This window comes from Bacillus norwichensis, assembly GCF_014836955.1.
GTDB lineage: Bacteria > Bacillota > Bacilli > Bacillales > Bacillaceae_C > Siminovitchia > Siminovitchia norwichensis.
In genome coordinates this window covers 1-57,671 of record NZ_JACSPV010000021.1, presented here as the reverse complement: position 1 = coordinate 57,671, position 57,671 = coordinate 1, and the positions used below count along the sequence as shown (strand labels likewise).

The following is a 57,671-nucleotide window of genomic DNA, read 5'->3' as shown; positions in this document are numbered from 1 at the left end:
AGTATAATTTTCAACTGCACGAATACAGGCATTATCCATCAATTCCATCGCACTCGGTAAAATGCCCGCAGATAAAATATTCGTGATGGCATGCCCTGAATCGATCAATCGATCAAAAGAGGCCAACAAGGTTTTTCTTGCCTGCGGCTTTGGTATCAGTCTCAAAATCGCTTCCGTCACGATTCCTAGCGTGCCTTCAGACCCTACGATCAGGCGCGTTAAATCATATCCGGTTACATTCTTGACCGTCTTGCCGCCGGTTCGGATTATTTCTCCTGTCGGTGTGACGACCTCTAAACCAATCACATACTCTTTTGTCGTACCATATTTCAACCCTTTAGGACCACTGGAGTTTTCAAGGAGGTTACCACCGATTGTGGAGACATGGGAACTGCTTGGATCAGGTGGGTAAAATAGACCGACAGCCTCTGCCTGTTTATGAATATCACTAGTAATCACACTTGGAGAAACAATAGCCAGTAAATTTTCACGGTCGATGACAAGATGTTTTTTAAATTGCGACATATCCAAAACGATGCCGCCTTTCACAGCCAATGAACCTCCGCTTAAAGACGTAGCTGCTCCTCTCGGATAAACCGGAATTTTATATTCATTGGCCACTTTGATAAGTGAAGCAATCTCTTCTTTATTTTCGGGCTGGACAACCAAGTCCGGCAAATATTCCCCGAATGATGCATCAAAGCTGTACGAATAGCGATCAGCCAGATTGGTTAAAATACGCTTTTGGGGAAAAATGGATTCGACTAACTTACATAATTGTTCTGTTTCCATATGGGGTCACTCCATCTATAGAAAAGTGAATTCTTCACTAGTTATTCATGCAATTATTATTCCAATGTGAAAACGGGCTTTCTTGTGTATATATTATTTCTCACCGAAACATTTTGAAACATATTGTTTCCTTTTTGTTTTAATCTGTTTCAATGCTCCATTTTTTCAATTTCCTCCAGAATGTAGTGCGACTCATCCCCAATTCAGATGCAGCTTTTCCCCTATGAAAATGATGTTTTTCAAGAGCCATAAGAATCCGCTCTTTTTCTGAAACATACAACCGGTCTGTTACAGTCTTTTTTGGAAGGTGTTTTTCCACTTCCGACACATTAATTTTTTGATCCTTACAAAGGACCGTCAACCGCTCACAAAAGTTTTGAAGTTGTCGGACATTGCCTTCCCATTCCTCTTCCTTTAACCTTTCCTTCGCTTCATCGGTCAATTGGCTTTTTTTCATAAATACTTCTGCCAAAACAGGAATATCCTCGCGATGTTCACGTAGGGGAGGCAATTGAAGATCCAGTACACTCAATCGGTAAAAGAGATCAGCTCTGAATTCATTGTTTTTAACCATATCCATCAAATTTTTATTGGTGGCAGCAATTATCCTTACATCGACAGGGATGATTCTGTCGTCACCAATCCGCATAATCTCCCGTTCCTGCAGTACACGGAGCAGGCGGCTTTGAAGATTGGGAGAAATTTCTCCAATCTCATCCAAAAAAAGGGTTCCTCTATGGGCCAATTCAAAAAACCCCTGTTTTCCGCCTTTCATTGCCCCTGTGAAAGCACCTTCCGCATATCCAAACAGCTCGCTCTCAAGCAGGCTTTCAGGAAGAGCCGCACAGTTGATTGCAACAAAAGGATTATTCTTGCGATCGCTGTTATTATGAATACTTTGGGCGAACATTTCCTTCCCCGTCCCAGTCTCGCCGACAATTAAAATATTAGAATCCGCCTCACTATAGAGCTTTGCAGTTTCAATCGTCTGTTTGATCAATTCGCTTTCAAAAACGATATCGCAAAAGCTATATTTGGCTATATGCCCTCTCGAATGAATCTTTTTACGAATCTTCCCTTCCATTTCCTGAATCCCAGTAACATCTTGAAAGGCAACCATATCACCGGTCTTTTTACCTTTTAAAAAGATTCCTGCTTTTTTTACAGATAATTGTATCGTCCCATAACTCACAATTTCTTCTTGAAAATCATTTTGACTGATGAGAAGTTCCAGAAGCTTCCCCTTATTTAAAATGACAGTCACAGGAGCCCCGATCAAACTCTTGTCATAGATAGATAAAATTTTTTGCGCAGAAGAATTAAATACAGAAACCCTCTTTTTTAAATCAACAGCAATCACACCTTCATACGCATGGTCAAGAATCGTCTGATAGCGTTTGGCCTTCTCTTGTTCTATTCTGCTGACAATAGCTAGACGCTTCGCTTCAACTAGCGCCTGGCGGAAGGATTCTTTCCCAGTTTCAATCAGCATCGTCTGCAGACCTATTCGTTCAGCATATTTATTCGTATTTAGGCCGCTCAACACAATTTCACATCCATCACTTACCGCCTCATCGACTGTCCGGTTCGATGCTGTGATATCATTCAAAATATATTTTTGTATCGGCAAGTCTATGATGGACTCTAGATTCTCAACACCATAGATCATATTGGCAGCCCCAACGACAGCAACCTTTTTTCTCCCGAAACGTTCCTTGCATTCCACAAGACTGCGGATTAAATCAATTCCTTGGACTGGTATATCCACGATGGGGATCGATTCATTGTGTTCTTTTAAAAGTTTGGTCACCAATCCTCTTGAAATAATGACGTCCGCGTCAACCTTTGCCTGATGAATTTTATCAGTAGGAATCACAACTTCCTCCAATTGAAACGCTATGTTTTCCTCTGGCGCATCCTTCGCTTCTTGGTAAATGAACTCCTCAAACCTTTTCATAGCATGCTTTATATAACCTTTGCGAGGCACAATAAGTTTTATGTTAATCAAAGGAATCTCCCCTTTTTCAGATACCTTAAGTTTAAACTTTAGAAGCATTAGCTTCCAGTCCCAGTCCTTAATTTAACAAGGCCCACTCCGAGGAGTTGGGCCTTAAATAACGTCTATTTTTCACCTTGTTCCACAGATAGAATCATTAGGAGTTGTCTGGTCCTCGATTACAACAGCTCGTCGCTTTGAAGTGCTCGTTTGAAAATAGGGTCTTCTCACCGTTCCGTTAGTGAGAGAGGGCCTCATCACACAGTTCGGAATATCGCTTTCTTAGTGCGCACAGGTAGCCCTTATTTTATAATTTATTTTGATTATCTTTATACCATTCCAGTGCTTTTAGTTCGATTTCTTTAACAAAATCATCTTTACCATTTATGTACGATCTAATATCATTAGGAAATTGTCGTGCAAATTTTTCTTTTAATTCCCATAATCCTTCATTTCATCTGGGTGTGTTTTTAAATAATCTCGAAAAGCCAGATGCCTTTTTATTTCATGACTCCCAATCTGATAGATGTGAACTTGATGAGACCGATTGTCCCCACCTTTTTGAAAATATCTACGTTTAACTATTCTATATAATTTTAAAAATTCCATCAAAATCGAATTAATAAATTTCTTATTCCATTTTCCTGCTCCCTTGGGTTTAAGTGAATTTTTTACAAGACAATTTTAAATCATAACATTAGTAACTATTAAATAATCACCCCCAAAAATAAAGGGGTGATTTTCATTAATCTTTTTTACAAAGCTGCCTTTCGCCCCCCGCTTGCACAAATGGCTTAACTCTTCCTGAAATGCCTATTGAATGACCTCTCTACCTACTCTTTCAGCGCACGCGCCAAGTAGCGTTGGGTCCTATATAGCGTTATGAAATTCGATTGATAGATTCGTAGCACCCTGCTCAAGACGGCACGTATACGCCGACCTTTCTAGAGGCTTTTGCATGACACGATCAGCAATTGCATCAATACTCACTCAACTGCTGGAAGAACATACTGAGTAATCTATATTTTGATTTAAATAGCCGTCGAATAAAAAGTGTAAACCATACAGTTTCAAGAAGTGAAGGGAAATTGACGGTTTATTAGTTTAGAAAATCAGGCTGTTCAGCCACAATGCGGTCCCAAAGAGGCTGGAACATGCCTTTAGCAGCCTCAGGAGTACCTTCCTGCTGGTAAGTGATATCTGCGTATTTCTCATCGATTTCTATCGGGTTTCCAATAGAATGCGCGTATACATGTTCTCTGCAGGCTCTTTCCATTAAAATAAACCACCATACTGCTTCTTCAACGCTTTTGCCGACAGACAGTAAGCCATGATTTCTTAATATTACAGCTTTATTATTTCCCAACGCATCAGCAATTCGATCGCCTTCGTTTTTCTTTAAAACGACCCCTGTATAATCGTCGAAAATACTATGATCTTTGTAAAAAGCACAAGAGTCTTGAGTAAGCGGCTGAAGCAGCTTACCGGTAGTAGACCATATTTGTCCGTATGTCGTATGGGCATGAGCAGCAGCGATGACATCTGGTCTCGCCCTATGTACAGCTGAATGGATAACCAAAGCCGCGGCATTGACATCATAATCTCCTTCTACTACTTCACCTTGATCATTCGCTAAAACTAAATTGGATACCTTGATTTGGCTGAAATGCACTCGATATGGATTCACCCAGTAATGATCAGGGTATTCCGGATCTCTAACAGTAATGTGACCGGCTTCTCCATGATCAAAACCAAATTTGGAAAATAACCTAAAAGTAGCAGCCAGACGTTCTTTTCTATATCGTCTCTCTTTTTCAATCGTATGATTCGATGCAACAGTAGATCCCATTTTAATAATCCCTCCTGCTCAGTGAAAAATTCTGTCTTTTAAAATTCTAACCCACGTTTTAGACTCTATTAAAAACTGTTTTTATTGCCTATATTTAATTCCTAATACCAGTTCCCGCCTTAGTACAATCAATCCAATAAGCAGCATGAAACCCTCATAGCCATATGAAGTCCAATTGAGAGACTCGTTGTATCGGGGCTCCGTGTTACCTACATACGCCGACTTTCCTAGCAGCCTATGCGTAAGCCTCCTCCATGAAAGAAGTACCGCCATGACGGATGGGAATGATTTTAACAGTGGAGGTCGTACAACCATCCATAACACCAAGTTAGCTTTGCCCAGGCATGCTAAAAGCTTTTCCAGCTCCCTTTTTCTCCGGCATTTTACCGTCTGATAGCCTTTTCATAAGAGGCATATTCCTTAGGTTTTTAATGTACCTTTACTGTAGACAATTTCTCCCCCAATAATGGTCATATCAACCTCGGTCTCTTTAATTTTTTCCGGTTTAAAATGTAAGAAACCTTCTGGCAGGACAACCATATCTGCTAGCTTGCCCTCTTCCAGAGATCCTTTCAAATCTTCCTCAAACGATGCATATGCAGCATTGATTGTATACATACTCAAAGCTTCGCTGAGACTAACTCTTTGATCAGGAATAAACACATGATTGTTGACGGTCATTCTGTCCATCGCTACAGCCATTCCTAATAGGGGAGAACTTGGAATAATCGGACAATCTGAGCTTCCTGCAGGTTTCAAGCCAGCATCAATAAAGTTTTTATTGGCAAAAACATTTTGCACAGCCGGCTCGTTCAAATTTTCCAGGTATACGTCTCCTGCGAAGTATACAAGAGATGGCTGAGGAACCGGGATAGCCTCTAATTTTTTCATACGGGCCAAAATGGCCTCATCCGTAACCGTTGAATGCTCTACCCGGTGGCGAAGATTAGGCTTTGGATCATCTTTATACAATTTTTCATATACATCCAACACTTGATTGATCGCACGGTCTCCAATTGCATGGACTGCAATTTGTTTGTTCTGACTATGGGCAATCTTTGCCCTTTCTAGTAAGTCCGCAAAGGAGTATAGAAGCATTCCTTTTTCTCCTGGAGAGCTTTTAAAATCCTGGGACACAGCAGCGGTTTTTCCGCTAAGCGTTCCATCTCCGAAGAATTTCATAGACCCTATTTTTATAAAATAGTCCCATTCGTAAGAAGAATAGGTTTTCAGGAACTCCTCGAAAACTTCTTGCAGGACCATAACGTACATACGTACATTCAATGTTCCTTCTTCCTTCATTTCCTTAAGAACATCGAATTCTTGAAACGCATCTGAGAAAAAGCCAAGCCCTGCTTCGTGAACGCTTGTAATGCCATCCTTTATATATTGGTCGTTGGCCAGTTTAACTGCATTTTTCATCTGGTGTTTTGTATAAGGCGGCATGACATTTTCAACGAGTGACTTTCCTTGTTCTACGAGCACACCTGTTACTTCCCCGGAGTCATCTTTTTCAATAATCCCGTTATCTACAGTTGTTTCATTCGTTATGCCTGCCAGCTTCAATGCCTTGTCGTTCACTGTTGCTGCATGATGGCAGTATCTCATGATATAAACAGGGTTCGGGATTCCTTCAAAGTCGTCTTTATGAAGGCTTCTATTTTCCTTAAAGCCGGCTTCATCATACCCCCAGCCGATAATCCATTCTTCAGGCCGGCTCGCTTCAGCCCTTTCCTTTATTACAGAAACGACTTCTTCGATCGAAGCTTTTCTGCAATTTACATTTGCCAAGTTAAAGCCAAAGTTAATCATATGCTGATGCGCATCGATAAAACCCGGCGTCACCGTTTTTTCCTTTAGGTCAATAACTTGCGTTTGAGGGGTGCTGTATTGCAAGATCACATCATTGGAACCGATCGCCAAAATTTTTCCGCCTTTCACTGCCACAGCTTCCGCAATTTCAAAATTCTGGTTCATTGTAACAACTGTCCCATGATGCAAAATCAGATCCGGTTTCAATGTTCTGTACACTCCTTCAATCTCTATTTCATCAGGTTAGGGAGCCACAACGACAATTGTGGTACATAAGTGATGATTGCCAATGCAACAAGCATTGTGAGAAACAAAGGTAAAATTCCTCTAGCCACAGTATCAAACGGCACTTTTCCCACCGCAGATGCTACGAACAGGTTGACTCCTACTGGGGGAGTGATAAACCCAATCGCCAAGTTCACCACCATAATGACGCCAAAGTGAATAGGATCCACCCCTATCTGTACAGCGACAGGTAATAGTATAGGCGTCAAAATAACGATGGCAGCAATCGTATCGACGAATGCTCCAACTATTAATAAGAAGAGGTTGATTAATAGTAAAATAATAATTGGGTTGTCAGAAGCCCCCATGATACTTTCCGCAATCTTAGACGGTATCCGTTCAATTGTTAGCAAGTAGGCAAAAGCTATGGACAATCCAACCATATATAATGTGGCACCGGTAATTTTGATTGTTTCTATGACACTGTCATAAATATCCTTCCATTTTAATTCACGGTAAATGAATGCCCCCACGATAAGCCCGTAGACAATGGCAATTGCAGCAGCTTCGGTTGGAGTAAAGATTCCCGCATAAATTCCGCCTAGTACAATAACCGGTGTCAGCAAGGCCCAGATGGCCTTGTAAAAAGTCTCCCATACGCGTTTCAATTGCATCTTTTCTTTTTCATTATCTACTTTTCTTAGTGTAATAATGATAAAGGAAGCGACCATAAGTAGAATACCAATTAATACTCCCGGAAAAACACCCGCCATAAACAAATCGCTGATAGATAGGCTTCCGGTAACACCTAACAATACAAATGGAATACTAGGCGGAATAACAACACCAATGGAGCCCGCCGTAGCGGTTAGGGCCGGTGAAAAACCATCGCCGTATTTCTTCGCCTGCATGGCAGGGATCATGAAGGAACCGATTGCGGCAACTGTTGCCGGACCAGACCCTGAAATCGCAGCAAAAAACATGCAGGCCAATACCGTCACCATTGCCAAACCGCCTGTCATAAATCCCACTAGGGAACCGGCAAAGTCCAGTAGCCTTTTGGAGATTCCGCCTTTCCCCATAAGAATCCCCGCTAGAGTAAAAAACGGAATGGCCATTAGCGGAAATGAATCCAATGATGTAAATGATTTCTGTGCAATCGTACCGAGACTAATATTATCCGCTGCAAATATAATGGTAATCAGAGTTGCCACACCAATCGAAATACCAATCGGTACACTTAAAAAGATTAGAAGAAACAAAGTTCCAAATAAAACCGCTATCGTCAAGGGGATCCTCCTCGCTTATCATAATCCATGTGGATTATTGGTTTAAATCGTGTGGTGATGCGTTTTCTAATTGCTTCGGATCTTTAAAAATCAGGATCGCCTGCTGAATCAAGCGGATGCCCATTAATACTCCACCGACAGGAACTGCCAGATACACGATCCACATATCAACCCCAAGAGACGGACTTACCTGGTTTGTAGCCTGGACCTGTAAGATAAAATTTGTTCCTTCAATCGCCAAAAACGCAGCAAATCCGAACCATATAATTAGAACTACCAACTCTATCATTTGTTTGATTCGCCTAGAGAAGCGGTCCTTGATAATTTCAACCCGTATATGAGCGCTCTGAGTTACGGCATAACTAGCAGCAATCCACGCTATCCAAATTAATAGATAGCGTGCCAACTCCTCGCTCCAGCCTATTGAAAAGTTCATTACATACCTGGCAAATACTTGTCCAACCACTAAAATGACCAAAAACACCATACTTGCCACCAATACCCATTCTTCAAGCTTCTCATTTAAAATCTTTTTGAGTTTCATTGATCAAACTCCCTCTTCTTTTGAGAAAACACAGCAATACTTTATTCGTTAGCTGCTTTTGCCATTTCGATAAGGTCCTCTCCAATTTCCCCGGAGTATTTATCAAAGATTGGCTGCAATGCATCAGCAAATGCCTTTTTCTGCTTCGCAGTTAATTCGTTGATTTCCATATCTTTTTCCAACTCTTTTAGTTTTTCTTCATCCTGCTGTTGAGTTGTTTCACGCTGTGTTTTGTTATAGACATCAGTCATAGATTCTTTCAAAGTTGCTTGAAGGTCTTCAGGCATACCCTCAAAATAATCTTTATTAATTACCGAAATAATTGGAGCAAATGTATGGCTGCTCAATGTCAAATACTTTTGCACTTCATAGAACTTCATAGAAGAGATCAAAGAGATCGGATTGTCCATTCCGTCAAAGACACCTTGCTGAAGTGCGGAGTATAATTCACCAAACGCTAACGGTGATGAATTCGCTCCCAGTGCATTAAACATATCCTCATACACTTTGTTTTCCATAACTCTCATTTTAAGGCCTTTCATATCCTCAGGCTTTTCAATCTTATGCTTGTTATTAACTAAATGTCTAAAGCCATTTTCTCCATATCCAAGACTGACCAAGCCGATTTCATCTACTTTTTCATTTAGAGCATTACCAAGCTCTCCATCCATCGCTTTATAAGCTGCTTCTCTAGAGTCAAACAAGAACGGCAAGTCAAAAATGGAAAATTCGGGTGCAAATGTTGCCATTGTCGGTGTTGCTATAACTGTCATTTCAATATTTCCCAGCTGAACCGCTTCAACTGCTTCCCTGTCAGATGCGTAAAGCTGACCGTTTGGAAATAGTTCTACTTTAATTTTCCCGTCAGACTTTGCTTCAATATCTTCCTTAAATGCCAATCCAGCAATATGAGATGCGTGATCTTCGGGTACAGAATAGGCAACCCTGATTGTATATTGATCTCCAGAGCCGCTCTTTCCTTTGTCTCCACTTGCCTTATCAGATCCAGATGAACAAGCAGCCAGCATGGACAACAAAATCAATAGAGTCAGGACCAACATAAAAGGCTTTTTCTTTAAAGTTTTCAACATTTTTTCCCTCCAACTAATCAGTTTTTATAGTAATCATCAATAACCGCGAACAGGATCTACCTGAAATTTCATTTCTTTTTCTTCCTGATAAGCCCGGAAATTTGTTTCAAAAATATCAATGCAGCGTCCAAAAAAACGGACTGACTTCCCTGATAAATGCGGTGTAATAAGTATATTGTCAACATCCCAAAGAGGACTCTTCTCCGGAAGAGGCTCTATATCAAATACGTCCAAAGCCGCACCTCTAATCTCTCCGTTATTAACGCTATAAATTAAAGCGTTTTCATCAATAAGCGGCCCGCGCCCGATGTTGATCAGATAAGCATCATTTTTCATTAGTTTTAATTCTTTTTCACTGATGAATTTTCGTGTCTGCTCCGTTTCAGGAAGCAGTAACACGATGAAATCACACTGCTGTAGCATCTCTTCTTTGCTGTCCCATGTGTATACCACATCAAAAGAAGGCACTGGGCGGCCCGATGTATTGAATCCAAGCACTTTCATGTCAAAAGCTTTCGCTTTTTTGGCTACTTCCTGGCCAATCATGCCAGTTCCAAAGATCCCTATCGTCTTGCCGTTCACTTCGTCCACTAATTCTTCTCTATCATAACGATGGAATTTTTGATTACGTACAAAACGCGGTATATCGCGTGTTATGTATAACAAAATGCTCATGACATATTCCGACATCGGCTTACCATATAATCCTTTTACATTCGTAAGCAATATTCCCCGATTATGGATCTCAGACAGTGGAATATGCTCCACTCCTGTCTGAAATACCTGGATCCATTTTAAAGCCGGCATGCGGTCGAGTAAATCAGCATTGATAATCTCTAAACCATAGGTGATTAAGATTTCTATTTTATCTAATGGCACATTTTGTTTTTTCAGATTCGGATCAACATAGACCGGCATACCAGTGATTTCTTTTATTCGTGAAACATGTTCATCAGGCATATCAAAGACTGTGATCAGTACCATAAGTAACACCCTTTCCCCAAGAAGTTATTCATTCAATACCTTCAAGCAATAATTCTTTATTAAGGAAGGCAGTACACCAAACGTATATGGTTTATAAACACGCTCCGTTTTTTTATGGGCATCTTTACCCCATGTGCCAAAGTTTAAGGCTGGAACATTCAGCTTCCTTATTTTTTCAATTGGGACAGGATATAAACTATCCATTCCTGGGTAGTTTTTCTTAAGTATTTCAATCTCTGTATCGGTATCATCGAGGCATAAATAGCTACTGTCAGTAAGAGATGGAAAAAATTTATGGATGGCGAATGTGTCACCAGTCTCGGAAGCTGTTTCTCTAATAAGTGAATGCAATTTTTCCAGCAGATCCTTTTCCTTTTCCGTCTGACCCTTCACAAAGTTTCTTGGGACATAAGGTGTAGCAAAAAATAAAACAATCACTGGTGACTGGTCGTCATCAAGAAGCAACAATTCCTCCACCATCAAGCGTCCCACTTCCCTTGGATCCATATGTGCTGCATGTTGATCCAAAATTCCTCCTAAACGCTTATTCACTTCTTCTCCGTGCAATCCGTAAACTTTTTCAAAAAGTGCTGAATAGGTCATTACTCTTCTCTTCCACGGTAGCTGTTTGAACTCCACGCCTGATCTTTCACAATATTTTCTGTACTCAGAATTCAATTTGTTGATAACATCATCAAAGGAATTTTCGGCTATCCGAGACAACTGGTCCAATACTCTATCAGGCGTGATTTGATGGACATAATAATTGAAATATAGGAAACTCGAAATTGGAGTTTGCACATTGTATGTAGGCTTTAAATCTTTTTGTTTTAATGTGACCGGAGGCTGTGTCACTTCCCCTTCTGCTTCGTCGGCCAAATCGGCATTTAAATCTATTCTACTTGTTATTTCAGAAGCGATTAGATTTGGATCTAGCCCTTCATAAGCTTGCCCTACATGCGTCTCCTTTCCTTTAATATAAAAAGCAGGCAAAAGCTTTCCTACAGAACCCAAATAAATATACCTTGTATTATCTCCACTGTATAAAGGACCAACAAAATCAGTATTTATGGCACATTCAAATTCCAATTCTTCCTCTGACTGGAGATATTCCAACTCGGGAAGAGCATCGATGATTCCACCATGAGTAGTTTCCTCAATAGGATTTGCCATGAATAAAATGTTTCCCGAAAAGACGTTCCTGTTTTCAGATAGATACTTTAAAACAAGTAGATGCGCAGCGATCCCGCTCTTCATATCGACCGTCCCTCGACCGAAAACCCAGTCACCGGACTCCAAATCAGCTTTGACATCAGGTAATAAATTTACATCTTTCAACTTCTCCATGAGTTTGTACGGTTGCACAGCGAGATCTTTTATGTCACCAAAGTCGTCGATTGTAACGGTATCAGAGTGTGCATGAAGCAGGACTGTTTTTTTGGATGGACTTTCACTTTTCAATAGCGCGAATACACTTTTTCTTCCCAAAAAATCATGATCAACCGTTTTTGTCCATACTTGATCAGCGTTTGCTTTAAAATAGGAGAAACCTCTTAAAATATTTTCTATTTTTTCAGCTATATGCACTTCTCCCTCGGTACCGTTTACACTTTGCACCTTGACCAGATCAACAGTCAGACTCTCCATCTCTTTTGCAATTTTAATAGTATCCCAGATCAAATGATTCACCTCTTGGACTTAATTGAAACCAATATCTTATTCAAATAACCTGCTGTACCGTGACGGCCGCTTCTTTCACTCCACCAAACAGGCTTGAGTGACAGATAGAAGCTGGCCTTTTACACCAATCATGTCATCCGATCCGAATGACGGCTAGTTTTCCATTTACTGTCCAAAGCTTAACCTCACTCCTCTTTCAAAACCCCTTGTTCTCTTAACATTTTTATTTCTTCTCTTAACAACCCCATATGTTCTTTAATGACCGAAATAGCTAAAGCTTTATTTCTAGTTTCAATGGCATCGACTAACAAAGAATGATGTCTCTGAGCATCATGCACACTTGTTGGTGTATATGTGGTAATTCTAAAAAGCTCCCTTTCGGTTAAATCGAAAAAAGAATGTATAAGTACATACAATGCTTTATTTTGAGTCGCTTTGGCAATATTTAAATGAAACTCAGCATCACTTTCAATATACTTGTGAACCAAATATTTATTTTTTTCCATTTGTTCATATATTTTTTTCAGTTCACTCAGACATGATGGACTTGCTTTTTCAACAGCTTGCTCAATGATCAATATTTCCAGTTTTTCACGCACATCTAAAATATTTTCAAGAGTGACATCATTGGAATGTAATACCCTGTGAAGGGATTCAGTTACGATGTCTTCGTTTGGCTTTGTCACGTAAACACCTTTGCCAGGTTTGATTGTAACCAGCCCCTTTACACGCAATTCAGTTAGGGCTTCTCTAACAACATTTCGGCTGACATCGTAATGGACTGCCAATTCCCTTTCAGAAGGCAGTTTACTGTCTTCTTTCAATTCGTCAGTCATAATCTTTTTTTCTATTTCTCCAACAATGTCACTGTATAGTAAATTATTCATTTGTTTCTCCTTCTTAATTAATGACCTTTTATGGAAAAATCAATCATTTAATCTTAAGATTCCGATTTTTCACTACCTAATATTCCTAATAAGTTCCCTCTCATTTACAGCCCACTTCGGCTTTTCGCCGCTAAGAACTTGATCCACCTGCATTGCAGCATGCAGTGACATCCGTTGAGCCCCTTCGATTGACAGCGCAGCACTATGAGGAGTTAAAATTACATTTTCCAATGAAAACAGAGGATTGTTTCCCTTAGGCGGCTCCTGTTCAAACACATCAATCCCTGCTCCAGCAATTTGTTCTTGTTTCAGAGCTTCTGTTAAATCGCCCTCATTTACGACTCCACCTCTAGCAGCATTGACAAAATAAGCTGATGGCTTCATCATGGCAAATTCTCTTTTACCTATGACCCCTTTTGTCCTTTCAGTCAAAGGCAAGTGAAGACTGATAAAATCCGAGTCTGTAAATATACGATCGATATTGTCTACTTTCTTTACATCAGGTATAGAGGATTTTATGTAAGGATCGAATCCAATGACTTCCATGTCAAAACCATAATACGCTTTTTTAGCAACAAGGCGTCCAATTCTTCCTAGTCCAATAATTCCTAAGGTCTTATGCTCCAAATCCACACTAAAGCACTTATTTCTAAAAGCGAAGTTTCCTTTTCTCAATTCTTTATCCATTGGTAATAAATTCTTGGAAAGGGCAAGAATAAAAGCCATTACATGTTCTGCAACAACATTTGCATTTGCCTCAGGCGTGTTGGTTACGAAAATGCGTCTTTTTGTAGCCTCTTCAATATCGATGTTGTCTAAACCTACACCATATTTAGCTATCACTTTAAGTTTCTTTGCGGCATTAATTACGTTCTTATTTATCATTGCGTTAGACCTGGTAAGAATGGCATCACAATCGACTACCTCTTTAATTAAAGAATCCTCGGAAATGTCAGTACCGATTTTATAGTCATATCCTTTTTCCGATAAATACCTTTTTCCTTCATCTTCAATATCCTGAGGTATATATATAAGAAAACTCATAGGGTGCTCCTCTCTAATTAATAAACTACTGTAATTTCATCCGTCCAACTGGTAGTACCGGTATTACTAGTATAATAAACTGTAGTTTTCTTATTGTCAACGCTTACATTTACTCATATAAAAAAGAGTTCTTAAATTCAAAAATGATTAAGAACTCTTTCTCATCACTGCAGGCACTCTACTCATACAAATGACAGGCTATTTGATGCCCATTAGTTCCCTCTTTTAAAATAGGGACCTCTGTCTTGCAGCGTTCCATTGCATACGGACATCTTGTATGGAAGACACATCCCTCCGGCAAGTTTGACGGTGATGGGACATCCCCTTTAATGACAATCCGGTCTCTTTTGTTCTTTGGATCAGCAACCGGGATGGCCGATAATAGGGCTTGGGTATAAGGGTGCATCGGGTTGGAAAATAACTCGTCTGTTGGGGCCAACTCAACAATGCTCCCCAAATACATGACACCAATTCGGTCTGAAATATGACGAACAACACTCAAGTCATGAGCAATAAACAGATAGGATTGTCCATATTCCTCCTGAAGCTCTTGCAACAGATTAATCACTTGCGACTGGATAGATACATCCAGAGCCGAAACTGGCTCGTCACAGATAATCATCTGCGGGTTGACGGCCAGTGCCCGTGCAAGGCCAATTCTTTGCCTTTGTCCTCCTGAAAACTCGTGGGGATATCGATAATATTGATCCCTGCGAAGGCCTACTTTATTCAGCAATTCCATCGCTTTTTCCATCCGTTCTGCCTTCGTACCGATTCCCTGAATCTTCATCGGCTCCTCGACACTGTAGCCGATCCTCTTCTTAGGATTAAGAGAAGAATGTGGATCTTGGAAAACCATTTGCATCTCTTTTCTAATGGATAGAAACTCTTTAGGTTTCATCTTGAAAATATCTTTTCCCTTGTACCATGCCTCTCCCGAGGTCGGCTCCGTTAACCGCAATATCGTTCGGCCAGTCGTGCTTTTTCCGCATCCCGATTCCCCTACCAGTCCTAATGTTTCTTTCTCATATAAATTAAAAGTAACATCATTTACCGCTTTCACATGGCTGACTGTTTTTCCTAATGGATTGTTAATCGGAAAATATTTCTGTAATTGCTTAATCTGCAGAAGAGGTTCTTTTTCCTTATACTGTGGCAACATGCTGTTCCTCCTCTTTTAAAATCTTCTCAAAATGCCAGCATCTTACCTTTTGCCCGTTACCTGCATCATTTAGTTCAGGTGCTTTATTTGTACATGTCTCATCGGCAAAAGCACATCTTGGCGCAAAGCGGCATCCTTTCGGAACGGCTGTTAATGGCGGAACGACTCCTGTAATAACATGCAGCTTCTTCGAGCGATCCCCATCCAACTGCGGGATAGATTGGAGCAGCCCCTTCGTATATGGATGCAGTGGCCGTTCGAACAGTTCCCCCACTCCCCCCTCTTCTATTACCTGTCCAAGATACATAACGACTACTCTCTGGCAAACTTCTGCGACTACACCTAAATCATGGGTAATCATCATGATACCCATATCCAGCTCTTTCTTCAGATCATTCATGAGATCCAGGATCTGAGCTTGGATGGTAACATCCAAAGCCGTAGTCGGTTCATCCGCGATAATGACTTTAGGCTGGCATGCTAGAGCCATCGCGATGACTACTCGTTGACGCATTCCTCCGGAAATTTCATGCGGATACTCGTTTACCCTCTTTTCCGGTGCCGGAATCCCTGTCAACCGCAGCATTTCTACCGCTTTTTGATAAGCTGCAGCCTTTTTCACCTTCTGGTGGACAATAATTGCTTCAGCTATTTGACTGCCAATTGTCTGTAATGGATTCAATGATGTCATGGGATCTTGAAATATCATGGATATTTGATTACCACGTATATCACGCATTTTTTCTTTACTCAATTTCAGCAGATTTTCCCCTTCAAGAAGGACTTTACCGCCATATTTTGTTGAGCTTTCATTCAAGAGACGCATGATCGACTCAGCTGTCACACTTTTTCCGCATCCAGACTCCCCTACCACTCCGATTGTTTCTCCTTTGTCTATAGAAAACGAAACTCCATCCACAGCCGTGACAGATCCAGTTTCCGTAGAGAATGTCGTTTTTAGGTCTTTCACTTCCAAAAGAGGCTGTTCAGACATTTCAAGTCCTCCTCGTTCAAAAATTTTCTTTGGTTTTCAGTACTATTTTTTAGCTTTATTCGAATGCGGGTCGATTAAATCACGGATTCCATCACCAAGCAGATTGGATCCTAATACAGCAAGTAAGAGGAACAATCCCGGGAATACAGTCATCCACCAAGCCGTTTGAATAACGCTTTTTCCGTCATACAAAATGTTCCCCCAACTCGGCTCAGGAGCAGGTATTCCTGCACCCAAAAAGCTCAAAGCTGCTTCAATTATCATGGAAACAGAAAAAACATACGTCACTTGTACAATCAGTGGAGTCAGAACATTTGGAGCCATATGCTGCCAAATAATTCTCCACGAGCTGGCACCTTGAGCTTTTGCCGCTTCAATAAATGTCTGTTCTTTCACAACCAGCGCTGACGAACGAACGATTCGGGCAACAACAGGTGTCTCTACAATGACAATAGCCAGAACTACATTGGCCGGCTTAGGACCCATCACAGCCATGATTGCGATTGCCAATAGGATTGAAGGAAAAGCCATCAGTCCGTCAGCAACTCTCATGAGAACATGGTCCAAAATCCGATAATACGAAGAGTACATCCCGATAAACAAGCCTAAAAAGCCTGTAATGAAAGCCACTGAAAGACCCACAGCCAAGGACACCCTGGCTCCATACACCACACGACTGAAAATATCCCGTCCAAAATTATCCGTTCCAAACCAATGCTCTGCACTTGGCGGCTTCAGTCGGTTAGTCGCCTCCAAATCATACGGCGTGAACTGAGTAATCACAGGTGCGGCCAAGGCTACAAGGGTGATTAGGATAATAATAGCTCCTCCAATGACCAAAAGCTTATTCGCCCAAATCCTTCTCAGCAGCAGCGCCCGTTTTTCCTTGGCTACTTCTTTTTTCTGTTGCTGTAAGGTTGGTTCAACCTCAACAGTCTTTGTTTCTGTTAGCATTCCTTCACCCCCTATTTTTTGTTCAGTCGAACCCTAGGGTCAACGACGCCGTATAACAAGTCGACAATCAGATTGATCAGAACATATGCCCCGGCGATTAACAATACAGCTCCTTGGATAACTACGTAATCCCGGCGCTGGATTGAGTTGACAATTAGTTGACCGATACCTGGTATATTGAAAACCACTTCTGTCACAACGGCTCCCGCAATCAATGTACCAAAGGATTGGCCGATCACCGTTAAGATTGGGATAAACGCATTTCTGAAAGCATGCTTGAAGATGACCACGCGTTCTTTCAGCCCTTTGGCGTGAGCTGTTTTAATATAGTTCATATTCAAAATATCAAGCATGGAGGAACGAGTCATCCGTGCAATCAATGCTGCCTGGATTGCTCCCAGCGTAATAGCCGGCAGAATAAGAAACTTCAAATGGTTCCAAAAGCCTGTACCCAAGGGCTGGTATCCCGCCACAGGAAGCCATTGCAATTTGACAGCAAACAATAGGATCAGCAAAAGCCCCAAAAGAAAGCTCGGAATGGAAATCCCCAACAGGGCAAAGACCATGAAAAATTGATCAATAGCTGTCCCTCTTTTTGTTGCGGCAATGATTCCAAATGGAATTGCAATAACAATAGAGATAATCTGTGCTAGTATTGCCAGAGAAAGGGTTGGGCCAAGATGGCTTAAAAATGCCTCCATAACTGGCATATCCATAAATGGAGACCACCCCAAGTCACCCTTAAAAATGCCTCCAAACCAAATAAGGAACTGCTCTAAAATGGGAAGATCAAGGCCCATTTCCTCTCGAAGCTTATCAACATCTTCAGGAAGCGCCTCCGGTCCCAGAATAATGGATGCTGGATCCCCTGGGGTAAGGTGAATTAAGAAAAAAACGACAATTGCCACGACAAGCATGACGGGGATAAGTGACAATAGCCTTTGTAAGATATAAAGTCTCAAAGCCATCCCTCCTCCATTTTTTGTATTTTTTCTATAAAAAATTTTCTGTTTACAAACAAGCCAAAAGTCAGGACCCCTTTCAATTCTAAGAAGTTCCTGACTATCAACAAACGGCTTTCATTTTTAATTTGAAGTTACAATAGCAGAACCAACTCTTATATCCTTTTGTACAATGCCATCTTTGATAACAACCTGTATGTTGTCTGTATCTTGTAAAGCTTTAATATTTGTAAGTGGATTTTCTTTTACAATTATGACATCAGCCAATTTTCCTGCTTCTATTGATCCTAGGCGATCTTCCCATCCCAAAAGCTCCGAACTCACTTTTGTAGCTGAGAGAATAGCCTCCATAGGAGTCATTCCAATGTCACACATCAATTCCAACTCTCTTAGATTTGTACCATGTGGGAAGCATCCCGCATCAGTTCCCATCGCAATCTTAACTCCTGCTTTATGTGCCTTCGCTATGCTTTCTCGGTGAACATCCGCTACTTCACTAGCTTTCTTCATTACATAGTCCGGCAAGTTAGGTGTTTCCAAAACTGAAACAGGCGCCAGTAAGGTCGGAACCAAGTAGGTACCATTTTCAAGCATCAATTCAATCGTTTCATCATCCAAGAAGATACCATGTTCTATTGAATGTATACCTGCCTTAACCGCATTTTTAATAGATTCTGCACCTTGTGCATGTGCCATGACCTTCAAATTCTTTCTAAAGCGTGCTTCTTGAACAATGACTTCCAGTTCCTCTTGAGAAAACTGTGTGAATTCAGGATGATCCGTTGGACTTAGCACTCCGCCGGACGCGTGCACTTTCACAACCTCGGCCCCTGCACGGAAGATTTCACGGACTTTTTTGCGAACCTCTTCCGTACCGTCGCAAATACCGCTTGGCATTCCAGGGTAACTAGGGGTAGTCGTGTCAATCCCGGATAAGTTCCATGAGTCGCCATGCCCACTTGTTGTTGTCAGAGCATTGATACTAATTTGCATACGCGGCCCTGCCACAAGCCCCTGTTCAACAGCCGCTTTAAGACCAGCATCAGCTCCTCCTGCATCACGAACAGAGGTAATACCAGCGTCCAATGTTTTACGCATAAATGAGATGGACTTATAAAATTTCATTGAAAATGGTGTCAGGATCTTCTCCTGCGTGCTTCCCACTTGAAAGGTCAAATGAAGATGCGAATCGAAGAATCCTGGAAGAATATATCCCCCATCAGCATCAATCACTTCAGCATCATCGACTTGTTTAATTTGATTAATTGCTCCTGCATCCACAATTGTATTGTCTTGCAATAATACAGCCGCATTTTCAACCGTTACTTCACCATTGACGTCTATCAAATTTCCGTTCTTTATCAGTTTATATGCCATTTTGACTCTCCTTCGTTGAAAAATTAACTTGAAAGAGTTGTCTCTCGAAGAAAGACAACTCTTGTGATGAGTTATTTCGATACACTTGTATTCCAGAGAACTGGGCCATCAAAGACTGAGAAGCCGTCAACCTTATCTGATGTGGTAATAAAATCATAATGGAAACCGATATTGGAGACAGGAAGATATTTATGCCATCCATAATCTTGCAGTTCCTTAAATAAGGCTTTAGCTTTCTCCTGGTCGTTGGATGTTTTGATGTCATCAAGCAGCCCTGCTATTTTTTTATCATTTGTAAATCCATGTTGGTTATTGGTCAAATATAAAACTTGTGAAGGTGTGGTAACTGTTGAGAAACCGATGACAAGTAAATCCCAATTGTTTGGATCATTTTCACGGTCTAACAAAGTCCCCCAGTCATAGACTTCTAGTTTTACATTTACTCCAATCGCTTTCAATTGGTCCTGCAATACAACCGCTGCGTTATATTGGTAATCATAATCACGTGTAACCATCAGCTTGACTTCTTCGCCGTTATAGCCTGCTTTCTTCAACATTTCTTTAGCTTTGGCTGTATCGCCTTGGTTGTAGACGTCCTTACCGCTATCGTTGTACCAGTTTGTTTGTGCTTTATTCATATAGCCTGCATCAATTTCGTAAAGGTCGGAGTGACCAAATACCGCTAGCATAACCTCTTCTGAATTGATCGCTGTATTTACAGCTTCCCTCAATTTAAAATCTGTGAAAGGACCTTTTTCTTTGTTGTATACAAGCGTTATATTTCCGTATAGATCTTTATAAGTTTTTAAAGATTTATCATCAAGTACTTGCTCATAGTTATCATTTGATACCGAAAGCGAAACGTCATATTGACCGGTTTGTAAACCAGCTAATCTAGTTGCCGGATCTGTCACAATATCAAAATATAGGTCATCAACAAGTGCTTCTTTTTTTCCAGAAAGGCCGTCAGCCTCAGTATCCAAAGAACTGTAACCTTCAAATTTAGTCAAATGAATGAATTGGTCTTGCGACCATTCTGAAAATTTAAAAGGTCCAGTGCCTATGTATTCCTTCACTCCATCTTTATCTGCTTTTTCAATGATCTCTTTAGGCATAATAGCAGAAAATTGTTTTGGTGAAGCAATAACTTCTAGTGTATCTAATGTCGGTTCACTCAGTTTCAATTCAACTGTATAATCATCAGCTTTTTCAAATTGCGAATCTCCAAAAGTCGCTTTGGCAACTGAGGATTGTTCAATCCAGCGATTCATAGATGCCACGACGTCATCTGCAGTCATTTCTTCCCCATTATGGAATTTGACGCCCTTACGCAGATTAAAAGTATATGTTTTTCCATCGTCACTTTTATCTACGGAATCTGCAAGCATAGGGACAGGCTCAAAATTAGAATTTAATGTTAAGAGCTGTTCGAATATATGTCTTGCTACCTGTTTGGTCGATGCTCCCGGTGTCATCATTGGATCAATCGTAGGCGGTTGACCAGTAAGAGCCACGCGCATTTCCGATGCTGTTTCCTTTTTCTTTTTATCTTTATCTGACGAACCGTTGCCACATCCGGCCATCACCAATGTAAATGCAGCAGTTAATAGAACTAAAATTTTCCATGTCTTTTTCACCGAAAAGATACCTCCTGTTGACTTTACATAAAATTTTCAGAATCTTCCAGATGTATAGAGACCTTTCATGGGGATCTTTTCTACCAAACTACTTTCTCAAATATACGATTACTAAGACGAGAATATTGGTTAATTTTTCTGACAAATTAGACATATTGATAGAATATTAACCCATGAAACGAGAATCAGAATCACCGTTTAAGAATAAATCTTCTGAATATAAAGACCACAAAAACTAAGCTTTAATAATCATAAAGCACCATCACTTCTATATCCGAAAGTATACTCCTAATGCTGTCCTGCTTTATTGCCCAAATTCGCCTTCGCCCTTTTTGAAAATATGAAAAACTACCCATAACAAAATCTCTATTCTGAAAAAACTATAACTTACATATTACTAAATTCGACTTTATTTGGCAATAAGATCGATAGAACGATTTGGAGTTGTCGAACTTCCTTCAGTGAATAACCTGCCGACAAAACTTGGCTCAATTCACAAAAACAAGGTACTGCAAAAGCTCTATCTTTTTACAAATATAGCCCAAACATATAAATTTTAGTAATGTTATCGGCGATTTCGGAAATTGATTTCGTATTACGATCAGTAACAATCTCCCATAAAAATCTTTCACCAGAAAATAAAAGTATCCTTGCCACAATTTCATTATCAATATTCAGTTTTGCAAGGTTGGTATCTTTAGAAAATTGAATATCTGAACTAATTCGATTAATAAATTCATTTAAAATTTCTTCCCATCTTTCTCTAAGTAACTTAGATACACTAATCGCTTCATACAAAGCGACTAAAAGTTCTTTATGCTTATTGGCTAAAGAAATAAAATCAAACACCTGTGTTCTAATAATTCGGAATGCTTCTTCAGTTGTTTTAGGTTTAAAGTCTATATCCGCAACCGCGTAAAATTCATTCATTATTTCATGCATTAGATCAGATAATAATTCATCCTTGCCCCCTGGAAAGTGGGAATATATTGTACCGCGCCCTGTACTCGCCTCCTCATTTATTTTTTGTATCGTAGTATCATGATATCCTGACTCCAAAAAAACCTTTTTAGCTGATTCAATGAGTTTTTTTCTCGTCCGATAAGAGCGTTGAAGTCGTCTATCCCTTCTCATAATGCACCTCGTTATTTTTTTGATTACCTTGACATGTACTGCTTAATATAATATCATAACCTCAACAATTTGACGCTCTGTCGAATATTCAGATTATTAAGAAAGGGGTGTTGTTATTGAACCGGAAAATTGGATTGATTGGAGCCATTTCGACACTTGTAGGAACAATGGTGGGAGCAGCTGTCTTTGTATTGTTAGGTCCATTAGTTAATCAGACTGGCCCATCGCTTGTTCTAGCCTTTTTATTAGGGGCAATTCCAGCATTTTTTGGAAGCGCTTACTACATTCAACTAGGTTCCATGTTCCCGAGCTCAGGTGGCAGTTACATTTATGCAAGTCGATTATTAAGTCCAACATTCGGAGTGCTGGCAGGATTATGCATGATATTTGCCGGTATTGGGGCAATTGGGATGCTCGCACTGGGTTTTGTAAATTATCTAGGTTTTTATTTTTCAAGTTTACCCGTGTTAACTACTGCGCTTGTAACTGTCTTTGTTTTTCTGCTCATTAACTTTTTTGGAATACGATTTTCAAGTCTACTGCAAGTTGGAATGGTCATTTGGATGCTATTAGCACTGGCTATTTACATTTTCGTCGGATTGTTCGGTCAACTTAGTGGAGATTTGACAGCTGTGGATAATGGACCTTTTATGAGAGGCGGGATTACCGGATTGTTTATGGCAGCGGTTCTTTCTTTTTATTCTTATGCTGGTTATGGCATCATCACTGAAATAGGCGGAGAAATACAGAATCCGCAAAAGAATACACCAAGAGCTATCGTGATTAGCTTAATACTTGTTACGTTGATTTATATGGGCGTAAGCTATGTTTCCACAACGATTATTCCAATCGATGAATTTATCGGATTCAGTGCATCTATTCCAATGACAGCGGAACTCTTTCTGCCAAATTGGATTGTTAATTTTATTGCACTAGGTGGATTGCTGGCAATCTTTACAACCTTAAATGCCATTTTATTGGTGATTCCACAAGAGTTGTATGTGATGGGGAAAGAAGGCGTTTTTTCTCAGCAATTTACAAAACAACATCGCAGGTTTCAATCTCCTTATATCTCCCTCATTGCGATTGGTTTCATTACAATGTTTTTACTAATAACAGGACTGAGTGAAACAACGTTTGCGACAATGACGATTGTTGGATTGCTCCTAGGCGGTGTTTTGATGGGGTTTTCAGCTTTAAAGATTTTCAAAAAAGCTCCGAAGCTTTATGAGAACTCAGCTGTAAAGATTCCTAAGCCATTGCTAATCCTGCTGAGTATTTTCGGAATAATCAGCAGTTTATTATTTGCATTGCTGGCTATTCTTGATGTACCCATTGTCGGGGCATTGGTGCTGGGTATCGCAGTAATCGCCATCGTCTATTGCAAGGTAAAAGATATTAATAATAATAGGTTCGGCTTTAATGAGGCGATCGATGATGTTCAAAACGAAGTAATGGAGGAATACAAATGAAAGATCCGTATTTGGCGACTGAATGGGTTGATCAAGCAACAGGTGCGAAGGGATATTTTGTGATTGACGAAATGAAAAACGATTTCTGCGCAGGTGGAATTCGGATGAGAAAAGGGGTCACAAAAAAAGAAGTCGAGAGGTTAGCACGAATCATGACGATCAAAATGGCTGGATTGGGAGTGCCACTGGGTGGCGCAAAAGGCGGCATAGATTTCCCTTCTGATCATCCAAAAAGTAAAGAGGTTTTAAAACGATATCTTAAAGCACATATCCCATATATTCGGGAATATTGGTTAACGAGTGAAGATTTAGGTACAAAAGAAGAAGATATACTAACCATTTTAAGAGATCTAGGATTAAAGTCTTCTGTTCACGCTTTTATTAATAAACAGGAAAACAGTGCAATTTTAACAGAGAAATTACAAAGGGCAATGTCAGCTAATTATGACGGAATGAAGTTAACCGATCTCGTAACTGGTTATGGGGTAGCGGTTGTGACGTTGGAGGGATTAAACCATTTAGAAATAAAAAGAAATCACGCAAAGGTCTCGATACAGGGCTTTGGTAGTGTAGGAGCCAGCGCCGCAAAATTTCTTTTTGAAAATGGCGTGAAAATAGTGGCAATCGCAGATTGGAAAGGAACTATTTATTGCAAAGATGGACTAGACATCCCTCTTCTTTCCGGTTTAAAAGATAATACAGGGATGATATCAAGAAATGGCCTCCCTCCAGAGTATGAACAATTACCAGGGAACGCCTGGTTAACTGTTCATTCAGATGTATTAATCCCAGCAGCCGTTGCTGATGTGATCCATGCTGATAACGCCGGTGATCTAAATGTGAAATTAATCATTGAAGGGGCTAATCTTCCAGTAACGAGTGAAGCAGAACAATTGCTGTTTGAACACGACATAATGGTGATTCCAGATTTTATTGCAAATAGTGGTGGTGCAGGTCTCTTTGTATCAATCCTATACGGTGATGTGAAAGGTGAAGCATCTGAGATTTTCACATTTTTAAGAGAGCAAATGTCGGAAACAACGAAAAGGATCTTAGATATCGCAAAGAAGGATCAGCTTTCACCTCGTATTGCAGCAAAGCAACTAGTTGATCGATTAGAGCAACAAACAAAACAGGGGGTGTAGATTCAAGTATGTACAACCTAACTTTTACAGATATCGGAGAAGGTCTTCATGAAGCTGAAATACTAAAATGGTTTGTCGAAATCGGTGATAAAGTTGAGATTGATCAACCAATTGCGGAAGTGCAAACCGATAAGGCCGCCGTTGAAATTACCTCGCCAAGAAGTGGAATCATTCATGCCAGAAATGGTGAAGAAGGCGATTTAGTAAAGGTCGGAAAAACACTAGTTGAGATTCAAACCGAATTTGATAGCACTGTGGCAAGCAACGCTGAAATAGAAATTAGCCGGAAGGGAAATTTTGAAGCAAAGCAAGAGAGATTTCCTAATTTAAAAAAGTCACCCAATGACAATAGAATTCTAGCGGCACCGAGTGTTAGAAAATTTGCCCGCAGCCACGGTGTAGATATCAGTAGTATCCAGGGGACAGCGAAAAATGGAAGAATAGTAAAGCAAGATATTTCAAACTATTTAAATAGTCAAGGAAATGGAAACAACCTGTTCCTTAATAATAGTACGATTCAAGAGAAAAAGATACCTAGTCACATAGATCTGGATCAGGAAGATGAAGTAGTTCCTATTAAAGGACTCCGGAAAACGATTTATCGAAATATGGTGAAATCTGCTTTCACCATTCCACATACTACAGGAATGGATGAAGTAAATGTTGATAAACTCATTCAATTAAAGAACAAACTGAATCATTCCACCGCTTTAAAAATTACTTTTTTACCGATCATTGTAAAAATGGTTGTTGAAGCATTAAAGAAAAACCCAATATTGAATGCAACGATAAATGAAGACAGCCAAGAGATGATTCTAAAAAAGCAATATCATATAGGTATAGCAACCGCTACTGAAAAAGGTTTAATCGTACCTGTAATTCATCATGCAGATAAAAAAAGTATCGAGGAGTTAGCCACTGATATTCATGATCTTTCCAATAAAGCAAGGAATGAAAAATTATCACTGCATGAACTGCAAGGTGGCACGTTTACTATTTCCAATACAGGTGTTCATGGTGGATTTTATGCCACTCCCATTATTAATCATCCTGAAGTTGCCATTCTCGGTATTCATTCTATAAAAGAGAAGCCGGTAATTTTACCAAATAGGGACATTGGTATTGGGAATGTGATGGGGATGAGCCTGTCATTTGATCATCGGATCATTGATGGAGAACCTGCCGGAAGATTTTTGAATAACCTGAAACAATACTTTGAAAAACCTGAAACCTTATTATTAAAAATGAGATAGGGGTTATTTACATGTACGAGGAAAATCAATTAAATTTTGAACAAATTCAATTATTAGATGAACAAGGACATATGAAAAGTAAGAGCACAATAAGTGATGATACATTACTAGAAATGTATAGATGGATGCTAAAAGCTAGATTAATTGATGAAAAGCTACTAAGGCTGCAAAGACAAGGAAGAATAGGTACTTATGCTCCCTTTAGCGGGCAAGAAGCAGCACAAATTGGAAGCGCGCTCGCACTTGAGAAACATGATTGGATTTGCCCTAGTTACCGCGATCTCGCAGCATGTATGGTGCATGGAATGCCATTTGAACAAGTAATGCAGTATGTAAAAGGGCATTTACACGGCGGAAAAACTCCCGATGGAATCAATATCATACCGATTCAAATTATTATAGCTGCACAAACATTGCACGCAGTTGGAATTGCTTTTGCTTCCAAGTTAAAAAAGGAACAAAGCGTTTCCGTTAGCTACTTTGGTGACGGAGCAACCTCTGAAGGTGATTTTCATGAAGCTTTGAATTTTGCCTCGGTTTATCAACTTCCAGTCGTATTTTTTTGCCAAAATAATAAATACGCGATTAGTGTACCGCTTAAACAACAGATGGCTAGCCGCACTATTGCTCAGAAAGCCATCGCCTACGGCATGAAGGGAGTTCAAGTTGATGGGAATGATGTCATTGGTGTTTATGAGGTTATGAAAGAGGCAGTAGATCGGGCACGAAGTGGACAAGGTCCAACATTAATTGAAGCGGACACTTATCGTCTTGGACCTCACACAACATCAGACGATCCAAACAAATATCGCCCTAAGGAAGAGGAGCTAGAGTGGATTCGGCAGAAAGATCCAATCCTTCGATTACGGAAACTTCTAGAAGGGAAAGCACTTTGGACTTGGGGAAATGAAGAGAAATTAATCAATGATTTTCAACTTGAATTAGATAATCAGATACAAGAAATCGAGCAACATGATCCACCTAAAATCGAAGAATCTTTCCATTATGTCTATTCCAAGATGAATCCTCAATTAGTAGAGCAGCAAAAGATGATCAAATCGCTACAGCAAGAAAAGGCCGGTGATCTTCATGGCTAAAATGACAATATTACAGGCGATCAATCATACACTGGAATCGGAAATGAAGAGAGATCCGAGCATTGTAATGCTTGGTGAAGATATAGGACGAAACGGTGGAGTGTTTCGAGTAACAGATGGTTTACTAGAACAATTCGGAGAAGATAGAGTGATCGATACTCCATTGGCTGAATCTGCCATAATCGGAACTGCTGTCGGGATGAGCTTAAATGGATTGCGTCCTATTGCAGAAATACAATTCCTCGGTTTTATCTATGAAGCAATGGATCAAATGGCGAGTCAGGCTGCACGAATGCGGTTTAAGTCAGCCGGAAGATTTTCAGTTCCGATGGTGATTCGTTGCCCATATGGCGGCGGTGTAAAAACACCTGAGTTACATTCTGATAGTTTGGAAGCACTATTTAGCCACACACCTGGATTAAAAATTGTAATGCCGTCAAATCCGTATGACGCGAAAGGTTTGTTGATTTCAGCAATCCGTGATGAAGACCCGGTTCTTTTCTTGGAACCAATGAAATTGTATCGCGCTGCCCCACAAGAAGTACCTGAAGATGATTATGAAGTACCAATTGGTCAAGCAAAAATAATAAAAAAAGGGTTTCACGCTACCGTCGTCACCTGGGGACCACCTGTACCATTACTAAGAAACATTGTAGAAGAGTTTGAACAAGAGGACATCCACCTGGAGTTAATTGATTTAAGAACCGTCGCTCCCATAGATATTCAAACGATCCTGCAATCTGTTGAAAAAACAGAGCGGCTATTGATTGTACATGAAGCAGTTAAAACAAATGGTATTGGTGCAGAAATAGCTGCATTAGTTTCTGAAAAAGCCGTTTTTTCACTTACTGCTCCTATATTAAGAGTAACTGGTTTTGATACACCTTATCCTGTTGGAACAATCGAAGATGACTGGTTACCGAATCATCAAAGAATAAAAGAATCAATTGTCCAATTGTTGTCTTATTGATCATTAAAAATTTAAATCCCTAAATTGATCCTAGGCTGGCTGAAAAATTTTCGGCTTGATCGAACAGCAATCTAAATGTTTTTCGGTCGATTAATGAAAATTGCAAAACTAGATTGAAGGTGAGCGATGCTAGACTACTCCTGGTTAAATAATAGAAATAGATGACCGGATTGGTACGCCTTCCTGCAAATGCTTTTCCAAGCCAGGTTATCAAAGTCTCTTCAAAAAATGGGCATTAATAGGGCATCTGTTTCAAAAACGGAAAAATGGTCCTTGTTCCCGTATGTTCACAGAGTTTCGCCCCGTATTACAGATTTTAATGGCCGTTGAAAGAATCGTTCTTCATTGATTCTCCCAACGGCCTCTCTTTTCCTAATGTTTTTTTCAATTCTGCACACTAATTACCCTTGCTTAAAATAAATCGTTAGTTCATTATGTGAAATTGTTGCAGCCGCCTTTGCTTTTTTAATCAATAATTATCAATTTGCGCTCGCTGAATTTTTCCGCTGTAATCCACGTAGATGGATCTCCATTCGGTGAACACATCAAGCGAGGCAACTCCGGAATCACGGTGACCATTACCTGTTCCTTTCGTTCCTCCAAACGGCAGGTGAATTTCTGCCCCTGTGGTACCTGCATTCACATAAACAATACCAGTATCAAAATCGCGCATAGCGCGGAAAACTTTGTTTACATCGGCTGTAAAAATAGAACTGGAGAGTCCAAATTTCACACTATTGTTCACTTCAATCGCTTCATCCAAATCTTTTACCGGAATAAATGATACAACTGGACCGAAAATTTCTTCTTGGCCAATTCGCATATCAGATTTAACATCCGTGAAAAGGGTCGGCTGATAAAAATTCCCTTTATTCAATTCACTTTCCGTTGCGATATCGCCGCCTGCCAGAAGTTTCGCGCCCTCTTCTTTTCCGATTTTTACGTAGTCGTGAATTTTTTCCAAAGCGGAACGGTTAATGACAGGTCCCACATCAACCGACTCATCCAAGCCATCACCTAGCTTGAGGGTCTTCATTTTTTCTAGAACCTTTTGCTCAAGTGCCTCTTTGACAGATTCCTGCACAATGACACGACTGCAAGCTGTACATCTTTGCCCAGACGTGCCAAAGGCACTCCATACAATCCCATCCGCAGCTAGGTCCAAATCAGCATCCTCTAATACCGTTACAGCATTTTTCCCGCCCATTTCAAGTGACGTACGCTTTAGCAGTTCACCAGCGCGGCCATTGATTTTGGCCCCAACTTCATTAGAACCCGTAAACGAAACGAGGTCAATCCCCGGATGCTCTACAATCGCGTTCCCTACAACGCTTCCAGAACCGTATACAAGATTGAGGAGCCCTTTCGGAAGACCGGCTTTTTCATAGATTTTCACAAATTCAGCTGCCAAAAATGGCGTTTCAGATGCTGGTTTCCAAACAACAGCATTGCCTGCAACTAATGCAGGAAGCGACTTCCATGAAGCAATAGCGATTGGGAAGTTCCAAGGCGTAATCAGCCCTGCGACCCCGACAGGTACGCGGATACTCATGGCAAATTTGTTTCTCAGCTCGGATGGAACTGTTTCCCCAAACAGTCGGCGCCCTTCCCCAGCCATATAAAAAGCCATATCGATTGCTTCCTGTACCTCGCCTCGTGCCTCAGAAATAACCTTTCCCATTTCTTTTGTTAAAACCTGAGCCAATGACTCCTTGCGTTCTTTAAGCAAATACGCCACTTTATATAGAACATCTGCACGTTCGGGAGCCGGTACCAGTGCCCATTTCTTTTGCGCCTCCTTTGCCGCCTGAACCGCAAGGTCCACATCTTTGGCAGTGGAAACAGTCACTTCGCCTAGTACCTCACCGTTCACTGGATTCGTATTCTTGATAAATTCACCGGATTCGGAAGGAACCCACTCCCCATTAATATAGTTCACATATCGTTCCATGTTATCTGACTCCTCCATTCTTTCATTCTTTTTGAATCAAAGGGGTCTTGCCATTTATGCATCAATTATATCAATCTAAACGCTTACATACTATTATTTTACAATTTTATGATTAACGTGTACAAAAATGAATCATTAACGGTTTTCCTATGAACTGAATATTCAAAGGCTAAATAAGACAAAATATTACCTGGAGGTGAATGGAGTGGCAAAAAGAACTCAAAGCAATATAGAAGGCATGAATCCAGAAAAGAAGCAAAATTTTGGAGCGAAGATGGATTCAACTGAACCATTAACTGCGGCACAAAGACTCAACAACAAAAAAAGAAAGAAAAATCAGTGAAAATCTGGAAGCGAGCCATTTCGCTTCCAGATTTTTTATCGCTATTCCGTCCAAGAGCTTATTCAGCAAACTGTATGTTTATAAAAAAGCCCCATTGATTTCCCTATTATATAGGAGTATAGTAAAGATAGATATACAAATTCCATTCACTTTTTCTTTACGTTTTAAGGAAAATATCAATAGAGGTGTTGCTGTTTGTTTGCTGATGATCGATTTCGCGATTACCAGCCTGCAAGCCTCCGAAAAGATTTCATTTCCGGAATCACTGTCGGTATCGTGGCCATTCCTCTTGGGATGGCTTTTGCCATGGCTTCCGGCGTCAAGCCTGAATACGGCATTTACACGACAATTATTGCCGGATTGATCGTATCTTTACTCGGTGGCTCCCGCTATCAAATCGCGGGTCCTACGGGAGCTTTCATTCCGATTTTGCTTGCCGTAGTACTTCAATATGGTTACGAAGATCTGTTGATCGCTGGCTTAATGGCCGGGGTCATGCTTGTTGCTATGAGTTTTTTAAAACTCGGAAATCTGGTTCATTTCATTCCAAGGTCTGTTACAATCGGCTTTACAACGGGGATTGCCGTGATTATTTTCACCGGACAGCTTGGAAACTTTTTCGGTTTAGAGTTGGAAAGTCATGAGTATTTCCACCAAAATATGATGGAGTTTATCAGCCATTTTGGAGACACAAACGGATACAGCATTTTAACAGCTGTTATTGGTCTACTCGTCATAATTTTCGTGCCAAGATTTTTCCCGCGTGTTCCCGTTTTGCTTGTAGGGTTGATCATTCCCACCATATGCGCGGCTCTGCTTTTTCCAGGACAGGTTGAAACAGTTGGAACGGCTTATGGAGGTATCCCACAATCTTTACCGAAGCTTCAGTTTCCAGAAATCACGTTGGCAAAAATTGCTACATTATTCACTCCCGCGTTGATCATCGCTGCTCTGGGAGCGATAGAATCATTGCTATCTGCGGTTGTTGCGGATGGAATGACAGGGGATAGGCACAAATCCAATCGTGAATTGTTTGGACAAGGGATCGCCAACATCGTTACACCATTGTTCGGAGGAATTCCTGCTACAGGAGCAATCGCACGTACAGCAACAAACATCAAATCCGGTGCGGTAAGCCCATTATCTGGGGTCATTCACAGTGTTTTTGTGCTTTTGACATTGCTTTTATTTGCACCTTTTGCATCCTATATTCCACTTGCAGCCATGGCGCCGCTTCTCATGCTTGTTGCGTGGAATATGAGCGGGTACAAATCATTTAAACAAGTATTGCAGTTGAGGACAGGTGACTCGTTGGTCCTTGCAGTAACGTTTCTTCTGACTGTGTTCATCAACCTAACGGTTGCGGTTCAAGTCGGTCTCTTGCTTGCAGTCTTGTCTTTTGTAAAAAAGAAAAGCGAGCAGCTGCAAATCGACGATCCCGTCGACATCCACAGACAACGACAGGAATCCTTGGATTTGACAGCCCATTTTCAAATTAAGAAGTTCACCATTAGGGGACCGTTATTTTTCGGAACCGCGCAGAGCTTCGAACATTCTCTTATGGCTTCCATAAGGAGGATGCCTCGTGTCATCCTGCTCGACATGCAGTATGTAACGATGATTGATGCAACCGGTGAAGATAAGCTGGCGCTGGTAATCGATAGTATCAAAAAAGCCGGCAGCACTGTACTTGTGTCAGGACTGCCGGACTGGGGCATTGAGTTGTTCAAGAAAAGCGGCCTATATGAAAAGATCGGCGCTTCCTCTTTTTTTCCAGATGAAGCAAGCGCAAGAGAATCCTTCTTCCGAAAACAAGAAACGATTGAATCAAATGTAAGGGAATCACTCAAGCAAAGGTAAAAAACTGCGGAGTGATTCCCGCTTTTTTTTTGCAAATCTCCATTGAACATTGGCAAAAAAAAGGATGATTGTGCGATATTTCGATTAATCGTGCGAAAAAAGAAACAATCGTGCGGTATTCTGATTAATCGTGCGAAATCCGCATTTATTGTGCGAAAATCGATTTTATCGTGCGAACGCCCGCATCCTTACCTACCCATCACTCTTTCTGGCGATAAATGGCCACCAATTCGCTTTACCCAACATATTGATCAGCACTGGAACGAATAGCGGCAAGATGACCAATGCATAGAATAGTAGACCAGACAATACTAAAGTAGCTATTTGCAGCATCGATAGAACGCCCGAAGGCAGCATAGCCGCAAAGGTTCCTGCCAATATAACGGCGGCACTTATAATGACAGTGCCCATGTTTTTCATTGCAAGGATGATGCCTGTTTTTACATCTAACTCCTTATACTCTGAAAAGCGATCCATCAGGAAGATAGAGTAGTCGACGCCAAGGGCAATCAAGATGACAAATCCGAAAAACGGTGTAGCCCAGTTGATTCCCGGATATCCAAGTATATTAACAAAAATCACTTCAGTTAAAGCGATGGAAGAATAATAGGTTAAAAGAAGTGATGCAATAATATAAACTGGCATTACAAGTGATCGCAATAAAATAACCAAAATCAGGACGATTCCAATCATCATGAAGGTGACTGTTTTCGTATAATCCGAATCGGACATCGACTCCAAATCACGGTTCATGCTTGTGACGCCACCAACTCCGACGTTAGCCTGCTCAAGCTTTGTATCTTTCGTTGCTTTGGCTATCGTATCTTCAATGCTTGCAACCATATCCATTGATTTTTTCTCATATGGATTGGAATCAAGCACGATATCCATTGTTGTCATTTTTCCATCAGCAGACATGTAAATATCATACACTCTTTGAAAATCTTTATCTGTCAACAATTCGTCCGGAATATAAATACCCGATTGCTGCAAATCTGTATCTTCCGCTATGTCGTCCAGATGTTTTTTCGCTTTCCCGAAACCATCTTCTATTTTGTCAAGCCCGTCACTGCTTTCAGATAAGCCGTCGCCCAATTGATCAAGCTGACTGCCCATCTCGCCGAAGCCTGATTGAAGTTTTTCCTGACCGCTTGCAATTTCCCCCATTCCAGCTGCAATACCAGGAACTTTTTCAACGACCTGATGCTGGCCTGATGCCGCTTGCCCTAAACCTGACTCCAATTCTCCTAAACCATTTTCCACTTCTTTCAGTCCCGACGAAAATTGGCCCAAACCTTCAACAACTTCAGACAGATGCCCATTAGCTGTTGCCAAACCAGATTGAACCTTGCTCAATTCGCCATTTAACGCTGTAACAGTTCCTCCTGCAATGGCTACTTGTTTTGTTGCCTCCTCGATTCGCGACTGGATATCTGCAAAATTCGGATCGCCTGCAATCTCAGGATGGTTTTGGACCAGATTGCCAAGCGGCTCTCCAAGGCCCATTAACTGCTGCTGGGCTTCCTCCAGACCTCCAGGTACTTTTCCATATTCCGTGATTAGCTGTTCCAACCCAGTCTGCGCTTCCTTATAACCGTTTAGCAATTCTCGGGTTCCCGACTGAAGCTCTGAAGCTTGGTTGCTTGCCTGGGCTACCCCTTTTTTCAGTTCGACAGCACCGGCTGTTCCTTGTTGTATTCCATTCTCAATTTCACTTAATGCAGTTTGTAATTGACCGACGCCTGATTGCAATTCTTTTGTTCCAGCTGTCAAATCACTAATGCCCGCAGTTGCTTTATCCATTTCTGGCTTGGAATCTTTGATGGAGGAAGCCGCATCATTCAGCCCGTCCTTGATCTTTGAAATACCTTCCGTTCCTTCGCCCATTCCCTTACCAAGTTCATCCACTTGTTTTTTCACGTAAATCTCTTCTATTTTGTCACCTGTAGGACGCATGACACTCCGGACTTTTTCAACGTGATCCAGTTTCTCAAGATCATTTCCGATTGACTCGATCAGTGTCAAATACTCTTTCGACTTCATTGAATCGTCATTTTCGAATACAACTTCTATCGGCATGATTTCTCCAGGACCGAAGCTGTCAGCTACAATATTGAACCCCTCGACAGATTCATATTCATCACCGATTTCATCCAGTGAGTTAAAAGACAATTCACCGTCATAACTAACTAAAAGAGGTACAGTGAAAATCGCGACAATCCCTAAAGCAATCAAAGGACGAGTAATCGCAAGCTTGCCCATCCATCCCCAAAGTCTGCTCTCTTTATGAGAAATATCTTTCTTTACCGGCCAAAACAGAGATTTTTTCAATGTCATCATAAAAAATGGAACAATCGTAAACAATGCGAGAATTAGTACGAAAACACCGACTGCAACACCGACTGCCGATTGATACAGATTAAATGTCGCAAAGCCAATCGAAGCAAAACCGATCATTACAGCAACCGCACTGTAAATCACCGTTTTTCCAGCTGTTTTATAAGTCGCGACAATTGCCGAAGGGATATCCTGACCTGTCGACAACTCTTCTTTATACCGGCTTAGCAGTAAAATGCAGTAGTCTGTTCCAACGCCAAAAAGTACAGCCACCATGAAGGTTTGTGTAAAATTGGAAACCGGAAAATTAAGACCATCAATCAAAAATGCTACAATTGTTGAACTTACTAAGTACGTCATTCCAACAGTCAACAATGGAACGAATGGAGCCACCGCTGACCTAAAGACAAGAAGTAAAACAACCATGATAAAAATAACTGTGATCACTTCTGTTTTTTTAAGACCTTTTTCAGAACTGATAATCACGTCTTCATTGATTAGCGAATTCCCCGTCATGTATGTGTCAACGTTTTCTGTTTTCATTTCCTTTCCCAAAGGATCACGGACATCTTTCACTTCCTTGCCAGCCATCTTAACATCGGCTATCGCAATCACTGTATCCCCATCTTTTGAAACAAGCTGACTCTCCAACTCCTTGTCATCAAAGTGAGTCGTAATTTCTTCAATACCCAGCTCTGACTTTTTCTTCTCCAATTTCTTGGTCGTTGCCTGGATATTTTTAAGCTGTGACTTGGATAGTTTTTTATCATCATGAAAGACAATAATGAACGCTTCTGTCCCTTTTTCCTTCGTTGAATGCTTGTCAATGATATCGGATGCAACTGAAGAAGGATATCCATCCGCGATTGTTAATTGTCCCTTATCCCTGACAAGCTGATTCATGTCAGGCGAATTCATGGCCAAAACAACAGCAGCAATAATCCATAAGACTAAAACCAACCATCTGAAACGTAAAATGCTTCTCATGATCTTTCTCCTTCGTATCCCTCAATATAGCCGGCAATTTTCTCAAAAACTCTCACGAAATTTTCCATCTCATCCTTTGAAATATCGCGGATAATCGCTTCAATAAACTCGTTGATTTTACTTTCAAGGACCTGATAAGACTTCACTCCCTTTTCAGAGAGCCTCAAATAAACATTCCTGCGGTCCTCTTCATCCCTTTCCCTCTCCAGTAAACCTTTTTTCACAAGCTTATCGACTCGTACTGTGATGGCGCTTCTATGTACAAAAAGCTGATCAGCTAATTCAGAGGCGCGGATCGGTCCATTTATGTAAACCATGCGAATGAGTGTGAATTGCTCAAGCGACAACTCCTGTAAAAGCTGTTCCGATACAAGGGTCGATATTCCTTTTCTCCCATGCAGCATAATACTCATGAAACGTTCGAAGATTAATTGATTATTGTCCAATTTAGTTCTCCCCTTCAATAGTTGACCCCATAAACTATATAAAAAAAAGAGTTATGTGTCAATCAAGAAAATGGCAGAATAATAGATTATATGCTGCACTAGCAGACATTATTTTTGCAGACAAAAACCTGCCCGGACATCAGGCAGGAATTGTTATTCATGATTAAAAAGTTGTCATCTTTTCAACAGGATTGGTTCTTTCCCGTTTTCTGCGCCCAACGATTTCTTCGTCAAAGTATCCAAAATGCAGAACACCGACGATTTTTTCACCCTTTTCTACCCCAATTGCAGAACGAAATTTTGGGTCATGGATGTGCGCAGGCGTTTTCCAGCAGACCCCTAATTCTTTTTCCCAAGCAAGAAGCTGAAAATTCTGCAATAGACAGCTTGTTGCAGCAAAATCTTCTTCCCAAATTTTTTGACGCGGGTCATCATTCATCACCGCGATTAAAATAGCAGGCACTTCTTCGAATTTCCTTTTTGTTGCAGCATGCTTTGTAGGCTCTTGACATTCCAAAACCGCATCGACAAAAGCTTCCTTCCTGTTTCCAGAAACGAAAATGAACCGCCATGGTTCCCGATTTTTATGATTGGGCGCCCAAACAGCATCCTCCAATAAAGATAAAACGAGCTCCTGGCTTACTTCTTTATCAACAAAACCTGTTTTTACAGTCGTTCTATTACGAATAACATCCGCAATCGAGTTTGTTGCAAGCACTTTAACATTACCCCCAAGTCTTAATTGAGAATCTCTATCATTCATCTTATCATGAACGTCTTTAATTTCAAAAGGTTTTCATCCTTTAATTAGTGACAATGCAGAAGTACATTCACCTGAAAGCGTATATGCCTGTAAAATTCTCATTTTCGGTATCTCTATAACTTCTATGTTACTGTGGATAGTCGCTATCGGTTCATCCTTTCTCACTTTATCCCCAATTTTTTTATGTAGAACAACACCGACACTCAAATCGATCACCGAATCCTTCGTAACACGCCCCGCACCAAGCAGCATGGCGGCTGTGCCGATTTCATCAGCTGCAATGCCTTTCACGAAACCTGCCTCCTCAGACAAAACTGGAATCTTGTACTTGGCATTAGGAAGCTTCTCCGGATGGTCGACCACTGAAGAATCTCCACCCTGCGCCGATAAAAAGGTTTTGAAAGCCTCCACTGCTTTACCGTTTTCGATCACTTCTTCAAGCATGGCATGCGCTTCAGTTTCTGTTTGCGCTTTTCCTGCAAGAACAACCATCTTGCTGCCAAGAACAAGACATAGCTCATGCAAATCAGCAGGGCCCCTCCCTTTCAAAGTATCGATCGCTTCTTTCACTTCTAATGAATTTCCGACTGCAAATCCTAGTGGTTGATTCATATCGGAAATCACAGCGGCTGTCTTCCTGCCAACCTTCTCTCCAATTTCAACCATTGTTGAAGCAAGGGCCTGGGCATCTTCTATCTTTTTCATAAAAGCTCCAGAGCCTACTTTTACATCCAAAACAATAGCATCCGCACCAGCTGCAATTTTTTTGCTCATAATGGAGCTTGCGATGAGAGGGATTGAATTGACAGTTGCAGTTACATCACGAAGACTGTAAATTTTTTTATCTGCCGGTGCCAGATTCCCTGATTGACCAACAACGGCCAGTTTATTTATATTCACCAGATCGATGAATTGTTCCTCTGACACTTCCACATGGAATCCTGGAACAGCCTCAAGTTTATCAATAGTTCCTCCTGTGTGGCCGAGTCCCCTCCCTGACATTTTCGCTACTGGAACTCCGACCGCAGCCACAAGCGGAGCTAAAATCAAAGTGGTTGTATCTCCCACTCCACCTGTAGAATGTTTGTCGACTTTAATCCCGTCGATTTTGGATAAATCAATTTGCTCTCCCGATTCCGCCATAGCCATCGTCAACTCTGCTGTTTCTTCCGCTGTCATCCCTTGAAAATAAACAGCCATCAAAAAAGCAGATATCTGATAATCAGGGATTTCATCCTTACTATAGCCGTCAATTACAAAACGAATTTCCGTGGGTGCGAGGGCCAATCCCTCTCTTTTTTTTTCAATAATATCTACCATGCGCATAAACTGACCACTCCTTTGGCAAAATATTCATTAATGTGATTATCAGTTGAATAGCGCTCATTGTCAAAAAGACTCTTTACAAACAAAGGAATACCTACTATAATAAATTTATAAACTTACAAAAAGTAACCTAAACAGGAGGAATTATAATAATGGCTAATTCTACATGGACACTTGACAAAGCACACAGTGAAGTTGAATTTTCAATCCGACACATGATGATTTCTAGAGTTAAGGGAGGATTCAGAGATTTCGAAGCTGAAATCGAGGCAGATCCTACAGATCTAACATCTGCAAAAATTCAATTTACTATTGATATTGCAAGCATCGACACTGCCAATGAGGACCGCGATAATCATCTCCGTTCCGCTGACTTTTTTGAAGTAGAGAAATACCCAAAACTCACTTTCACTTCAAGCGATATTAAAAAACAAGGTAATGATTATGCCGTTACAGGGGATGTTTCCTTGCATGGTGTGACAAAATCTGAAACATTCATCGTAACTTCAGGCGGAGTAGTGAAAGATCCAATGAGCGGTGCACAAAAAGCCGGTTTCAGCGTAACAGGAACTATTAAAAGAAGCGATTATGGCTTAACATGGAATGCTCCATTGGAAACAGGCGGAGTGCTTGTCAGTGATGATGTAAAAATCAGCATGGAAGTTCAAGCTTCACAAGCGTAATAATATAGGAAAGCTTTCAGCACCATGTTCAGAGCGGCTTCTTTATTGTCTAGGCCCCTGGACACGCGCCATTAAGTAAAACACCCACGCGGAAATGAAAATCCGCGCGGGTGTTTTTATTATTCAGTTTCTCCCATTCTTTTTTGTTCTTTTAGGAGATCCCTAATTTCAGTTAATAGTTCAATATCCGGTTCCACTTCCGGTTCCACTTCCGGTTCCGGCTCTTCTTCTTCTTTCTGGATTTTTAGTTTAACTAGAAGCTTGATAAACAGGAAGATGGAAACTGCAATGATAAAGAAATCGACAATACTTTGAATAAATATGCCATATTTAATCACAGAATCCCCAACCGTTATGGAAAGTTTTTCAAAACTGTGCCCGCCAAGAAGAACCCCGACTAAGGGCATAATAACATTCTCAACCAATGAGGACACAATTTTTCCGAAGGCTCCCCCAATCACAACGGCTACAGCCAAATCCAATATATTGCCCTGACTCGCAAACTTCTTAAATTCTTCCCACATTCCCATCAACCTTTCAAAAAATATGTCTCTTTCATATTTTACATAAGAATTGAAATTTCACAAGAAAAAATACATTCCGGCTATCTGTTGCAAGAAAGGCAGCTTTTAGAGAAAATAATGATATAAAGAGAGAATGGAGAAGAAGGAACATGAATAGTCATAAACGCACTACAAAAAGTATTGTCAGCTGGATTCCCCCACTCCTTCTTGCATTAGGATTGGTGATTGCCATCAGATCTTTCCTCTTTTCCCCCATGATTGTGGATGGCGCGTCAATGGAGCCGACACTCCATGATCATGAAAGAATCATTGTCAGTAAGACGATTTCCTGGGCGGGAGAGGTAAACAGAAGCGAAATTGTCATCATCAAAGGGGAAGATCCAAAAACAAATTATGTAAAAAGAATCATCGGGCTGCCTGGTGACACGATTGAGATGAAAGATGACCAGCTATTTATAAATGAAAAGCCAATAAAAGAGCCCTATCTCAAGAAAAATTTGAAAGTTGCCCAAGAAAAAGGAAAAAATCTAACAGAGGACTTTGGGCCGATCATCGTTCCCGAACATAATTTTTTTGTCATGGGGGACAACCGCTTCAACAGTATTGACAGCCGGAGCAGGCTCGGCTATTCTCTCGGCTTCATTGAGAGAGACAGGATTATCGGAAAAAGCAAGTTTGTCTTGTTCCCTTTGAAAAACATCCGATTAACAAAATAGAGCGATAATAATGTGCCTTCGCGACGTATGACCTGGTTGAATTGAGAAAACAGCTTAGCCCGAAGAATACGAGACAAATTATGAGGTTGATAGTTTCAGGTTTATTCGGCGTTTAAACAGAGCAAAACCCGCCATGAAGATCTTCCCAATCTTCCCAAGCTTCAATTTAGAACGGCTTCCGTTTCTTCCGCCGGAGCATCTAAGGCTGTCGAGAAAACCCTCGACAGCCTTTTTCTAAAATCCTACCAAAATAATGACTGCTAACCTATATGAGAATGCTGTCCGGAATACGAAAAACTCTCCGAAGGCTAGAAATGCTGTTGTACATGTTTAAATTTGATCCAGAATAAACTACAAATCTTTCGTACAACTTATTGACAATAAAAAAGCTTCCTTTACTATCAGCAAAAAACGGGCACTAAGCCCGTTCTAACATCCACTTACCTGTCCAAGCATTCTCTTTCTATTATAATTCTACAATTCACCCGAAACCTTCCTACTTATAAAATCTTTAAAAGCCAAAGCTACTTGCTCCCCATCAACTGATGATAATAAAAGTTTCTCTTAATTACACAACCTTAAAACCCTAAAACGTCTAAAACTATTTCCGAATAAAAATATGCCCTCTCAAAGAACGAGAGGACGTAACCTTAGCAACATTCAGCATAATTCTTTCAACTTAAGTTAAAAGCTCCAAAGCCTTAACTGCTCTTCTGATAAATATTAAATTGATTTTTCCCTTTTTTCTTTGATTCATAGAGCGCGCGGTCCGCTTTATTATACAGGCTGTCAACATCATCTCCATCATTTGCTATGGCAATGCCGACGCTGATGGAAATATCAATTTGATTCTTTTCATAGATTTCCTGGAACTGGCGCTGCATTCGTTTAATGAGCATGGAAGCAGCCTCTTTCAATTCGTCTTCTCCGATGTCCTGGAAAATCACGACAAATTCATCCCCACCCAATCTGGCAGCATGATTATCTTTTCCTGCACTTATCAGGATTTCTTGTGCTGCCGCTTTGAGTATTTCATCCCCTTCGGTATGACCAAGGCTGTCGTTCACCATTTTAAAGTTATCAAGGTCAATCATCATTAATGCAAGGTTGCTTTTCTTTTTATCCAAGTATTCTTTAACCAATTCCTCAAAGGCCGCCCTGTTGTTCAGCCCTGTCAATAGATCATGAAAAGCGAGATACATCGGCCTTGCCACTCGCTGCGCGATAATCCATGAAATGACGATAGCTGCAATGAAAATGACAGAGAGCTGAATGATTAATTCCTTGAGGCTTTGATTCAGCGCCTTATTCAACTCATCCTTGTTATACGCGATTTCCACAACTCGGCTTGTAGAATAGCCTCTTCGCTCTTCCGCTTTGTACGGAACATAATGATAAGTAATCTTCTTCCCATCTATCTCCTGCTCCGTCTCCTTGACTTTTCCGGATTTCAAAGCTTTGCGGAAAGTCTCCCACTTATCTTGCGAGTTTCTCAGATCTTCTTCTTCCTTTTTAGCGCTGCCCAGAATGAATCCTCCACTATTATAAACCTTGATGGATTCAACCATAGAAAACCGCTCGTCCAGTTCTTTTTCAACTGCTAAAAAGTTGAAATGCTTAAAAATCTCCCCATTTTCCAATGAAACACCCAGCTCAATGATATATTTATTATCTGGAGTAGGAATATAGCTGAACTTCTTTATTTCTCCGCTATGCATAGAAATATCCATTCCATCATGAGAGAATTTCCCCTCATTCCTTCGCTGGTCCAACAAATTAGAAAAATTGACGCAGCATGCGCCGAAATCAAGTCCGATATCATCATGTACACTGCTGTAAGTCACGACATTCTGATCGTTAAGGATATATACATCCATTTTATATTTCTCGTTTAATCTCTTAAAATCCCATTTCTCAAAGTCCGGATTTTTTTTATATAGTGAAATCAATTCTTCCGAATAATCTTCCATCATCTCAGCCATATCCTTGTCAAAAAGCATATAGGCCTTGTCAATGGAATGTAAAGAGCTCAATATATTATCTTCTATCAAACTAAGCTTCAGTTCATGTTCCTGAAACAGTTTATTTCTAATCTTTTCCTGGTTGATTAAAGCAACTACTAATGATATGAATATGGAGAACGCTATCATAATCAATGTTAGATGCAGTCTGAAGTTTTTATTCATTGGAGGCTGCACTCCTTTTATTATCAAATGCGCCTTGGCGTATTTGCGCCCAGATTTTATCGAGCTTTCGCTCGATAATTTCCTCTGAAAATCTGTGGCATCCGCCGGAGGCTTTCACTTTATTCAGCCTGGATTTGCCCCCCGCTAAATGGAATACCAATAGGCATTCATCTCACCACTTGCAGAAGTGGCAAACTTCTGCTGAATAAAGCTAAACAAAGATGATCAGGACAATTATACTATTTGCTGAATAAGTTGGGAACTAAAAATTATATAAATCATGGAAATTGACTTTTGATAGCTCCAACAGTCCTTTATAATTAAGTATACATTTATTTCTCCACTCTTTTATAAGTGAAAGTGAAGTTTTCTATTCCTTTTTGCGGTTTATTCCTATATTCACTATTGCTACAATTTAAAAAAGAAAGACTTAAACTTCAAAAGGAGAGATGAATAAATGGATGCAAGAAATTTCCGTAATTGTGTAGGCCACTTTGCAACAGGTGTCACGGTGATCACCTGTGAAACAGAAACAGGTACTCATGGACTGACCGCCAACTCATTCACTTCAGTTTCCCTGGACCCGATGCTGGTTTTAGTATCTGTTGATCGAAATGCAAAAGCTTTGAACGCCCTTAAAGATAACAAGTTTATTGTAAACGTTTTACAAACGGATCAGCAGGACACTGCTATGCACTTTGCTGGCCGGCCAAAAGAAAGTTTACCTTTTGAATGGGAAGAAGGGAAACTTGGAAAGCGTATCAAAGATTCATTAGCATTTATAGAGTGCGAGCCTTGGGCTGCTTATGATGGCGGTGACCATGTTCTTTTTCTCGGAGAGGTAAAAAACTTTGAATATCGTACCGGACAGCCTCTACTTTATTACTGCGGACAGTTTTCCGAAATTGCTGCAAATTCATAATTGAATATTGCCATTTTTCCTAAAAAGAACTGGGGGTAAGAGATGGATGAAAGCTAGCCAATTATTTTTTGATAATCTGCTGGAAACAAATCCGCGCACGGGAATGATTACTTTTAATCATAAAAGGATGATATTGGTTTCAGTTGAAGCTCTTGGTCTTTTACGCCGCGACTTAATTAATACCCTTGGCATAGATAGAGCAAAGGGGTTTCTCATGAGATATGGCTGGGAATGGGGAAAAAAAGACGGTGAATCTCTGACATCCATGTATAAATGGAAAAATCGCAAGGAATTAATATTAGCAGGGCCAGTATTACACACGCTTGAAGGAGTAGTGACGGTAGAACCTGATCAAATTGAATTGAATGAGGACTCACTTTACTTTACAGGTTTTTGGAGAAATTCTTTTGAGGCAGAAGAGCATATTGAGTGCCATGGACATGGCCCAGATGAAGTATGCTGGATTCTCTCCGGCTATGCCAGCGGTTATTTAACAAGCACTTTTGGACAAGATGTTATTGCATATGAAGAGACCTGTATAGGAAAAGGTGATCCTTATTGCCAGTTTACAGCAAAAACAGTTGATCAGCTTGAAGGCAAGCACAAAAAATATCTAGGCTATTACAAAGCAGAATCCCTAGTATCAGAGTTGGACCGCGCCTACAGAGAATTGAACGATATCAATCAAAACATTGTTGAAGCGGATAAATTCCAGCAGGATTTAACTGACTTTCTGCTTGAAGACAGCCCCCTTTCCGAAACAGTTGAATTCGTCGCAAATTCCATGCAGAGGAGTCTTGTAATCGATTACTATAACAGAAAAATTGAAAGCGCTTTTTTAAATGAACTTGATGAAACAGTCTACAATAATTGGTCAGACAATTTCATTTATACGGAGGAAAGGGATAATGACATCTCCACCTTCCCAATCAGGGCAAATAATATCAATCTGGGACGTCTAGTTGTGATCGGCCAGAAGAAGATGTCTCAAAAAGACCAGTTGATCATTAGCAGGGCTCTCTCTGTCTTTACTATTCAAATGTATCATGATTGGAAAATCGCACGCTCCCTTTGGAAAAAGAAAGAAAACTTCTTTGAAGAAATCCTCAGCAGTTTTGATAGTGGAGATTTCGAGAGGTTCTCCCACCTGTTTCATTTTCTGCCAAGCAATAAGAACAGGGTCCTTTCCATAAAAGTAGAGCCTGCAGAATTCAGACAGGATGTCATGCAATGTATAAAGCTCGACCCAGCGAATACGAATAAGGATATATTTACGAACGATGATTATATCTATGTCGTGCTAGCGTGTGAAGTAGACAAAAAGCCACTTGATGAGGCCACAAATATGTTATCCCAGCTAAGCAAAGAGTTTTGCAATCTCAAGTTTTATATTGGAATAGGCAGGGAGTCGCAAGATATGCCGACATTGAAAAAAAGCTACGAGGACTCTCGGTCAATCAGTGACTTTATCCATCTTACCAACCCATCCTCCAACATTATCTCTATATATGAAGACGTCAAATCTATGATGATGTTTTTAAAGGGAACGGATCAAAACGAGCTGGTTGACTTTTATAAAAAAACAATTGGAGAGCTTGTCGACTATGACAGTTCCAACCAATCTAACTTCTTAATTACTTTAAAGACCTATCTCGATAATAATGGTAACCTTCAACAGACTGCCGATGAACTTCACCTGTCAATAGCTGGGTTGCGGTACCGCTTGGAAAAGATTGAGGGTTTGTGTGACGTGGACTTAAAAACCGGAGAAGGACGTTTTAATTGCCAATTGGCTCTCCAAGTCTATTTCGCAATATCCATTAATGGCAATAAAAACGAAGATGATGATTCAGTAACTTTAAATGCTTAACAGACCGAGACAAAACTGATTGAAACCTTAAAAAGTGCGAGAAATCAATTTTAGAAATGTTGATTTTTCGCACTTTTTTGATGTGATTTTTTAAAATTCCACTTAAAGAATCTATTTTTATCCCAGCCTTTTTTTATTGCATTCAACAACACCGTAAATTCTGCTAGTTTTTTATTTTATATCAGTATTATTTTGCACTTAAAATTATTCTGAAAAGACTAGATAATAAAATCATCAGTTGAAAGCGCTTTAACTGGATAATCCCCCCTAAGGAGGTTTCATATGATTACGCAACAAAAGACACAATTGCCATTAACCGGAAAAGAATACTTGGAAAGCTTGAAAGATAACCGCGAAGTATGGATCAACGGGGAAAGAGTCAAAGATGTAACCACTCATCCCGCCTTTAGAAATGCGGCGAGATCCATTGCACGCCAATACGACGCATTACATGACGAAAAAACAAAATCCATTCTGACAACTGCAACGGACACTGGAAATAACGGGTACACACAAAGATTCTTCCAGTTTGACAGAACAGCTGATGATCTCCTCCGTTCAAGAGACGCCATCGCTGAATGGGCCAAGATTACTTACGGACAAATGGGTAGATCACCTGATTACAAGGCTGCTTTCTTAGCCACTTTAGGGGCGGATCCAGAATATTACGCACCTTATGAGGAAAATGCAAAGTTTTGGTATAAAGAAGCACAGGAAAGAAACTGGTTCTTTAACCATGCCATTATCAATCCCCCTGTAGACCGCAACAAGCCAATGGAAGCCGTAAACGATGTCTTCATCCGGGCGGAAGAAGAAACTGAGGAAGGAATCATTGTAAGCGGTGCAAAAATGGTGGCTACCGGGTCCGCTTTGACCAACTATAACTTCGTTGCACATTACGGTGCTGTCCCTGTAGGATCTGAAGACATGGCTCTCGTGTTTATCACGCCGATGGATACACCTGGGGTCAAGCTGATCTGTCGTCAGTCTTATGAAATGCAGGCAGCTGTCATGGGAAGTCCTTTCGACTACCCACTGAGCAGCAGGTTCGACGAAAACGATGCTGTTTTGATTTTTGAACGAGCATTGATCCCATGGGAAAACATTTTAATTTACAAAGACGTGGAAAAAGCAAATAACTTCTTTCCTGAAAGCGGATTCCTGCATCGTTTCACTTTTCACGGGGTAACAAGATTGGCTATAAAGCTGGACTTCATTGCCGGATTACTGTTAAAAGCTGTCAAAACGAACGGGACAGATCAATTCCGTGGTGTACAAGCTAATGTCGGTGAAGTTCTGGCCTGGAAAAACTTATTCTGGTCATTGAGTGACTCAATGGCATTGAATCCAGACGAAGGCAGAAACGGAACCGTTCTTCCGAACCTTAAATATGGTCTATCCTATCGGGTGTTTATGTCAGAAGGCTGGCCAAAAATCAAAGGAATCATCGAAAATGTCGTAGCCGGAAACCTGATCGTTCAGCCATCGAGCGCAGCGGACTTTAAAAACCCTGAATTGAGGCCTCTAATCGACCGCCTTTATCGCGGTTCGAACGGCATCACTTCCCTTGAAAAAATCAAGCTGATCAAATTGCTTTGGGAAGTTGTAGGGACAGAATATGGCGGACGTCATGAGTTATATGAACGAAACTACTCAGGAAACCATGAAAATATCCGCTTGGAAAACTTGACTGTAGCCAATCAAACAGGTGCAGCGGATAAATACATCGCATTTGCCGATCAGTGCATGGCTGACTATGACTTGGACGGATGGGTAAATGACACTTGGATTAACCCGGACGATGTTAACTACTTTAAGAACTAACCCATTTGGCATGAGGAGGAATCATCGTGAGAATTGTGAATGATAACGAGCTTTCCCTACCAGCTTCAGTTGTGTCCATCGGGGCATTTGACGGCTTGCATAAAGGACATCAGACACTGATTAAACAAGCAGTTAGAAGGGCTGATGAGCTTGAAGTGCCTTCTGTTGTTTATACGTTTGATCCTCCTCCTCGAGCCTATTTTCAAAATCAACGGGTTCTGACAAGCATTGAAGAAAAGTTAGCCCTAATCGAAAAATTGAATGTCGATTACACGATTGTTGCAAACTTCGACCAGCATTACGCATCAAAGCCACCGGCTGACTTCATCACAGAACTGAGTCAATTAAATACCCGCGAAATTTGGGTTGGAAGTGACTTTCATTTCGGAAAAGGGAAACAAGGAAACATTGAACTGCTCTCAAACTATTTCACTGTCAATATTCACCCTTTCATCACCTGTGAGCAGGGTGAAAAAATATCATCCACTAGAATCCGAGAACTACTGCAAAATAATGATTGGTTGGAGGTTTACCAGCTGCTGGGAAGAAATAATCTTAAAACCATAGATATTTAATATTGAGGAGGAGTATTTATGCAAAAACAATTAACCAAGAAAAACGAGCGCGTTGAAGAGGTCTACAATTTGTTTATCAAACACATCCAGAACTTTTTAACTGAAGCAAAATTGAACCATGAGGAATATACAAACTTTGTCAACTGGGCGGATCGGTTAGGCCGGACTGGTGAACTTCCTCTTTATGCAGATGTTTTTCTTGAGACCCATGTACTTAGGGCAATGTATACTGACAAACCAGGAACACAGCCTTCTCTCCTCGGTCCATACTTTGTTGAAGGCTCTCCGCTAGTGGAAAAAGAGCCGGGCAAACCGCTAGTTCTCACACAGCGCCCGAATGAAGCAGGTAAGCCCCTGCTCTTTAAAGGAAATGTAAGCAGTACAGACGGTATGCCGCTAGCGAATATCCGAGTGGAAATGTGGCAAAATGACGACTCCGGTAAATATTCCTCCTTTGATTCCGATGCTCCAAAATACAATTTGAGAGGACATTTCTATACGGATGAAAACGGAGATTTTGAGGTAAAATCAATCGTTCCGCTTCCTTATTCCATTCCGGCTGATGGACCAACGGGAGAATTCTTGGGCTACATGGACCAACATCCAATGCGGCCAGCCCATCTTCATCTCATGTTTGAAGCCGATGGGCATGAAACGCTGATTACTCAAGTCTTCTTTGAAGGTGACGAATGGCTGGAAACAGATGTGGCGGATGGCGTACGTACTGAGCTCGTAACAAAGTTAGAAGACAAGAACGGCCGCAAAGAAGCTTCATTAAACTTCGTGATGCGCCGAGAGTAAAGAATCATCACTAAGGGGCATTGCAAAATGTCCCTTTCAGTTTTGCCTAAAAACCAAGAAAATCGGAGGAGATACTACGTGTCTGCCATCAAAATCAAACGCATTACCACAGAACTATTAGATATTCCCATTAAGCGGCCGCACCAATTTTCGACTGAAAAAGTGGCTACCAAAAGCTTCGTTTTAACCCGAATAGAGTTGAGTAACGGTGTAATCGGCATCGGTGAAGGAACTACTCCAGGCATCTGGTGGAACGGAGAGAGCGTTGAAACGATGAAGCTTGTCATCGACCAATATGCCGCCCCCCTTCTATTGAATGAAGAAGCCGGTTATATCGAAAGACTCCTGCAGAAAATGAACCGGCACATCCGCGGCAATGCTTTTGCAAAAGCGGCAGTAGAAATGGCTTTGTTCGATGCGCTTGGAAAGACATATAGTGTGCCAGTCCACCAATTGCTGGGTGGTCTGCAGCAAGACAGGATTCAAGTCAGATGGGCGCTTGCATCCGGGACGCCCAAAGGTGATATCGATGAAGCCAAGAGCTATGTTCATTCAGGCACCTATGCCAATTTCAAGACAAAATCTGGACATGACTCTCCTAGTGAAGATGCCTTGCGTAATATCCGTATAGCGGAAGGACTCGACGGTCTCTCCACAATCGGTATTGACCCGAATGGCTCCTGGAACCGAATTACTACAATGAAATGGATGGGAGCTTTTTTTGACGCAGGTATCGATTTCCTGGAGCAGCCCCTGCCTCCTGAAGACATCGAAGGGCTGGCTCGCCTGTCCTCAATGAAAAAAGTACCCATTATGGCTGACGAAAGCTTGGCTTCTATTCAAGATGCCCTGCAGCTGGCGAAAGAAAAAGCGGTGGATATTTTTTCCTTGAAAATTCATAAATCAGGCGGGATGAAAAACACTGTAAAAATTGCTGGTATTGCTGAGTCAGCCGGAATTGCCTGCTTTGGAGGAACTTCGCTTGAAAGTTCGATTGGAACTGCCGCCTGTGTTCACGCTTATGCATCCATCCCGAACCTAAACTATGGCAGCGAGCTGTTTGGCCCAGCCTGGCTGGCAGATGATCTTGTGAAAAAACCACTCACTATCAAGGATGGCTTTATTTTTGTGCCAGAATCCCCTGGTCTTGGCGTTGAACTCGATGAGAAAAAAGTGGAGGAATACAAAAGGAAAGATGTGAAAGGAGCGTTGTCAATATGAGACATTTGCCCGCACCCTCCCTCACCTTTTTATGCGATATGGAGCTGACAGTTGAAGGGGCTCACCTGCCCGGCAAGACCCCTAACGGAAATAGGCGGATCATACGCGTCACCGGGGGCTCACTGCGTGGGGACAAATTAACAGCTGAAGTAGTTCCAGGAGGAGATGATTGGATCACCGTCCAGGAAGACGGAACAATCATTCAAGATGTACGCATTCTTCTCCGTACGAATGACGGAGAACTGATTATGATGGCGTACCGCGGTATCCGCACTGGAGACCTGGAGGTCCTTGAGCGACTAGATAACAACGAAGAGGTAGATCCAGACGAGTACTACTTCCGGACTGCTCCCATCTTTGAGACAGCCTCTTCCAAATATAACTGGCTGAACCGGCGACTCTTTGTGTCTAGGGGCATCAGGCTTCCCGGAAAAGTCAATTATTCCATTTATACAGTTGATTAAAAGTGGAAAGCAGGGATTTATTAACAATGGGACAATATATAACAACAAACAAAGGAAGGAATTTTTATGTCCATGAAACTCCTGGTGAGCAGGGAACTATTATAGGCTCGCATGGCCTTACCGGCAATCATAAACAGCTCCAATACTACCAGGAAGCTTTTTCAGGCACCTATCGATTTATTAGCTATGATATTTTAGGTCGTGGAAACAGCGGAGCGGCAGCCGAAACCAGCTCCATTGAGACCCATGCTGATCACCTGCTTGATTTGATCGCCACGCTGGAGATTGAACGTCCTATCCTTCTAGGATACTCAATGGGAGCGTATATCAGTGCCATTGTCGCCAGCCAGTTGGCTGATACGGACGGCCTGATCCTCCTTGATGGCGCTGGTCAGGCAGATGAATCCACAAAGCAGCTTGTTCTCCCATCTTTGGAGCGTTTGAAAAAAACTTATTCGAACCCTAACCAATATGTGGAGGAAGCAAAAAAGCTTTATACTCGTCTGAATATTGATTGGGATCAACAGATGGAAGAGGCAGTCCTTTATGAAATAGCAAAGGATGAACACTTCTGGAGAAATAAATCCAACCTCCAAACCATCACACGTGACTTTGAAAGCTTCTACACTTTCAAATCCGAGAACGTGTTTGCTCATATCGAGTGTCCTGCTTTTCTGCTAATTGCTACTGGAAGTATTGGAGATCAAGGACCGCTTTTTAAAGAAGAAGGCTATGCTGAGATAAAAAAACAGCTCTCAAGACTTCAGACCGAAGTCACTCCAGTCAACCATTATGAACTGGTATTTAACAAGCAGCCGAAGATCATCAGCCAAATTGAAGCATTTTTATCTCAAAAGGGAGTGAAATCATGAGCACCATAAAGCTGACGAATGCACAGGAATCCATACAAAAAGTGGTTCGAAGCGGAGACTCCATCATGGTTGGCGGTTTTGGTCTAATCGGGAGTCCCCTAACATTGATTGATGAATTAACGAGACACTCTGCAACAGATTTGACGATTATTAGCAATAACGTTGGCGAAGCCGGAAGAGGGCTCGGACTTCTCCTTCAGCAAGGAAAAATAAAAAAGGCCATTGGCTCGTATTTTACAAGCAACCGGGAAGTGGCTCAATGGTATAACCAAGGCAAGCTTGAAATACAGCTTCTTCCACAAGGAACCTTTTCTGAAGCAATCAGATCTGGAGGAGCTGGTATCGGAGGCTTTTATACAAAAACAGCCGTTGGTACCGAGCTCGCCAAAGGCAAAGAAACAAAAATAATCGATGGTGAGACATATCTGTTTGAAAAGGCCTTGAAGGCCGATGTAGCTCTCATCCGTGCCGAAAAAGCAGATACAAAAGGTAATCTGGTCTATTATAAGACTGCTCGGAATTTCAATCCAATTATGGCAACAGCAGCAAACTACGTCATTGCTGAAGTCGATCAGATCGTTGAAGAAGGAGAACTTTCTCCCGAAGAGATTGTGACCCCTCACCTCTACATTGATGCCCTAGTCACGAGTCGGCTGATTCTTACGAAAGAAGGAGTGAAGAAAGCATGAGCATCAAAGAAATGATCGCTAAACGGGCAGCAAAGGAACTCACTCCCTATTCGATTATCAATCTCGGAATCGGGATCCCCACACTTGTCCCTGATTACCTAGATCAAAGTCAGTTTTTTTTGCATACTGAAAATGGTCTTTTAGGCGTGACTTCTGTAGAGGAGGATAAGATTGACCCTCTCCTCGTTAATGCGGGAAAACTTCCTATTGGAGAAGCTATTGGGGCATCTTACTTTCATAGTGCCGACTCTTTCGCAATGATTCGAGGCGGCCATGTCGATGTTGCTATTCTCGGCGCCCTGCAAGTAGATGGCAGTGGACTTGTTGCCAATTGGGCCATTCCTGGCAAGGATATTATCGGAGTCGGCGGCGCCATGGACTTACTGTCTGGCGCTAAAAAGATCATCATCACAATGAGTCATGTATCGAAAGATGGCACACCAAAGTTTGTAAAAGAGTGCACATTTCCAATCACTTCTACGAGAATTGCAGATGTCATTATCACAGACCTCGCCGTTTTTATTTGGAAGGAAGAAGGTTATGTATTAACCGAACTGATGGGGAACGCGACTTTGAGCGAAGTAAAAGAAAAAACGACCGCCCACTTCTCCATTAGTGAAGAACTTCTCCAAAAGGAGGAAAGTTAATGCGTGAAGTGGTAATTGTCGATGCGGTACGGACACCGATCGGAAGATATAAAGGCGCTTTGAAGGACGTTCGGCCAGATGATTTGGGTGCTGGAGTAATCAAAGCGCTGCTAGAACGGAATCCCAACCTGCCACCGTCAGAAATCGGAGACGTGATTTTTGGGAACGCCAACGGAGCTGGTGAAGACAATCGAAACGTGGCGCGCATGTCACTCCTTTTGGCAGGACTGCCAGAAACCATAAGCGGGACAACCGTTAACCGGCTGTGTGGTTCTGGACTGGATGCCGTCAGCCTGGCAGCCCGATCAATCCTGTCCAACGAGGAGGATGTGGTCATTGCAGGAGGAACGGAAAGCATGACACGTGCCCCCTTTGTCATGGGCAAACCGGAGAGAGATTTCCCGCGAGGAAATATGGAATTATTTGATACAACCATTGGCTGGCGCTTCATCAATCCAAGAATGCAAGAAATGTACGGGACAGATTCCATGCCACAAACAGCGGAGAATGTTGCTAGAAGATATGGAGTTTCACGAGAGGACCAGGACGAATTTGCGTACCTCAGCCAGGAGAAGGCGAAAACCGCGATAGAATCCGGAAGATTTGCGGAAGAAATCTCACCAGTTTTCATCAAGGACCGAAAAGGCAGAGAAACAGTTGTTGAAATAGATGAACATCCACGCCCGGATATCACACTAGATAAACTGAAAAGCCTCCCTCCCCTATTTGCCGAAGGAACAGTGACAGCAGGAAATGCCTCTGGTGTAAATGACGGTGCTGCCGCCCTTTTACTTATGAGCGCCCAAAAAGCAAAAGAGCTCGGACTAAAACCTCTTGCAAAGTTTGTTGCATCTGCAACAGCCGGTTTGGAACCAGCGGTTATGGGCTTGGGTCCTATCTACTCGACTCGCAAACTATTGGAGCGTACAGGATTGACAATAGAAGATTTTGACCTAGTAGAGCTCAATGAGGCTTTTGCCTCCCAATCACTAGAATGTATCAAACAATTAGGACTTCATATAGACAAAGTCAACGTCAACGGCGGAGCCATCGCACTTGGACATCCCCTTGGGGCCAGTGGCGCCAGGATCTTGACAACCCTTATCTATGAAATGAAAAGGCGGGAAGCAAAACGCGGGCTAGCTACTATGTGTATAGGTGTGGGACAAGGCATCTCACTTATAGTGGAAAATATCCAAATTTAGCCATCATGAACAAGGCCATTCTTCAACCACCACAGGGAACCGACTTGACCTTTACCTGGCCATCTCAAGCCGCCACATCCTGTGGCTTTAGTGGCACTAGTACTTCCACTTTTAATAAAATTTCCTATTACAAGATATACTTCTTTACGCAAGAAAATAACGACTTTTTAACCGAGTCGTTATTTTCTTTGTTTATTCTATTTCTTTGAGTACCGTTTCTATATTTGTTAAACGAACATTCAACTCATTTATTGCTTTCATCTGCTGTTGTTGTAAGGCTGAACTCTCTTTATCTAATTTTAATCGTTCCTCTGCACGATTTTCCACTCTTCGAACAACACGGATAATGTACATCAGTATAACAATAAACAATGCTACCGGTAAAAGTAGAGTTCCCAATGATACTATCTGAAACAACATGTCCTCCACCTCCAAGAAACCCCTTTCAATTTTATTTAATGGAAGCTTCTTACCCCTTCCTTTTTTTGATGCTTAAACTATCAGCTACACTAGAAATTAAATGTTCATCCAGCTTTATGCAAAAAGAGCTGACTTCATAAAATTTCATGGCTTTTCCATCTTCAGCAATTTCATGCTGTCCCTTTATTAATTGAGCTTCCTCCAATTTCCGTAAATGTAAATACAGCAGCGGTCTGCTAATGCCTAATTCCCTTGCTAATTGACTAACATATTGTCGTTCTTGATGAAGTGCAGCGATAATTTTCAGTCGATATGGATTAGAGAGTGCTTCCAATATTTTTAATAGTTCATCACCAGAATTGATATTTTCCATATGTAATAATTTTATTACATATATAATAAAAAAAACAACACCCTATAAAATCTAGAAAGTACATGACTAATATACTAAATCAAGCCTCAATATCGTATGCTTTCCTTAACGCTTTCTTAACTCTGAGGGACAGACTACTCAAATACTTCTCTTGAATATTAATTTTTACAAACAGTTTTGTTACAATCTACAAGACCTTTTTCTCAATTATTGTAATATGAGACTACATAACACTATAAATTGACAAAAAGTGCTAAAATAATGATTATAAACTTGGAAAAAGGCGGTGGTTATGATAAAAAGATCCATAATCTGTTTGGCTTCGGTACTTCTTATTTTTTTACATACAAATATAACAGCAAAAGCTGCAAGCACCATTCATATCGCTGTTAACAAAGCAAATATTCGGAGTGAACCTTCCAATACAGCCGATGTCGTTGCGAAAGCAAGCAGGAACGAACAATTCCAAGTACTGCAGGAAAAATTCGGATGGTATAAGGTCCAACTCCCAAACGGAGGTACAGGTTGGGTTGCCGGATATATAGTTGATAATGGTGGGCAAAGCAGTGGAATAAGTAAAAAGGGCTCGATTACAACCGATAATGTCTATGTCCGAAGCAATCCCTCTTTAAGCTCTAACATTATTGGTAAATTACATAAAGGCGATCCGATAACAGTGACTAGTGAAAGCAATGGCTGGGCAAATGTTACTTATAGCAATCAAAGTGCTTGGATTAGCAAACAATTCATCCAATTTGGCGGAGAGATAGAAGCAAATAAAAACGAGTCTTCTGGAACCGACGGATTCATCTATATTTCAAATGATCAGACCAATCTCCGGGCAAGCGCTGATACGTCAGCTCCCGTCATCACAAAAGGGTCGCCAGGAGAAAGATATCCGATTGTTGGACAAGAGGGTGACTGGTATAAAATTACAACAGCTAGCGGCCGGGAGGCGTATGTAGCAAGTTGGGTTGTTTCATCCAATAAAAATACATCCTCACCAGGAAAGCCTACAGCTCAATCAACAAATCAGTCTCCAGGACTTTCCGGAAAAACAATTGTTCTTGACGCTGGACATGGTGGGAATGATCCAGGCTCTGCCAATCAAATAGGCGTGTCTGAAAAACAACTCACAATGCAAACAGCGAAACGGCTACAGCAAAAACTCAGTGCCGCTGGGGCGAACGTTATTTTAACCCGTTCAGATGACCAATACGTCAATCTTGACTCACGGGCTTCAGCCGCAGACAACAACAATGCTGATGCATTCATCAGCATTCATTACGACAGTTCCACTAGTCCTGAGGCAAACGGGGTCACTGTGTACTACCATCATGGGTACCAGTATGACCTTGCCAGCAGCGTCAATGAAGTACTTAACCATTCACTCTCTCTAAACAACAAGGGAACACGCTTTGGCAACTATCATGTCATCAGGGAAAATAGCAGACCAGCCACCTTACTTGAACTTGGCTATCTAAGCAATCCAAATGAAGGGCAGTATATTGTAACAGATTCCTATCAAGAACTTGTTTCAAACAGTATTTATAATGGACTGCAATCATACTTTAAATAAAAAACGAGGCGGACTTTCCGCCTCGTTTTTTATATCTATTAAGAAGCAATATTTAACTCGTCACTTTGTTTCGTTGCAAGCGAAACAACAATCATGACGACAAAGCTGACAGCAATACCATAGATAATCGGCGTCGTTGCTGTAATTCCTTGAATGGCAAGGCCTGCCAATATCACGATTGAACTTGCTATAATCGCATAGAACGCTGCTTTTCCAGTAGCCCTTTTCCAAAATAGCCCCAAAATCACCGGAGCAAAAATTCCCCCAGACAATACAGCATAGGCTACATCAAGTGCAATAAGAACATCCTGTATCCATAAGGCGCACACAATTGTCAAAAGCCCGATCACTGTTGTCACTATTCTTGAAAGCTTCAAATATTGCTTATCCGTTACATCCTTTTTGAAAAAGCGCTTAATAATATCATTTGAAATTAAGGTTGATGAAGCGAGAAGGGTTCCAGAAGCAGTTGACATCAATGCCGATACAACAGCCGCAATAACGAGTCCCAGTACTCCCGATGGTAAAATAGTGACCGCCATGCTTGCAAAGGTATTCTGTGTATCCTCCAAGCCAGGTAAAATAACGAATGCACACATTCCGATTATAGCGACTGCTATTCCATAAAACAGGCTGTAAATCCCGGCAGCAATCGTACCCCCACGGGCAATTTTGATCGTTTTAGCTGTAAGAATCCGCTGCCAAATATCCTGCGCAACGACCATTCCCAATGCAAACAATAGGAAATATTGGAAGATTTGATGGCCTCCGATTCCTGAAAAGGTAAAATACGTATCAGGCAATTTAGCCTGCAAAGCAGACCAGCCGCCTGCTTTAGACACTCCTAGTGGAAGCATGATAAAGAAAATTCCGATTGTCATGATGATAAATTGAACAATGTCTGTCATGGTAACTGACCACATGCCTCCAAGGATCGTATAAAATAATACGATGCCTCCGCCAACAAGCATGGAAACGGTTAAGTTCCAGCCAAGCAGAACATTTAAAATCGTTCCCATCCCAATGACCTGCGTAACCGATACCATCATGGCGTATGTAGCTGCAATTACAGCACTTACAAGACCAGCTTCAACACCGAAACGCCTGCTTAAATACTCACTGATAGTCATAACTGAAAGATTGGAAATGCGTTTGGCCAGAAAAATCCCCAAAAGCATGATACCCAGTCCCAGCATGACTACTAGCCACATACCGGACAATCCAAATTCGTATCCAAGCTTTGTTGAACCTATTGTTGAGGCACCACCTAGAATAACAGCACCTAGACAACCAAAGTACATGAAAAAACCCAAATTCCGGCCAGCCAAAACATAATCTTCCGATGTTTTAGCCCGTCTTGAACCAATTACTCCGACTACGACAAGCAGGAGCAGATAGACTATCATGATAGCAACATCTAGTGAATTTATCATACCGAATTCCCCCTTTGCTCCTCAATTTTTAATTCTAGGAATTCTCCGTCTTCAGCTTGTCGTCTTTTCTTTAAAGCAATCAATGTAATCATTTCGTACATAACCGCTGATGCAAGTACCGCAGTGATTTCGTTGGCATCATAAGTCGGCAGCACCTCTACAAGATCAAAGCCGACAATATCCAAGCCATCAAGTTTCCGGACATATTCCAGTGCTTCATAGCTGGTCGGTCCTCTCATCCCAACCTGGATAGAGTGCTCCATATCAAGCAATCCTTCTTCTGCAGCACGCCTAAAAGGGGTTC

51 protein-coding genes (1 of these 51 running past the window's edge) are annotated in these 57,671 nt (G+C 41.2%); 21 read left to right on the top strand and 30 right to left on the bottom strand.

Annotated elements, in window-relative coordinates:
• From H9631_RS12935 to H9631_RS12845, 19 genes are all read right to left on the bottom strand, one after another.
• Positions 1–792, bottom strand: the 5' portion of a protein-coding gene (locus H9631_RS12935; protein ID WP_191813428.1) for an FAD-binding oxidoreductase. The gene continues 615 nt to the left of window position 1, outside the view; only the first 792 of its 1,407 coding nucleotides appear in the window; its start codon is at positions 790–792; the stop codon falls past the left edge of the window.
• Positions 793–931: 139 nt separating this feature from the next.
• The gene (locus tag H9631_RS12930; protein WP_191813426.1) at positions 932–2,800 is read right to left on the bottom strand and encodes a sigma 54-interacting transcriptional regulator; all 1,869 of its coding nucleotides are present in this window, start codon (positions 2,798–2,800) and stop codon (positions 932–934) included.
• A 420-nt stretch (positions 2,801–3,220) separates the two neighbouring features.
• Entirely contained in the window at positions 3,221–3,397 is a 177-nt protein-coding gene (locus H9631_RS22360; RefSeq protein WP_225221023.1) for a GrpB family protein, read from the bottom strand.
• A gap of 490 nt (positions 3,398–3,887) precedes the next feature.
• Positions 3,888–4,637: a class II aldolase/adducin family protein gene (locus tag H9631_RS12920; protein WP_191813424.1), complete on the bottom strand. Its 750-nt coding sequence runs from the start codon at positions 4,635–4,637 to the stop codon at positions 3,888–3,890.
• 420 nt (positions 4,638–5,057) lie between these two features.
• A complete protein-coding gene (locus H9631_RS12915) occupies positions 5,058–6,656 on the bottom strand; it encodes an amidohydrolase (protein ID WP_191813422.1) in 1,599 nt (532 codons plus the stop codon).
• A gap of 23 nt (positions 6,657–6,679) precedes the next feature.
• Complete coding sequence (locus H9631_RS12910) at positions 6,680–7,963, bottom strand: TRAP transporter large permease (protein WP_191813420.1); 1,284 nt, start codon at positions 7,961–7,963, stop codon at positions 6,680–6,682.
• A 34-nt stretch (positions 7,964–7,997) separates the two neighbouring features.
• Positions 7,998–8,507: a TRAP transporter small permease gene (locus H9631_RS12905; RefSeq protein WP_191813419.1), complete on the bottom strand. Its 510-nt coding sequence runs from the start codon at positions 8,505–8,507 to the stop codon at positions 7,998–8,000.
• A 41-nt stretch (positions 8,508–8,548) separates the two neighbouring features.
• A complete protein-coding gene (locus H9631_RS12900) occupies positions 8,549–9,598 on the bottom strand; it encodes a DctP family TRAP transporter solute-binding subunit (protein WP_225221020.1) in 1,050 nt (349 codons plus the stop codon).
• Positions 9,599–9,634: 36 nt separating this feature from the next.
• The gene (locus H9631_RS12895; protein WP_191813417.1) at positions 9,635–10,582 is read right to left on the bottom strand and encodes a D-2-hydroxyacid dehydrogenase; all 948 of its coding nucleotides are present in this window, start codon (positions 10,580–10,582) and stop codon (positions 9,635–9,637) included.
• Positions 10,583–10,606: 24 nt separating this feature from the next.
• Positions 10,607–12,262 (bottom strand): M20/M25/M40 family metallo-hydrolase, encoded by a 1,656-nt coding sequence (locus tag H9631_RS12890; protein WP_191813415.1) that lies wholly within the window; start codon positions 12,260–12,262, stop codon positions 10,607–10,609.
• A gap of 185 nt (positions 12,263–12,447) precedes the next feature.
• Positions 12,448–13,149, bottom strand: coding sequence for a FadR/GntR family transcriptional regulator (locus H9631_RS12885; RefSeq protein WP_191813413.1), 702 nt, complete (start codon positions 13,147–13,149; stop codon positions 12,448–12,450).
• A 72-nt stretch (positions 13,150–13,221) separates the two neighbouring features.
• A complete protein-coding gene (locus tag H9631_RS12880) occupies positions 13,222–14,193 on the bottom strand; it encodes a hydroxyacid dehydrogenase (RefSeq protein WP_191813411.1) in 972 nt (323 codons plus the stop codon).
• Positions 14,194–14,371: 178 nt separating this feature from the next.
• Positions 14,372–15,355 carry an ABC transporter ATP-binding protein gene (locus tag H9631_RS12875; RefSeq protein ID WP_191813409.1) on the bottom strand — a complete coding sequence of 328 codons (984 nt, stop codon included), beginning with the start codon at positions 15,353–15,355 and terminating at the stop codon, positions 14,372–14,374.
• Entirely contained in the window at positions 15,339–16,349 is a 1,011-nt protein-coding gene (locus H9631_RS12870; RefSeq protein WP_191813407.1) for an ABC transporter ATP-binding protein, read from the bottom strand. The genes H9631_RS12875 and H9631_RS12870 overlap by 17 nt, the downstream gene beginning before the upstream one ends.
• A 42-nt stretch (positions 16,350–16,391) precedes the next feature.
• Complete coding sequence (locus H9631_RS12865) at positions 16,392–17,303, bottom strand: ABC transporter permease (protein ID WP_191813405.1); 912 nt, start codon at positions 17,301–17,303, stop codon at positions 16,392–16,394.
• 11 nt (positions 17,304–17,314) lie between these two features.
• Positions 17,315–18,265 carry an ABC transporter permease gene (locus H9631_RS12860; protein ID WP_191813403.1) on the bottom strand — a complete coding sequence of 317 codons (951 nt, stop codon included), beginning with the start codon at positions 18,263–18,265 and terminating at the stop codon, positions 17,315–17,317.
• A 123-nt stretch (positions 18,266–18,388) separates the two neighbouring features.
• On the bottom strand, positions 18,389–19,642 hold the full coding sequence (locus H9631_RS12855) for a metal-dependent hydrolase family protein (RefSeq protein WP_191813401.1): 1,254 nt from the start codon (positions 19,640–19,642) through the stop codon (positions 18,389–18,391).
• A 71-nt stretch (positions 19,643–19,713) separates the two neighbouring features.
• Positions 19,714–21,279, bottom strand: a complete 1,566-nt coding sequence (locus tag H9631_RS12850; RefSeq protein ID WP_191813399.1) for an ABC transporter substrate-binding protein — start codon at positions 21,277–21,279, stop codon at positions 19,714–19,716.
• Positions 21,280–21,807: 528 nt separating this feature from the next.
• Positions 21,808–22,413 (bottom strand): TetR/AcrR family transcriptional regulator, encoded by a 606-nt coding sequence (locus tag H9631_RS12845; RefSeq protein ID WP_191813397.1) that lies wholly within the window; start codon positions 22,411–22,413, stop codon positions 21,808–21,810.
• Between the two features lie 116 nt (positions 22,414–22,529).
• Here H9631_RS12845 and H9631_RS12840 point away from each other — a divergent pair, with 116 nt between their 5' ends.
• Genes H9631_RS12840 through H9631_RS12820 form a run of 5 tightly spaced genes read left to right on the top strand, consistent with a single transcriptional unit; the run spans position 22,530 to position 28,350 of the window.
• Positions 22,530–23,885 carry an APC family permease gene (locus H9631_RS12840; RefSeq protein ID WP_191813395.1) on the top strand — a complete coding sequence of 452 codons (1,356 nt, stop codon included), beginning with the start codon at positions 22,530–22,532 and terminating at the stop codon, positions 23,883–23,885.
• Positions 23,882–25,030: a Glu/Leu/Phe/Val family dehydrogenase gene (locus H9631_RS12835; protein ID WP_191813394.1), complete on the top strand. Its 1,149-nt coding sequence runs from the start codon at positions 23,882–23,884 to the stop codon at positions 25,028–25,030. Before H9631_RS12840 ends, H9631_RS12835 begins: the two co-directional genes overlap by 4 nt.
• 8 nt (positions 25,031–25,038) lie before the next feature.
• Positions 25,039–26,283 carry a dihydrolipoamide acetyltransferase family protein gene (locus H9631_RS12830; RefSeq protein WP_191813392.1) on the top strand — a complete coding sequence of 415 codons (1,245 nt, stop codon included), beginning with the start codon at positions 25,039–25,041 and terminating at the stop codon, positions 26,281–26,283.
• Between the two features lie 11 nt (positions 26,284–26,294).
• Complete coding sequence (pdhA, locus tag H9631_RS12825; RefSeq protein WP_191813390.1) at positions 26,295–27,380, top strand: pyruvate dehydrogenase (acetyl-transferring) E1 component subunit alpha; 1,086 nt, start codon at positions 26,295–26,297, stop codon at positions 27,378–27,380.
• Positions 27,373–28,350: an alpha-ketoacid dehydrogenase subunit beta gene (locus tag H9631_RS12820; RefSeq protein ID WP_191813387.1), complete on the top strand. Its 978-nt coding sequence runs from the start codon at positions 27,373–27,375 to the stop codon at positions 28,348–28,350. Before pdhA ends, H9631_RS12820 begins: the two co-directional genes overlap by 8 nt.
• Positions 28,351–28,819: 469 nt before the next feature.
• Here the strand turns inward: H9631_RS12820 and H9631_RS12815 are convergent, their stop codons facing one another.
• Positions 28,820–30,301 (bottom strand): aldehyde dehydrogenase family protein, encoded by a 1,482-nt coding sequence (locus H9631_RS12815; RefSeq protein ID WP_191813386.1) that lies wholly within the window; start codon positions 30,299–30,301, stop codon positions 28,820–28,822.
• A 205-nt stretch (positions 30,302–30,506) separates the two neighbouring features.
• On the opposite strand from H9631_RS12815, the gene sspO reads away from it, so the two are divergent.
• Both sspO and H9631_RS12805 read left to right on the top strand, forming a co-directional pair.
• Complete coding sequence (gene sspO, locus H9631_RS12810; RefSeq protein WP_191813384.1) at positions 30,507–30,644, top strand: small acid-soluble spore protein O; 138 nt, start codon at positions 30,507–30,509, stop codon at positions 30,642–30,644.
• A gap of 195 nt (positions 30,645–30,839) precedes the next feature.
• Positions 30,840–32,504 carry a SulP family inorganic anion transporter gene (locus tag H9631_RS12805; RefSeq protein WP_191813382.1) on the top strand — a complete coding sequence of 555 codons (1,665 nt, stop codon included), beginning with the start codon at positions 30,840–30,842 and terminating at the stop codon, positions 32,502–32,504.
• A gap of 192 nt (positions 32,505–32,696) precedes the next feature.
• Here H9631_RS12805 and H9631_RS12800 read toward each other — a convergent pair whose 3' ends face one another.
• The 4 genes from H9631_RS12800 to H9631_RS12785 all read right to left on the bottom strand — a co-directional run bounded on the left by H9631_RS12800 (position 32,697) and on the right by H9631_RS12785 (position 38,363).
• A complete protein-coding gene (locus tag H9631_RS12800) occupies positions 32,697–35,828 on the bottom strand; it encodes an MMPL family transporter (protein ID WP_191813380.1) in 3,132 nt (1,043 codons plus the stop codon).
• Entirely contained in the window at positions 35,825–36,274 is a 450-nt protein-coding gene (locus tag H9631_RS12795) for a MarR family winged helix-turn-helix transcriptional regulator (protein ID WP_191813378.1), read from the bottom strand. Before H9631_RS12795 ends, H9631_RS12800 begins: the two co-directional genes overlap by 4 nt.
• Positions 36,275–36,437: 163 nt before the next feature.
• The gene (locus H9631_RS12790; RefSeq protein ID WP_318246807.1) at positions 36,438–36,992 is read right to left on the bottom strand and encodes a nitroreductase family protein; all 555 of its coding nucleotides are present in this window, start codon (positions 36,990–36,992) and stop codon (positions 36,438–36,440) included.
• Positions 36,993–37,070: 78 nt separating this feature from the next.
• Positions 37,071–38,363: a pyrimidine-nucleoside phosphorylase gene (locus H9631_RS12785; RefSeq protein ID WP_191813374.1), complete on the bottom strand. Its 1,293-nt coding sequence runs from the start codon at positions 38,361–38,363 to the stop codon at positions 37,071–37,073.
• 152 nt (positions 38,364–38,515) lie between these two features.
• Here H9631_RS12785 and H9631_RS12780 point away from each other — a divergent pair, with 152 nt between their 5' ends.
• Positions 38,516–39,046 carry a YceI family protein gene (locus H9631_RS12780; protein ID WP_191813372.1) on the top strand — a complete coding sequence of 177 codons (531 nt, stop codon included), beginning with the start codon at positions 38,516–38,518 and terminating at the stop codon, positions 39,044–39,046.
• A gap of 119 nt (positions 39,047–39,165) precedes the next feature.
• Here the strand turns inward: H9631_RS12780 and mscL are convergent, their stop codons facing one another.
• Entirely contained in the window at positions 39,166–39,570 is a 405-nt protein-coding gene (gene mscL / locus H9631_RS12775) for a large conductance mechanosensitive channel protein MscL (RefSeq protein WP_191813370.1), read from the bottom strand.
• Positions 39,571–39,719: 149 nt separating this feature from the next.
• On the opposite strand from mscL, the gene lepB reads away from it, so the two are divergent.
• Positions 39,720–40,286 (top strand): signal peptidase I, encoded by a 567-nt coding sequence (gene lepB / locus H9631_RS12770; RefSeq protein WP_191813368.1) that lies wholly within the window; start codon positions 39,720–39,722, stop codon positions 40,284–40,286.
• 701 nt (positions 40,287–40,987) lie between these two features.
• On the opposite strand, the gene H9631_RS12765 is transcribed toward lepB, so the two are convergent.
• The gene (locus H9631_RS12765) at positions 40,988–42,472 is read right to left on the bottom strand and encodes a GGDEF domain-containing protein (protein WP_191813366.1); all 1,485 of its coding nucleotides are present in this window, start codon (positions 42,470–42,472) and stop codon (positions 40,988–40,990) included.
• Between the two features lie 457 nt (positions 42,473–42,929).
• On the opposite strand from H9631_RS12765, the gene H9631_RS12760 reads away from it, so the two are divergent.
• From H9631_RS12760 to H9631_RS12710, 11 genes are all read left to right on the top strand, one after another.
• On the top strand, positions 42,930–43,394 hold the full coding sequence (locus H9631_RS12760) for a flavin reductase family protein (protein WP_191813364.1): 465 nt from the start codon (positions 42,930–42,932) through the stop codon (positions 43,392–43,394).
• Between the two features lie 46 nt (positions 43,395–43,440).
• Positions 43,441–45,264 (top strand): XylR N-terminal domain-containing protein, encoded by a 1,824-nt coding sequence (locus H9631_RS12755; protein WP_191813362.1) that lies wholly within the window; start codon positions 43,441–43,443, stop codon positions 45,262–45,264.
• A 282-nt stretch (positions 45,265–45,546) separates the two neighbouring features.
• On the top strand, positions 45,547–47,088 hold the full coding sequence (locus H9631_RS12750) for a 4-hydroxyphenylacetate 3-hydroxylase N-terminal domain-containing protein (RefSeq protein ID WP_191813360.1): 1,542 nt from the start codon (positions 45,547–45,549) through the stop codon (positions 47,086–47,088).
• A gap of 26 nt (positions 47,089–47,114) precedes the next feature.
• On the top strand, positions 47,115–47,663 hold the full coding sequence (locus tag H9631_RS12745) for an adenylyltransferase/cytidyltransferase family protein (RefSeq protein ID WP_191813358.1): 549 nt from the start codon (positions 47,115–47,117) through the stop codon (positions 47,661–47,663).
• Between the two features lie 18 nt (positions 47,664–47,681).
• Positions 47,682–48,464, top strand: coding sequence for a dioxygenase family protein (locus H9631_RS12740; protein WP_191813356.1), 783 nt, complete (start codon positions 47,682–47,684; stop codon positions 48,462–48,464).
• Between the two features lie 78 nt (positions 48,465–48,542).
• Entirely contained in the window at positions 48,543–49,685 is a 1,143-nt protein-coding gene (locus tag H9631_RS12735; RefSeq protein WP_191813354.1) for a muconate/chloromuconate family cycloisomerase, read from the top strand.
• Positions 49,682–50,149 carry a DUF3237 domain-containing protein gene (locus H9631_RS12730; RefSeq protein ID WP_191813353.1) on the top strand — a complete coding sequence of 156 codons (468 nt, stop codon included), beginning with the start codon at positions 49,682–49,684 and terminating at the stop codon, positions 50,147–50,149. Before H9631_RS12735 ends, H9631_RS12730 begins: the two co-directional genes overlap by 4 nt.
• A gap of 26 nt (positions 50,150–50,175) precedes the next feature.
• The gene (locus H9631_RS12725; RefSeq protein ID WP_191813351.1) at positions 50,176–51,021 is read left to right on the top strand and encodes an alpha/beta fold hydrolase; all 846 of its coding nucleotides are present in this window, start codon (positions 50,176–50,178) and stop codon (positions 51,019–51,021) included.
• Positions 51,018–51,710 (top strand): CoA transferase subunit A, encoded by a 693-nt coding sequence (locus H9631_RS12720; RefSeq protein WP_191813349.1) that lies wholly within the window; start codon positions 51,018–51,020, stop codon positions 51,708–51,710. Before H9631_RS12725 ends, H9631_RS12720 begins: the two co-directional genes overlap by 4 nt.
• A complete protein-coding gene (locus H9631_RS12715; RefSeq protein ID WP_191813347.1) occupies positions 51,707–52,357 on the top strand; it encodes a 3-oxoacid CoA-transferase subunit B in 651 nt (216 codons plus the stop codon). Before H9631_RS12720 ends, H9631_RS12715 begins: the two co-directional genes overlap by 4 nt.
• Positions 52,357–53,562 (top strand): 3-oxoadipyl-CoA thiolase, encoded by a 1,206-nt coding sequence (locus H9631_RS12710; protein ID WP_191813345.1) that lies wholly within the window; start codon positions 52,357–52,359, stop codon positions 53,560–53,562. Before H9631_RS12715 ends, H9631_RS12710 begins: the two co-directional genes overlap by 1 nt.
• Before the next feature lie 192 nt (positions 53,563–53,754).
• Here H9631_RS12710 and H9631_RS12705 read toward each other — a convergent pair whose 3' ends face one another.
• Together H9631_RS12705 and H9631_RS12700 are read right to left on the bottom strand one after the other, a co-directional pair.
• A complete protein-coding gene (locus H9631_RS12705; protein WP_191813343.1) occupies positions 53,755–53,982 on the bottom strand; it encodes a hypothetical protein in 228 nt (75 codons plus the stop codon).
• A gap of 49 nt (positions 53,983–54,031) precedes the next feature.
• On the bottom strand, positions 54,032–54,355 hold the full coding sequence (locus H9631_RS12700) for an ArsR/SmtB family transcription factor (protein ID WP_191813342.1): 324 nt from the start codon (positions 54,353–54,355) through the stop codon (positions 54,032–54,034).
• A gap of 292 nt (positions 54,356–54,647) precedes the next feature.
• Between H9631_RS12700 and H9631_RS12695 the strand changes: the two genes are divergently transcribed.
• Positions 54,648–55,934 (top strand): N-acetylmuramoyl-L-alanine amidase, encoded by a 1,287-nt coding sequence (locus tag H9631_RS12695; RefSeq protein ID WP_191813340.1) that lies wholly within the window; start codon positions 54,648–54,650, stop codon positions 55,932–55,934.
• A gap of 38 nt (positions 55,935–55,972) precedes the next feature.
• Here the strand turns inward: H9631_RS12695 and H9631_RS12690 are convergent, their stop codons facing one another.
• Positions 55,973–57,364: a sodium:solute symporter gene (locus tag H9631_RS12690; RefSeq protein WP_318246808.1), complete on the bottom strand. Its 1,392-nt coding sequence runs from the start codon at positions 57,362–57,364 to the stop codon at positions 55,973–55,975.
• The coding region (locus H9631_RS12685) for an arginase family protein (protein WP_191813336.1) at positions 57,364–57,671 on the bottom strand (308 nt) is incomplete at its 5' end. The genes H9631_RS12690 and H9631_RS12685, both read right to left, overlap by 1 nt.

Coding starts and splice junctions, on each gene's coding strand:
- H9631_RS22360 (WP_225221023.1), bottom strand. CDS start 3,397: ATGGAATTTTTAAAATTATATAGAATAGTTAAACGTAGATATTTTCAA.
- H9631_RS12920 (WP_191813424.1), bottom strand. CDS start 4,637: ATGGGATCTACTGTTGCATCGAATCATACGATTGAAAAAGAGAGACGA.
- H9631_RS12905 (WP_191813419.1), bottom strand. CDS start 8,507: ATGAAACTCAAAAAGATTTTAAATGAGAAGCTTGAAGAATGGGTATTG.
- H9631_RS12900 (WP_225221020.1), bottom strand. CDS start 9,598: ATGTTGAAAACTTTAAAGAAAAAGCCTTTTATGTTGGTCCTGACTCTA.
- H9631_RS12895 (WP_191813417.1), bottom strand. CDS start 10,582: ATGGTACTGATCACAGTCTTTGATATGCCTGATGAACATGTTTCACGA.
- H9631_RS12885 (WP_191813413.1), bottom strand. CDS start 13,149: ATGAATAATTTACTATACAGTGACATTGTTGGAGAAATAGAAAAAAAG.
- H9631_RS12880 (WP_191813411.1), bottom strand. CDS start 14,193: ATGAGTTTTCTTATATATATACCTCAGGATATTGAAGATGAAGGAAAA.
- H9631_RS12875 (WP_191813409.1), bottom strand. CDS start 15,355: ATGTTGCCACAGTATAAGGAAAAAGAACCTCTTCTGCAGATTAAGCAA.
- H9631_RS12870 (WP_191813407.1), bottom strand. CDS start 16,349: ATGTCTGAACAGCCTCTTTTGGAAGTGAAAGACCTAAAAACGACATTC.
- H9631_RS12865 (WP_191813405.1), bottom strand. CDS start 17,303: ATGCTAACAGAAACAAAGACTGTTGAGGTTGAACCAACCTTACAGCAA.
- H9631_RS12855 (WP_191813401.1), bottom strand. CDS start 19,642: ATGGCATATAAACTGATAAAGAACGGAAATTTGATAGACGTCAATGGT.
- H9631_RS12845 (WP_191813397.1), bottom strand. CDS start 22,413: ATGAGAAGGGATAGACGACTTCAACGCTCTTATCGGACGAGAAAAAAA.
- H9631_RS12835 (WP_191813394.1), top strand. CDS start 23,882: ATGAAAGATCCGTATTTGGCGACTGAATGGGTTGATCAAGCAACAGGT.
- H9631_RS12830 (WP_191813392.1), top strand. CDS start 25,039: ATGTACAACCTAACTTTTACAGATATCGGAGAAGGTCTTCATGAAGCT.
- pdhA (WP_191813390.1), top strand. CDS start 26,295: ATGTACGAGGAAAATCAATTAAATTTTGAACAAATTCAATTATTAGAT.
- H9631_RS12820 (WP_191813387.1), top strand. CDS start 27,373: ATGGCTAAAATGACAATATTACAGGCGATCAATCATACACTGGAATCG.
- H9631_RS12815 (WP_191813386.1), bottom strand. CDS start 30,301: ATGGAACGATATGTGAACTATATTAATGGGGAGTGGGTTCCTTCCGAA.
- H9631_RS12800 (WP_191813380.1), bottom strand. CDS start 35,828: ATGAGAAGCATTTTACGTTTCAGATGGTTGGTTTTAGTCTTATGGATT.
- H9631_RS12785 (WP_191813374.1), bottom strand. CDS start 38,363: ATGCGCATGGTAGATATTATTGAAAAAAAAAGAGAGGGATTGGCCCTC.
- H9631_RS12780 (WP_191813372.1), top strand. CDS start 38,516: ATGGCTAATTCTACATGGACACTTGACAAAGCACACAGTGAAGTTGAA.
- mscL (WP_191813370.1), bottom strand. CDS start 39,570: ATGTGGGAAGAATTTAAGAAGTTTGCGAGTCAGGGCAATATATTGGAT.
- lepB (WP_191813368.1), top strand. CDS start 39,720: ATGAATAGTCATAAACGCACTACAAAAAGTATTGTCAGCTGGATTCCC.
- H9631_RS12765 (WP_191813366.1), bottom strand. CDS start 42,472: ATGAATAAAAACTTCAGACTGCATCTAACATTGATTATGATAGCGTTC.
- H9631_RS12760 (WP_191813364.1), top strand. CDS start 42,930: ATGGATGCAAGAAATTTCCGTAATTGTGTAGGCCACTTTGCAACAGGT.
- H9631_RS12755 (WP_191813362.1), top strand. CDS start 43,441: ATGAAAGCTAGCCAATTATTTTTTGATAATCTGCTGGAAACAAATCCG.
- H9631_RS12750 (WP_191813360.1), top strand. CDS start 45,547: ATGATTACGCAACAAAAGACACAATTGCCATTAACCGGAAAAGAATAC.
- H9631_RS12740 (WP_191813356.1), top strand. CDS start 47,682: ATGCAAAAACAATTAACCAAGAAAAACGAGCGCGTTGAAGAGGTCTAC.
- H9631_RS12730 (WP_191813353.1), top strand. CDS start 49,682: ATGAGACATTTGCCCGCACCCTCCCTCACCTTTTTATGCGATATGGAG.
- H9631_RS12725 (WP_191813351.1), top strand. CDS start 50,176: ATGGGACAATATATAACAACAAACAAAGGAAGGAATTTTTATGTCCAT.
- H9631_RS12720 (WP_191813349.1), top strand. CDS start 51,018: ATGAGCACCATAAAGCTGACGAATGCACAGGAATCCATACAAAAAGTG.
- H9631_RS12715 (WP_191813347.1), top strand. CDS start 51,707: ATGAGCATCAAAGAAATGATCGCTAAACGGGCAGCAAAGGAACTCACT.
- H9631_RS12710 (WP_191813345.1), top strand. CDS start 52,357: ATGCGTGAAGTGGTAATTGTCGATGCGGTACGGACACCGATCGGAAGA.
- H9631_RS12705 (WP_191813343.1), bottom strand. CDS start 53,982: ATGTTGTTTCAGATAGTATCATTGGGAACTCTACTTTTACCGGTAGCA.
- H9631_RS12700 (WP_191813342.1), bottom strand. CDS start 54,355: ATGGAAAATATCAATTCTGGTGATGAACTATTAAAAATATTGGAAGCA.
- H9631_RS12695 (WP_191813340.1), top strand. CDS start 54,648: ATGATAAAAAGATCCATAATCTGTTTGGCTTCGGTACTTCTTATTTTT.